Origin of the sequence: Tumidithrix helvetica PCC 7403 (genome assembly GCF_965232925.1) — a bacterium.
In the GTDB taxonomy this organism is placed as follows: domain Bacteria; phylum Cyanobacteriota; class Cyanobacteriia; order Pseudanabaenales; family Pseudanabaenaceae; genus Tumidithrix; species Tumidithrix helvetica.
The window spans coordinates 57,672-115,342 of the sequence record NZ_CBDDRA010000010.1; the positions used below are offsets into that span (position 1 = coordinate 57,672).

The 57,671-nt window shown below is 44.6% G+C and carries 48 protein-coding genes and 3 pseudogenes (2 of these 51 cut by a window edge); 25 read left to right on the forward strand and 26 right to left on the reverse strand.

What is annotated here, in order from left to right:
- Positions 1 to 360, forward strand: partial view of an ATP-binding cassette domain-containing protein gene (locus tag ACP2WE_RS11130; RefSeq protein WP_425215623.1) — the 3' end only. 459 nt of this gene lie to the left of the window's left edge; 360 of the gene's 819 nt are visible here — the last part of the coding sequence; its start codon lies beyond the left edge, outside the window; the stop codon is at positions 358 to 360.
- A 152-nt stretch (positions 361 to 512) separates the two neighbouring features.
- Here ACP2WE_RS11130 and ACP2WE_RS11135 read toward each other — a convergent pair whose 3' ends face one another.
- Positions 513 to 3,698 (reverse strand): efflux RND transporter permease subunit, encoded by a 3,186-nt coding sequence (locus ACP2WE_RS11135; RefSeq protein ID WP_425215624.1) that lies wholly within the window; start codon positions 3,696 to 3,698, stop codon positions 513 to 515.
- Positions 3,699 to 3,758: 60 nt separating this feature from the next.
- The gene (locus ACP2WE_RS11140) at positions 3,759 to 5,189 is read right to left on the reverse strand and encodes an efflux RND transporter periplasmic adaptor subunit (RefSeq protein ID WP_425215625.1); all 1,431 of its coding nucleotides are present in this window, start codon (positions 5,187 to 5,189) and stop codon (positions 3,759 to 3,761) included.
- A 318-nt stretch (positions 5,190 to 5,507) separates the two neighbouring features.
- Here ACP2WE_RS11140 and ACP2WE_RS11145 point away from each other — a divergent pair.
- Positions 5,508 to 5,870: pseudogene (locus ACP2WE_RS11145) on the forward strand (ISNCY family transposase); the annotation flags it as partial.
- Here ACP2WE_RS11145 and ACP2WE_RS11150 read toward each other — a convergent pair.
- A complete protein-coding gene (locus tag ACP2WE_RS11150) occupies positions 5,867 to 7,066 on the reverse strand; it encodes a beta-ketoacyl-ACP synthase (RefSeq protein ID WP_425215626.1) in 1,200 nt (399 codons plus the stop codon). The pseudogene ACP2WE_RS11145 and the gene ACP2WE_RS11150 sit on opposite strands and share 4 nt — an antisense overlap.
- A 38-nt stretch (positions 7,067 to 7,104) precedes the next feature.
- Between ACP2WE_RS11150 and ACP2WE_RS11155 the strand changes: the two genes are divergently transcribed.
- The gene (locus ACP2WE_RS11155; RefSeq protein WP_425215627.1) at positions 7,105 to 8,685 is read left to right on the forward strand and encodes a DNA methyltransferase family protein; all 1,581 of its coding nucleotides are present in this window, start codon (positions 7,105 to 7,107) and stop codon (positions 8,683 to 8,685) included.
- Between the two features lie 473 nt (positions 8,686 to 9,158).
- Here ACP2WE_RS11155 and ACP2WE_RS11160 read toward each other — a convergent pair whose 3' ends face one another.
- The 3 genes from ACP2WE_RS11160 to ACP2WE_RS11170 form a co-directional block, all read right to left on the reverse strand.
- A complete protein-coding gene (locus ACP2WE_RS11160; protein WP_425215628.1) occupies positions 9,159 to 10,868 on the reverse strand; it encodes a CocE/NonD family hydrolase in 1,710 nt (569 codons plus the stop codon).
- Positions 10,869 to 11,118: 250 nt separating this feature from the next.
- Positions 11,119 to 12,000 carry an Rpn family recombination-promoting nuclease/putative transposase gene (locus ACP2WE_RS11165; RefSeq protein WP_425215629.1) on the reverse strand — a complete coding sequence of 294 codons (882 nt, stop codon included), beginning with the start codon at positions 11,998 to 12,000 and terminating at the stop codon, positions 11,119 to 11,121.
- A 130-nt stretch (positions 12,001 to 12,130) separates the two neighbouring features.
- Positions 12,131 to 12,883, reverse strand: a complete 753-nt coding sequence (locus ACP2WE_RS11170; RefSeq protein WP_425215630.1) for a pantothenate kinase — start codon at positions 12,881 to 12,883, stop codon at positions 12,131 to 12,133.
- A 40-nt stretch (positions 12,884 to 12,923) separates the two neighbouring features.
- On the opposite strand from ACP2WE_RS11170, the gene ACP2WE_RS11175 reads away from it, so the two are divergent.
- Positions 12,924 to 13,184: a hypothetical protein gene (locus ACP2WE_RS11175; protein WP_330482794.1), complete on the forward strand. Its 261-nt coding sequence runs from the start codon at positions 12,924 to 12,926 to the stop codon at positions 13,182 to 13,184.
- Between the two features lie 40 nt (positions 13,185 to 13,224).
- On the opposite strand, the gene trpS is transcribed toward ACP2WE_RS11175, so the two are convergent.
- Positions 13,225 to 14,226, reverse strand: coding sequence for a tryptophan--tRNA ligase (gene trpS / locus ACP2WE_RS11180; protein WP_425215631.1), 1,002 nt, complete (start codon positions 14,224 to 14,226; stop codon positions 13,225 to 13,227).
- Positions 14,227 to 14,267: 41 nt separating this feature from the next.
- Positions 14,268 to 14,930, reverse strand: coding sequence for a hypothetical protein (locus ACP2WE_RS11185; RefSeq protein WP_425215632.1), 663 nt, complete (start codon positions 14,928 to 14,930; stop codon positions 14,268 to 14,270).
- Positions 14,931 to 15,102: 172 nt separating this feature from the next.
- Here ACP2WE_RS11185 and ACP2WE_RS11190 point away from each other — a divergent pair, with 172 nt between their 5' ends.
- On the forward strand, positions 15,103 to 15,474 hold the full coding sequence (locus ACP2WE_RS11190; RefSeq protein WP_330483706.1) for a ferredoxin-thioredoxin reductase catalytic domain-containing protein: 372 nt from the start codon (positions 15,103 to 15,105) through the stop codon (positions 15,472 to 15,474).
- On the opposite strand, the gene hisF is transcribed toward ACP2WE_RS11190, so the two are convergent.
- Positions 15,471 to 16,247 (reverse strand): imidazole glycerol phosphate synthase subunit HisF, encoded by a 777-nt coding sequence (hisF, locus tag ACP2WE_RS11195; protein ID WP_425215633.1) that lies wholly within the window; start codon positions 16,245 to 16,247, stop codon positions 15,471 to 15,473. The genes ACP2WE_RS11190 and hisF overlap by 4 nt on opposite strands.
- On the opposite strand from hisF, the gene ACP2WE_RS11200 reads away from it, so the two are divergent.
- From ACP2WE_RS11200 to thrS, 3 genes are all read left to right on the forward strand, one after another.
- Positions 16,237 to 16,977: a hypothetical protein gene (locus ACP2WE_RS11200; protein ID WP_425215634.1), complete on the forward strand. Its 741-nt coding sequence runs from the start codon at positions 16,237 to 16,239 to the stop codon at positions 16,975 to 16,977. The two genes, hisF and ACP2WE_RS11200, sit on opposite strands and share 11 nt — an antisense overlap.
- 186 nt (positions 16,978 to 17,163) lie before the next feature.
- Entirely contained in the window at positions 17,164 to 17,682 is a 519-nt protein-coding gene (locus tag ACP2WE_RS11205; protein WP_425215635.1) for a gamma carbonic anhydrase family protein, read from the forward strand.
- A gap of 129 nt (positions 17,683 to 17,811) precedes the next feature.
- On the forward strand, positions 17,812 to 19,614 hold the full coding sequence (gene thrS / locus ACP2WE_RS11210) for a threonine--tRNA ligase (RefSeq protein ID WP_425215636.1): 1,803 nt from the start codon (positions 17,812 to 17,814) through the stop codon (positions 19,612 to 19,614).
- Between the two features lie 131 nt (positions 19,615 to 19,745).
- Here the strand turns inward: thrS and ACP2WE_RS11215 are convergent, their stop codons facing one another.
- Together ACP2WE_RS11215 and ACP2WE_RS11220 are read right to left on the reverse strand one after the other, a co-directional pair.
- On the reverse strand, positions 19,746 to 20,231 hold the full coding sequence (locus ACP2WE_RS11215; protein WP_425215637.1) for a DUF4079 domain-containing protein: 486 nt from the start codon (positions 20,229 to 20,231) through the stop codon (positions 19,746 to 19,748).
- Between the two features lie 80 nt (positions 20,232 to 20,311).
- Positions 20,312 to 20,791 carry an MEKHLA domain-containing protein gene (locus ACP2WE_RS11220; protein WP_425215638.1) on the reverse strand — a complete coding sequence of 160 codons (480 nt, stop codon included), beginning with the start codon at positions 20,789 to 20,791 and terminating at the stop codon, positions 20,312 to 20,314.
- Positions 20,792 to 20,922: 131 nt separating this feature from the next.
- On the opposite strand from ACP2WE_RS11220, the gene ACP2WE_RS11225 reads away from it, so the two are divergent.
- Entirely contained in the window at positions 20,923 to 21,810 is an 888-nt protein-coding gene (locus ACP2WE_RS11225) for an alpha/beta fold hydrolase (RefSeq protein WP_425215639.1), read from the forward strand.
- Here the strand turns inward: ACP2WE_RS11225 and ACP2WE_RS11230 are convergent.
- Positions 21,767 to 22,417 carry a DUF1997 domain-containing protein gene (locus ACP2WE_RS11230; RefSeq protein ID WP_425215640.1) on the reverse strand — a complete coding sequence of 217 codons (651 nt, stop codon included), beginning with the start codon at positions 22,415 to 22,417 and terminating at the stop codon, positions 21,767 to 21,769. The genes ACP2WE_RS11225 and ACP2WE_RS11230 overlap by 44 nt on opposite strands.
- Before the next feature lie 480 nt (positions 22,418 to 22,897).
- Between ACP2WE_RS11230 and ACP2WE_RS11235 the strand changes: the two genes are divergently transcribed.
- Together ACP2WE_RS11235 and ACP2WE_RS11240 are read left to right on the forward strand one after the other, a co-directional pair.
- Positions 22,898 to 23,200: a type II toxin-antitoxin system HigB family toxin gene (locus tag ACP2WE_RS11235; protein WP_425215641.1), complete on the forward strand. Its 303-nt coding sequence runs from the start codon at positions 22,898 to 22,900 to the stop codon at positions 23,198 to 23,200.
- The gene (locus tag ACP2WE_RS11240) at positions 23,181 to 23,594 is read left to right on the forward strand and encodes a helix-turn-helix domain-containing protein (RefSeq protein ID WP_425215642.1); all 414 of its coding nucleotides are present in this window, start codon (positions 23,181 to 23,183) and stop codon (positions 23,592 to 23,594) included. Before ACP2WE_RS11235 ends, ACP2WE_RS11240 begins: the two co-directional genes overlap by 20 nt.
- Positions 23,595 to 23,689: 95 nt before the next feature.
- Here ACP2WE_RS11240 and ACP2WE_RS11245 read toward each other — a convergent pair whose 3' ends face one another.
- The 4 genes from ACP2WE_RS11245 to ACP2WE_RS11260 form a co-directional block, all read right to left on the reverse strand.
- Positions 23,690 to 27,895, reverse strand: a complete 4,206-nt coding sequence (locus ACP2WE_RS11245) for a beta strand repeat-containing protein (protein ID WP_425215643.1) — start codon at positions 27,893 to 27,895, stop codon at positions 23,690 to 23,692.
- Positions 27,896 to 27,975: 80 nt separating this feature from the next.
- On the reverse strand, positions 27,976 to 28,821 hold the full coding sequence (locus ACP2WE_RS11250; protein WP_425215644.1) for a hypothetical protein: 846 nt from the start codon (positions 28,819 to 28,821) through the stop codon (positions 27,976 to 27,978).
- A 301-nt stretch (positions 28,822 to 29,122) separates the two neighbouring features.
- The gene (locus ACP2WE_RS11255; protein WP_425215645.1) at positions 29,123 to 31,003 is read right to left on the reverse strand and encodes a ShlB/FhaC/HecB family hemolysin secretion/activation protein; all 1,881 of its coding nucleotides are present in this window, start codon (positions 31,001 to 31,003) and stop codon (positions 29,123 to 29,125) included.
- A gap of 57 nt (positions 31,004 to 31,060) precedes the next feature.
- On the reverse strand, positions 31,061 to 31,546 hold the full coding sequence (locus ACP2WE_RS11260; RefSeq protein ID WP_425215646.1) for a bilin-binding protein: 486 nt from the start codon (positions 31,544 to 31,546) through the stop codon (positions 31,061 to 31,063).
- 245 nt (positions 31,547 to 31,791) lie between these two features.
- On the opposite strand from ACP2WE_RS11260, the gene ACP2WE_RS11265 reads away from it, so the two are divergent.
- The gene (locus ACP2WE_RS11265; protein ID WP_425215647.1) at positions 31,792 to 32,706 is read left to right on the forward strand and encodes a GGDEF domain-containing protein; all 915 of its coding nucleotides are present in this window, start codon (positions 31,792 to 31,794) and stop codon (positions 32,704 to 32,706) included.
- Positions 32,707 to 32,777: 71 nt separating this feature from the next.
- Here the strand turns inward: ACP2WE_RS11265 and ACP2WE_RS11270 are convergent, their stop codons facing one another.
- Positions 32,778 to 35,558 carry a GAF domain-containing protein gene (locus ACP2WE_RS11270; protein WP_425215648.1) on the reverse strand — a complete coding sequence of 927 codons (2,781 nt, stop codon included), beginning with the start codon at positions 35,556 to 35,558 and terminating at the stop codon, positions 32,778 to 32,780.
- Between the two features lie 242 nt (positions 35,559 to 35,800).
- A complete protein-coding gene (locus ACP2WE_RS11275; protein WP_425215649.1) occupies positions 35,801 to 36,118 on the reverse strand; it encodes a DUF3067 family protein in 318 nt (105 codons plus the stop codon).
- A gap of 539 nt (positions 36,119 to 36,657) precedes the next feature.
- Between ACP2WE_RS11275 and ACP2WE_RS11280 the strand changes: the two are divergent.
- A pseudogene (locus ACP2WE_RS11280) lies at positions 36,658 to 36,789 on the forward strand (ABC transporter permease); the annotation flags it as partial.
- 251 nt (positions 36,790 to 37,040) lie between these two features.
- Here ACP2WE_RS11280 and ACP2WE_RS11285 read toward each other — a convergent pair.
- Entirely contained in the window at positions 37,041 to 39,338 is a 2,298-nt protein-coding gene (locus ACP2WE_RS11285; protein WP_425215650.1) for a PAS domain S-box protein, read from the reverse strand.
- Positions 39,339 to 39,495: 157 nt separating this feature from the next.
- Here ACP2WE_RS11285 and ACP2WE_RS11290 point away from each other — a divergent pair, with 157 nt between their 5' ends.
- The 3 genes from ACP2WE_RS11290 to ACP2WE_RS11300 all read left to right on the forward strand — a co-directional run bounded on the left by ACP2WE_RS11290 (position 39,496) and on the right by ACP2WE_RS11300 (position 42,972).
- Complete coding sequence (locus ACP2WE_RS11290; RefSeq protein WP_425215651.1) at positions 39,496 to 41,223, forward strand: DUF3352 domain-containing protein; 1,728 nt, start codon at positions 39,496 to 39,498, stop codon at positions 41,221 to 41,223.
- Positions 41,224 to 41,356: 133 nt separating this feature from the next.
- Positions 41,357 to 42,061 (forward strand): DUF3386 domain-containing protein, encoded by a 705-nt coding sequence (locus tag ACP2WE_RS11295; protein ID WP_425215652.1) that lies wholly within the window; start codon positions 41,357 to 41,359, stop codon positions 42,059 to 42,061.
- 92 nt (positions 42,062 to 42,153) lie between these two features.
- On the forward strand, positions 42,154 to 42,972 hold the full coding sequence (locus ACP2WE_RS11300; RefSeq protein WP_425215653.1) for a hypothetical protein: 819 nt from the start codon (positions 42,154 to 42,156) through the stop codon (positions 42,970 to 42,972).
- Between the two features lie 51 nt (positions 42,973 to 43,023).
- On the opposite strand, the gene ACP2WE_RS11305 is transcribed toward ACP2WE_RS11300, so the two are convergent.
- Positions 43,024 to 43,308, reverse strand: coding sequence for a hypothetical protein (locus tag ACP2WE_RS11305; RefSeq protein WP_425215654.1), 285 nt, complete (start codon positions 43,306 to 43,308; stop codon positions 43,024 to 43,026).
- Positions 43,309 to 43,457: 149 nt separating this feature from the next.
- On the opposite strand from ACP2WE_RS11305, the gene ACP2WE_RS11310 reads away from it, so the two are divergent.
- The 4 genes from ACP2WE_RS11310 to ACP2WE_RS11325 all read left to right on the forward strand — a co-directional run bounded on the left by ACP2WE_RS11310 (position 43,458) and on the right by ACP2WE_RS11325 (position 46,361).
- Positions 43,458 to 44,027 carry an NUDIX hydrolase gene (locus tag ACP2WE_RS11310; protein WP_425215655.1) on the forward strand — a complete coding sequence of 190 codons (570 nt, stop codon included), beginning with the start codon at positions 43,458 to 43,460 and terminating at the stop codon, positions 44,025 to 44,027.
- A 155-nt stretch (positions 44,028 to 44,182) separates the two neighbouring features.
- Entirely contained in the window at positions 44,183 to 44,389 is a 207-nt protein-coding gene (locus ACP2WE_RS11315) for a hypothetical protein (protein ID WP_425215656.1), read from the forward strand.
- Positions 44,365 to 44,781 (forward strand): DUF485 domain-containing protein, encoded by a 417-nt coding sequence (locus ACP2WE_RS11320; RefSeq protein WP_425215657.1) that lies wholly within the window; start codon positions 44,365 to 44,367, stop codon positions 44,779 to 44,781. The genes ACP2WE_RS11315 and ACP2WE_RS11320 overlap by 25 nt, the downstream gene beginning before the upstream one ends.
- Positions 44,778 to 46,361 carry a sodium:solute symporter family transporter gene (locus tag ACP2WE_RS11325; RefSeq protein ID WP_425215658.1) on the forward strand — a complete coding sequence of 528 codons (1,584 nt, stop codon included), beginning with the start codon at positions 44,778 to 44,780 and terminating at the stop codon, positions 46,359 to 46,361. Before ACP2WE_RS11320 ends, ACP2WE_RS11325 begins: the two co-directional genes overlap by 4 nt.
- A gap of 37 nt (positions 46,362 to 46,398) precedes the next feature.
- On the opposite strand, the gene ACP2WE_RS11330 is transcribed toward ACP2WE_RS11325, so the two are convergent.
- From ACP2WE_RS11330 to ACP2WE_RS11340, 3 genes are all read right to left on the reverse strand, one after another.
- On the reverse strand, positions 46,399 to 48,042 hold the full coding sequence (locus ACP2WE_RS11330) for an SWIM zinc finger family protein (protein WP_425215659.1): 1,644 nt from the start codon (positions 48,040 to 48,042) through the stop codon (positions 46,399 to 46,401).
- A 235-nt stretch (positions 48,043 to 48,277) separates the two neighbouring features.
- Positions 48,278 to 48,952, reverse strand: a complete 675-nt coding sequence (locus ACP2WE_RS11335) for an ImmA/IrrE family metallo-endopeptidase (protein WP_425215660.1) — start codon at positions 48,950 to 48,952, stop codon at positions 48,278 to 48,280.
- The gene (locus ACP2WE_RS11340) at positions 48,949 to 49,302 is read right to left on the reverse strand and encodes a helix-turn-helix domain-containing protein (protein WP_425215661.1); all 354 of its coding nucleotides are present in this window, start codon (positions 49,300 to 49,302) and stop codon (positions 48,949 to 48,951) included. The genes ACP2WE_RS11335 and ACP2WE_RS11340 overlap by 4 nt, the downstream gene beginning before the upstream one ends.
- Before the next feature lie 137 nt (positions 49,303 to 49,439).
- Between ACP2WE_RS11340 and ACP2WE_RS11345 the strand changes: the two genes are divergently transcribed.
- The gene (locus ACP2WE_RS11345; protein ID WP_425215662.1) at positions 49,440 to 50,267 is read left to right on the forward strand and encodes a PD-(D/E)XK nuclease family protein; all 828 of its coding nucleotides are present in this window, start codon (positions 49,440 to 49,442) and stop codon (positions 50,265 to 50,267) included.
- Positions 50,264 to 52,480 carry a Piwi domain-containing protein gene (locus tag ACP2WE_RS11350; protein ID WP_425215663.1) on the forward strand — a complete coding sequence of 739 codons (2,217 nt, stop codon included), beginning with the start codon at positions 50,264 to 50,266 and terminating at the stop codon, positions 52,478 to 52,480. The genes ACP2WE_RS11345 and ACP2WE_RS11350 overlap by 4 nt, the downstream gene beginning before the upstream one ends.
- A gap of 222 nt (positions 52,481 to 52,702) precedes the next feature.
- Here ACP2WE_RS11350 and ACP2WE_RS11355 read toward each other — a convergent pair whose 3' ends face one another.
- Positions 52,703 to 52,960 (reverse strand): hypothetical protein, encoded by a 258-nt coding sequence (locus tag ACP2WE_RS11355; RefSeq protein ID WP_425215664.1) that lies wholly within the window; start codon positions 52,958 to 52,960, stop codon positions 52,703 to 52,705.
- Positions 52,923 to 53,282, reverse strand: coding sequence for a DUF6972 family protein (locus ACP2WE_RS11360; RefSeq protein WP_425215665.1), 360 nt, complete (start codon positions 53,280 to 53,282; stop codon positions 52,923 to 52,925). Before ACP2WE_RS11360 ends, ACP2WE_RS11355 begins: the two co-directional genes overlap by 38 nt.
- Positions 53,283 to 53,434: 152 nt before the next feature.
- Here ACP2WE_RS11360 and ACP2WE_RS11365 point away from each other — a divergent pair, with 152 nt between their 5' ends.
- From ACP2WE_RS11365 to ACP2WE_RS11375, 3 genes and pseudogenes are all read left to right on the forward strand, one after another.
- A complete protein-coding gene (locus tag ACP2WE_RS11365; protein ID WP_425215666.1) occupies positions 53,435 to 53,803 on the forward strand; it encodes a type II toxin-antitoxin system Phd/YefM family antitoxin in 369 nt (122 codons plus the stop codon).
- Positions 53,790 to 53,894: pseudogene (locus ACP2WE_RS11370) on the forward strand (type II toxin-antitoxin system RelE/ParE family toxin); the annotation flags it as partial. The gene ACP2WE_RS11365 and the pseudogene ACP2WE_RS11370, both read left to right, overlap by 14 nt.
- Before the next feature lie 120 nt (positions 53,895 to 54,014).
- Entirely contained in the window at positions 54,015 to 54,656 is a 642-nt protein-coding gene (locus ACP2WE_RS11375) for a type I restriction enzyme HsdR N-terminal domain-containing protein (RefSeq protein ID WP_425215667.1), read from the forward strand.
- 15 nt (positions 54,657 to 54,671) lie between these two features.
- Here ACP2WE_RS11375 and ACP2WE_RS11380 read toward each other — a convergent pair whose 3' ends face one another.
- Positions 54,672 to 57,671 carry the 3' portion of a hypothetical protein gene (locus tag ACP2WE_RS11380; protein WP_425215668.1) on the reverse strand. 270 nt of this gene lie beyond the right edge of the window, so the window shows 3,000 of its 3,270 coding nt (coding positions 271-3,270); its start codon lies beyond the right edge, outside the window; it ends in the stop codon at positions 54,672 to 54,674.

Here is a 57,671-nt window from a genome sequence, read left to right on the forward strand (position 1 = left end):
TTGACGCAGCTAGGACTAGGCGAACGAATTGATTACAAGCCTCATGCCCTGTCTGGTGGGCAAAAACAACGGGTCGCGATCGCCCGCGCCTTAGTCAACAAACCCAAACTAATTTTGGCGGACGAACCCACTGCTGCTTTGGACAGACAATCAGGACGGGATGTCGTTACCTTGATGCAAAAACTTGCCAAGGAGCATGGCATTACGATTTTGATGGTGACGCACGATAATCGCATCATTGATGTCGCCGATCGCATCATCAATTTGGTGGATGGCAATCTCGACTCAGATAGCGAACTAAATATGCTGCTTGCCAGTGGCGATCGCGCTGCACTCAACAAGCGCACCTTGATGCTTTAAATTTATCTACAAATTTTTCGGTGATTCAAATAGAATAAGTGGATGAATGACAGCGATCGCCAAAGAGTTCAAGCATTTTTAACAAGGTGGAAAAGCTCTCACGGAAATGAGTGGGCAAACTATTTCTGATCTGATTTTAGAGCGAAAGTGCTTTAATTTCTTGACAATACTCTTATTGGTACTAACTTTCTCACCTTTGCCCAGCTAAGTTCATGCATCAGCACATAGGAGCAGGGGATTAAAAAAAGAGTCAGTAGCGTCGCAAGGGCAAGACCAGAAAAGATCACAATACCAAGGGGTTGCAAAAATTCGCCACCATCACCGCCGCCAAGGGCTAGGGGAAACGCACCGACAACAGTTGTAATTGTGGTCATCAGGATCGGACGTAAGCGCGTAGGTGCAGCTTTGAGAATTGCTTGAGCGCGACTGCATTTTTCCTCTTCACGAATTTGGTTCGCAAGTTCCACTAGCACGATCGCATTATTAACCACAATCCCAATCAGCAGGATGCCACCAATTACGACCATGACGTTAATGGAGCTATTGGTGACAAAAAGACCGATGATGCCGCTAGAGAGGGCGAGGGGAATCGTCAGCATGATCACCAAAGGGTCGAGCAGAGAGTTGTACTGCACCGCCATCACTACAAAGACTAGGAATGAAGCAAGTACGCCTAAGACACCAAAGGATTTAGAAAGATTTTCACTGGCAACTTTGGCGGTACTGGGTAAAACGGTGATGCCTTCGGGCAAATCAAATTCCTTGACGATCTGTTCAGTTTGAGTGAGAGCATCGCCGAGACTGGCTCCACGCTCTAGGCTACCGAGAATCAAGAATACTTGACGCTGGTTAATCCGCTGGATTTCTCCAGGGGCGCGACCTTCACGAATCGAGGCGACATCACCGAGGCGAACGGGGCTATTATTGCTGGTGCTAAATAGAGGAACTTGCATCAGTTGAGAGGCATTTTGGCGCAACTCAGGATCGAGTTGTACGCGCACATCCACGAGGCGATCGCCCCTTTGTAATTGGGTTGGCACAGAGCCTGTAATCGCCGTTTGCAAGGTTGCCCCCACTGACTGGGTGGAGAGTCCGAGCGATTGCAATCTTTCCCAATCGGGAGAAATCTGCACTTCGGGTTGACGGGCATCGATGTCAGGACGGAAGTTTGCACCTTTGACTTTTTCTAAAGCAGTAAGCAATTCTGTGCCTGTCTGGGCTAATACCTCTGGATTATTGCTCTGCAAAATTACGTCAATGTCGGTTCTAGGAACAGGTGAGTTATTGACGATAATCCCGCGTACTTGCCCTGGGTTAACTCTAATCCGCACACCCGCTAGATTCAACTTATTAATTTCGGCATTAACACGCTTAATAAAGTCGGTAACATCGGTATTAGGTTTGAGAGTGATGGTGCTACTGGCTCGTAAGGGGTTTGTAGTGATATTGCTACCAAAACTAGTACCACCCGTACTGGTAAAGGCATAGCCCGTTTCAGGCTGTTTGAGCAAAATTTCATCGACAATCCCCATGACTTTGCGGTTAGTGGCGAGGGTTGTGCCTGCGGGAAATTGAGCATTGACAGTGACATCACCTGTTTTTACCTGCGGAATGATTTCTTGAGGCAGTTGTCGCCCCATCAGAAAGCCACTGCCACCGAGTACGGCAAATAGAGCGATTATCACCCATAAACGATAATGAATAATTTGGGCTAGAAATCCTGCATAGCCAATTGTGGCAGATTCAAATCTTTGATTGAACGCTCGAATGAGCCAAAGTTCGCTAAATCCACTCGACCAAGGAATATTTAATAGTCGAGAAGCTAGCATTGGAACTATCGTTACTGCGATCGCGATCGCTGCAATATTGCCGAAGCTAATAGTAAGAATAAGCTGATTGAAGAGTAGCGAAAGAAATCCACCTAGTAATAGAAAAGGGAAAATAACAACTAAATTAGTACTGGTAGAAGCAATCAAGGCTGATTCAATCTCGGTGCTGCTAGCTTGGGTTTGGGAAATTACGTCTTGTGCGCCTTGTCCCTTACCCATTTTTTTCATGCCATTGAGAATATTATCAAGCATCACAACTGAGCAATCTACTACCCCTCCTGCTCCTAGCGCTAATCCCCCCAAGCTAAATATATTGAGTGAGAAGCCACAAATTCCCATTGCAATAATCGAAGCAAGTGTGGCTAGGGGGATCGCAAGGATAATAATTAGAGCCTGTCTCAAGGAACCAAGGAATAATAATACTGTGATGGCTGCTAATAATGCCCCCATCAATCCTGAATATGTAACGTCAGAAACTGAAGCCCTAATTAGTCGGGAATCGTCTAATGTTGGAGTCAAAATTGCATCTTCGGGAAGTAATCCTTTTTCTCTAAGAAATTCTACTTTTGACTTAATTCGATCTACAACTTCTATGGTATTTGCTTCAGGCTGTTTTGTAATGAGAACTCTAACGGCGGCTTGACCATTCAGGGAACTAAAAATACGCTGCTCTTCCGTACCATCGACAACAGTAGCAAAGTCACGCAGATAAACCTGTCTAGTTTCATTTGCCCCACTATTGCCACTACGCACATTAAAAGACAAGTTCTCGATCTCTTGGGCATTGCGGAATTTTCCGATCGCACGGGTGAGCGGTTCTACAGAACCATCACGCAACCGTCCGCCCGAAATATCAATATTGCGATCTTTTAGAGCCGCTAATACCGTATTCACATTTACGCCCACAGCTTGCAATCGTTTGAGATCGAGATTGACCTGTACTTCTTCTTTAACGCCGCCAACGACATCCACACCTGCGACTCCTGGGACGACCGAAATTTCACGTCCTAATTCCTCATCAGCAAAGAGACGTAACTTCGCAATTGGCAGAGAAGGAGATGTTAGAGCTAATTCGTAAATTGGCGATTGAGATGGATCGAATTTGAAGATCCGCGCATCTTCAACGTTATCAGGTAAACGGCTCCGCGAGCGGTTGAAGGTTGCCACCACATCATTTAACGCCTGATCGATCTTGCTTCCTGCATCAAAAAACAAATCGACCCGTACCTGTCCTTCACGGGTACGGGAGAAAATTTGATTGACTCCTTGAGTTGTCGCTAGAATTTCTTCTAAGGGTTTTGTTACCTGAGTAATTCCCACTTCGGGAGTAATGCCAGGGACATTTAACTGCACGCCAATACGCGGATAGACGATCGCTGGTAATAAATCCACCTGTAATCGGGTGATAAAAAATGCACCCATCACAAAAATGGCGATCGTCAGCATCAATGTGCCAATATGTCTGCGAATCGCAAGGGCGCTAAATCCTGTAGTTTTTTGGTCGCTCATTGGTTATTCCTAAATGAATTCATGGAGAAGCCCTGACTATCTGTTAGTTAGTTCGCTTAACTAGCCTTTTTCTGACAAAACACTAATCTTGACTGCATCACCATCTTTAAGCTTGCCACCACTTCTGACCACCACGCGATCGCCTTCATTTAAACCAGAAAGAATGACTACTTTCCCATCACGGCGATTACCTAATGTGACTTGACGCGCTGAGACTTTGGCATCCTTAGCATCACCAGCGATCACAAATACAGTGCTTGTTCTGGGTTTACCTTTTTCATTCCCTTTATCACTAGTTTTATCGCTGCCAGCATTAGGTTTAGCACTGTTTCTACTAGGGCTTCCTTCGGTACCCGATTTACCATTGGAATTTTCACTGGGTTTAGTATTTGCCTTTTCAGAGCTTTTAGTATCCGCTGCATCTTTGGCAGATTGCGTCGCAGGTCTACCCGCTACCTCTAGTGCTGAGTCAGCAATGACGATTTGTTTTTCCTGTTTGCCAGCAAACTGTACCCTTGCAAGTTGCCCACTTCCCAATTTGTCATCATTATTCGGTACAACCACTTCCACGGGAATGAGCCTTGCGACTGGATCGGCGGCACGGGAAATGCGTCTCACGGTTCCTGTGAATTTTTGATTTGGGAAGGTGTCAAAACGGACATTGACTGATTGATTGGGGCGAACCTTGCTAATCTCTAATTCTGAAACCATCACAATTACCTTGACTTGACTAAAATCACCTAATTTGAGAACTTCATTTCCTGCAAACAGCAGATTTCCAGTTTCACTAACTTTTTCTAAAACTACACCATTAATTGGAGCAGAAATGGTGGTGTAGGATTGACGCTCCTGTTCCCTTAGTTTAATTGCTTCTTGGGCTAAAACCCTTTGAGAGCTTGCACCAACGGTTTGCTGTTGTAGGTTTACTTGTTGCTCAGCCGATCGCAAAGATTGTTCGGCAGATCTCGCTCTTGTATTAGCCGCTTCCGCAGTTTGCGAAGAAACGGCTCCATCTTTAGCCAGTTGGTTGAAGCGATCTGCATCAGCCTGTGCTTGCTGATATTCCACTCTCGCTCGTTCTACTTGAGATCGGGCATTACCAACAGCAGCATTGGCTTGAGAGACTTCTGCTTCTCTCGCCGCCACTTCCGCTTCCGCCTGTAGCACAGTTGTGGAGAGAACTGCATCATCCAATTGGGCGATCGCCTGTCCAACTTCCACGCGATCGCCAACATCAACAGCTAAATCAATCAAACGACCTTCTAAACGCGATCGCACAGAAACTTCTCGAATTGGTGCAGTTGTGCCTGTATATTCTGTCTCAGACTGGGGAACGTCAGAACTCGCGATCGCTACATCCACGGCTATTTTTTGACCTTGGGTTGTGCTCTGTGTTTGCGCTTGAGATTCATCTTTGTTACTCTTAGCACCACAGCCTATAGATGCAAATGATAGACTAACGAGCACCATAAGTATCCAAATAGGTTTCATGTGTTTTTTCTATGTCTTTAATTGCTATTAACTTTGTTCAAACTTATTTGAAGAAATATTATCAAAAATATCAAACTCTTAATAAAACTATAGAGCTTTTGATTTGTAGATACTTGTCAATGGCAATACATATGGCTATATAACTTAAGGGCACCTCTAACAATCAGTCAGAAACAAAAAACGAAAAACGAAAATAAAAGGAGAGAAGAATTAGGGGAATAGTGATTAAACAGACTATTTCCCTAATCTATTGTAATAGGTCTTCAAAATTAATATTTTGAACATCAACACTATCGCGATTTCCAAGCAATTACTGCTTTTGTGACTAATCATGCTCTTAATATCGATAATGTGACGGAAGTAGTTGAAGCGGGTAGATGTCGTTGGAAGACGGAAAATGAGAATCACAATGTGTTGAAAACCAAGGGCTACAAATTGGAACATAACTTTGGACACGGACAGAAACATTTGCGATCGACTCTTCTATCTCTTAATTTGTTGGCTTTTCTATTTCACACAGTTTTACATTTGCTAGATTCTAGGTATCAAGAGATTGGTTGTAAGCGTGGTACTCGTAGAGGGTTCTTTCAAGATATTCTCTCTCTTACCAAGTACTTTATCTTTAAGAGTTGGCAACATTTAGTCGAAGTTAACGGAATATTTTTCAAGAAATCACTTTAAGATCTGCCAAACGCTACAACGGCATTTTGACCGCCAAAGCCAAAACTAAAACTTAAAGCAGTTTCTAGCGGCGATTCTTTGGGTGATGCGATTAAATTCAAATCAAAGGCAGGGGTTTGTAGTCCCACACAGGGGGGCAACAAGCGATCGCGCAATGCCAACAGGCAAAACGCAGCCTCCATCATTCCTGTTGCTCCTAGAGCATGACCCGTTGCGCCTTTTGTGCCGCTGACATAGGTTGAATCAGGGAATATACGCCCGATCAGTTCGGCTTCATGGGCATCATTGAGTTTTGTCGCCGTACCATGGGCATTGATATAGCCAACGTCTTGAGGAGAAAGCCCCGCCCTTTGCAGACAGGACTGCACGGCTTGCGTTGCTGCTTGGTAATCATCACTGGGGCTGGTGGGATGACAGGCATCGTTGGTAAGACCAAAGCCTAAAATTTGCCCGTAGCTAGGTACAGTTCCCCGCTTACAAGCAGATTCGCTAGATTCCAGTATCAAAGCTGCTGCTCCTTCCCCTAAAACTAGTCCTTCTCGCTCGATGCTAAAGGGATAGGCTCCCATTTTGGCTAACACGCCCAATTGCTGAAATCCTGCAATGCTCAGCTCTGTAATTGCGGCATCGGTAGCACCCGCGATCGCCATGTCACATTGCCCCGTTTGAATCAGTTCGTAAGCCTGCGCGATCGCCCAGTTTGCCGTGGCACAAGCTGCCATGGGAGCCAGCACAGCCGACTCCGTTTTTAGGTCAGAGGCGATCGCGGCGGAAATCGCGCTAGGTAATAGGCTCAGGAACGAATCCCAAGGTAGTGGCTCGCCTTGCCGATTTCCCTTGAGAAATTGATTAAATTGTTCTAACTCTCGCTGACAGCCTCGACTGGAACCGATCGCAACCCCACAATTGGGTAAAGGCAAATCCAGCCCCGCATCGGCGATCGCTTCTCTAACCGCTTGCCGCATAAACCTCTGGGCTCTTGGCTCTGCTGAAATTCGGCGATCTACCCAAGCCGTAGGAATTTCTAAACAGCCTGACTGTGAGTGCTTAGAATCCTTTCGAGCCTGGATTCGATCGGGAATCGGCGATCGCTCGATTCCCGACTTACCTCGTAGCAAGTTTTCCCAAGTTGTGGCTTTATCTTGCCCAATTGCTGTAACAAGACCAATACCTGTAACAATTACTTTACGACTCAACTTCCCAACCCATATCTACTTTGCGTTCTAATTCGCCTTTGAGCAATCCAGAAAATAAAACCGAACCCCAAACTGAAAACCAACCCGTTGGAGCGGTTTTCACCCCATTCAAATGGGCAACATGGGTGCTAGAGAAGTATGCCATTCTCGATCGCTGGTTAGAAGGAGCAACGATTTTTGACCCCACCGCAGGGGAGGGCATCTTTTTAGAATGCTTAATTAATTTAGCAGTTTCTCAAGGTATTTCGATCTCAAGTACCATGCTCGATCGGCTCTATGCGAATGAAAAGAATGCGGAATTTATCGAGAGCTTCTTGTCGAGGATGCGATCGCAATATGGCATCAATTTCCCCCTATCTAACTTTTTTAATCGGGATATTCTGTTTTTCGATCGCGCCTTAACCGTTGATATTGTCGTGGGCAACCCACCTTGGCAAAACTTCGCCAATCTCACTACCGCATATAAGGAATTAATTAAGCCACTATTTCACGAATATGGGTTGGTTCATAATTCCAAAGATCTGTTACTGGGTAGTAGCAGAATCGATCTTTCGAGCTTGATTATCATCAAAACCCTACAAAATCACCTGCGAATAAATGGATTAGCCTATTTCTTTATGCCCTTGTCCGTTTTCTTGAATGATGGAGCAAGCCGGGGCTTTCGAGCCTATGGCAACAAGAATTTACGCTTTGAAGTTCGGGAAATCTATGACTTTAAAGATGATTTTAAATATGAAGCAATTTTTGAAAAGATTCGGACTAGATATGGCTTGGTCTGCTTTCAACGCGATCGCCAACAAACTTTCCCAATCCAATATTTTCAGTTAAGTAATTCGGTCAAAAATTCACAAAATTCAGCCTTTGAATGGCAGAAATGTTATGCGCGATCGCTATTCAAATCCGATGCTCCCTTAAGTATTTCCAGCGATCTACAAGAACTGCAGGAGTTAGAAAATCTGCATAAAATCCCTGTCGATCTCGTTAGCAAACCGCGACAAGGCATCAATTCCTGCGGCGCAAAAGATCTGTTTGTGTTTGAGGATTGCCAAAATATCAGCGAGACATTGGTTCGAGTCAGCAATCGGCAGTTTCAAAACTTAATTTTGCCCAATCAGTTTCTGTTTCCCTTAGTGACAAAAGCCAACTTCGAGCAAGCACATCCAATTCCACAGCGATATATTCTGATTCCTTATGATATTACGAACGGTAAGCCCCTCAGTCACGCTCAATTAGAACGCCATCCTCAGCTTTGGCAATATCTTTTAGCCCATCAAACCGCATTGCAGAATCGCAAGGGAACTTTAATTCAAAATTGGATTAAAAAGGGATCTTGGTATGCACTTTTGGGCGTGGGAATTTACACATTTATGCCCTACAAGGTCTGTTGGCAAGCCTATGGGCAGAAGCAGTTTAAAGCACAATTGTTTGAGGGGCATTGGCAGGGAAATCAAGCTTTGCACGCCTATATGCCTATGCGAGAGCGATCGCTTGGCGAAAATCTAGTTCAACAACTCAACGCTCCAATAGTCGAACGCTATCTGCGTAGCCAACAAATGGAGGGAACCTGTAACTGGGCGCAGCCAGGGAGGATTTTACAACTATTGGAGTTAGTGGATTGAACTAGGAAGACTTCGGTAGAGGGTGCTATTACACAAATAAATCCTTGCTGTGGAAGGTTCTCAGACTTTCTGCCCTTTCAAGAAACATTTGGGGTTTTTTGAGGATGAGACTGTAAATTAGATTGTGTAAATTGTAAAAGGTAGACAGGACAACAACTTACGTAATTGCTCAACCTAGAAGAAATCAGGGTTTCAGCCAATAAATTGTCTCAAAAACTAGCTAAATACCACCATTCTCATTTAACAAGCGATGATTTACTGATATATAGGTAAATTAGAGGTAAAATTGATTTTTTGACGGTCATTTTTTGTTGATTTTACTGAGTTGAGCAATTACAGTAAATCTTGCTGAGGTTCTAGGTAAACTTGTTTAGCAATTTTGACGGTCATGTATTGTCTCCTAGCTCTCAATAAATTTAAGCCTAATTACCTTATATTATCCAACATTAATTACAACCATAGAAGCATTTGTCTCAGGATTCATTTGCAAGTAAGGGCAAATGCAAGCAAGAAGGGAATTCATCGCTATGATAGATCTGCTGCGTTGCCTCGATGAAATCACTCACATTGGCAGAGGTAGGGGATTGCTTCGTGTTGGAATGTCGTTCGATCAGTGGGAATGCGGCTGAAGCGATCGCAACACCAATGCAATGTCCTGAGAGAAAGCTATAACAGGTAGGACGCAAGCGGATTTTATATTCAGTCACGCGATCGCTTTCTATCCATTTTAGAGCTTCCCAAGATTTATGGAACTTGGCACGCAGTACGCCCATCGATACGAGCATCTGTTTCCCGTCGGGATGAATATCTAATAATTTGACAACCCAATCGGTATCAGGCACTGAGGTCGCAGCAAAGAGCGTGAATTCCGCTGTACCCAAAATCCTTAAATCCTCTATGAGAATTTCGCCCGTATAAACTAAAACATCCCAACGTTGATGGGTGATACGCTGATCGCAGGGCAGATAGGCTGTACTGGGATTGGGAAGGCGCGGGTCGTAAACGTAAATATCAGGCAGGGATTCTGTCTTGGGCTTTTCAGCTTTGAGCTGGCGATCGGTATGAAGGTAGAGGCTGCAGATTTTGGCATTATTCTCACGATCGCAATTCTTGTCGTCAAAATCTTGAAAGTCTAGCCAGTGGTTCTCTCCCATTAAAAACAGTTGGGCTGGCGATCTTGTCACGATACCGTTATCAATTCCCTTGAGCCAATAGTCAAACCAGTCAATTTGAAGTTCGTCAATTTGAGAAATCGCGGTTTCACCAAAATCAACTTCTCCCACCTTAGGTAACCAAGGCATATGCTGCCAAGGGGCAACCACCAAATGTTGAGGCTGTTGGGTAGATTGTTTCGCCTTGTGGTAAGTATTCAGCGTGGCTTCGATAAATAAATCCCACCAACCAGCAATATGTAAAGCAGGAATATCGTATCGATCGAAATAACTGGCGGGATTTAATTTCTGCCAGTAAAAATCGTTGACTTGCTGATTGCTAATCCAATCAAACCAAAAGTGTTGTGCCGATTCTTGAGATTCCGATTGGAATAGCTCTAAGCGATCGAGGGGCGCGGAATTTAGCCATCGCTCCATTTGCTTTTGTGCTGCAAATAACTGTGTAGCCTGCGGTTCTTGTTTGAGGAACTGGGCGCGATTTTGGGTGAGCTGTAATGCCCAAGTTAGATCGAAATCTAAACACAAAGCTCCCCCAAAATAAAACCAACCATGATAAAAACTGGCTGTTGCCATCGCTGGGCAAATCGTTACCAATCCCTCTGGCTGCATCACGGCTGCTTGGAACTGGGTCACGCCTTGATAAGAGAACCCATACATGCCTATCTTCCCATTTGTCCCTGACAAGATTTGAGCGCACCACTGCACCGTATCAAAACCATCTTCATACTCGTGACGAAAGGGATAGAACTCGCCGTCAGAAGTGCCGCAACCTCTGACATCTTGGATGACGACGATATAGCCTCGATTGGCATACCAACTCGGATGGGCATAGGTAACCGTGGAAGCGATCGCTCTGCCATAGGGCAACCGCATCAAGAGTACGGGTAGGGGCGCATCAATACCTTTGGGCCGATAAATATCCGCAGTGAGTTTAACGCCATCTCGCATGGGGATAGGAACCTTGCGCTCGATTGTGACTTTAGAATGGAAAGAAGATAGCTTAGGTGGCATTTGTGGATTTGGTAATTAATGGGAAATTAAATAAGGATAAAAATAGTCACCTGTAGGGGTTTTGCATTTGCGCCATCATTCCCCAACCCATCACAAAAATCTCAATCTGCAAATACAAAACTCTCTTTATTTGCAAATTGTTTCGTTGTTGCGAGGTTTGGGGCAAAGCATTCCCATATTAACGCACCACAAACTCCATAAATCTCTACGGCAATGCTTTGCCCCTACAGGTGGACATTATGTGATTTGGTCAAGGTTGTCTCAATTGTGTAACTTCCTTTAAGCTCAGCCCCGTAGCACGACTAATGGCTTCATCATCAAGTATATCGAGCAGTTGCCTAGCCATCTCTAACTTTGCTTCAACCTTGCCCTCTTGCCTACCCTCTTGACGACCTTGTTCTAGCCCTTGTTCTAGACCCTGCTTTAGTGCCTTTTTAATCGCATTCCGCTGATCGTGAATAAACATCTCCTGCATTTCCATATCCTCAATCTGCTCAGGCGTGAGATTCACCTCATTTGCCATCTCAAACGCTTGCTTAATCTCAGGTACAAGACTCATACTCTCTGGCACTATTTCTAACTGTCTCGCCCGTTTCATAAAATATAACCACTTATCAGCCAAGGTCTCTAATTCTTCAATTTCTTTATTAAACTTTGGCAACTCTACAAACACCAACTCGATATCATAAATCGGATAATCAATCAGAAAATCCTTTTCTTTAAGGATAAATCGAGAGGTTAATTGATCGATCTCAGGGAACATTTCAAAATCTGTAATTGTTAGGGCAATTACAGGATCTAGAAGTGTGTAATCTTCTCCAATACCCAGTTGAGTTGAAAAAGCCTTGGCGGCATTATACAAAATACGTTTCTCAAAACCTTCTATATTGAGTACCTGCATTTCGATAATCACAGTGGTATCGTTGTCTAGCTTGGCTTTGACATCTAGATAAGTTGACTTAACTCCTCGTATGCGTGGAGCTAGGTAAGGATTAAGAATCTCTAAATCTCTAATCGTTCTCTCCCCATTGTAGAGAATTGCATTGAGAAAGCTAATCAAAATATCATGGCTTTGTTCTGAGCCAAAGATTTTCTTGAAAGCATAATCAGTTTTAGGATTTATAAATCGCATACGATTGGTTCAATCATGGTTCTATTCATTCTACCAATATTTACAAATTGTCTCTGCCTTGCGAGGGCTTTGGAAAGCATTCCCGCCACAATTTGACAGATTTGAATATGAGAATGCTTTGCTCCTACCCTCAATCTGAAATCAAAGATTTCCAATATTCTCGCACTCCCCAAAAAATCAGATTGGGATCGAAATGCCAATCCAGAATACCCCCAAAAATCCCCCAATCATAGAACCTTTCCCCATCGCCACCTGTGACCACGATGTGACTGTGAGGAAATCGCGATCGCCAGTCTTGCACAAAAGCTGTTACCGAGGCGATCGCACTGTACGCAACACCACTTTGGATCGCAGAAATGGTATCGATCGCCCAACGGGGTGGAAGTTGTGTTGGTAGGTCTACGCTAGGTAATGCGGCCGTTGCTGTCTGTAAACTTTGCATCTGTGTTCGCAACCCAGGCAAAATTGCGCCACCGACAAACTGGTTAGCGGCATCCACACCTGTAAACGTCATCGCTGTGCCTGCATCAACTACCAACATCGGTAAGCCATAGGTAACTATTGCCCCCCACAAAGCCAAAGCACGATCTACGCCCATCGAGGCATAAATGCCCTGAATTGGAATTTGTTGGGTGGTCACGATCTGGGTTTGTGGCAAGCCATGCCAAGGCGTAATGAGATCGGGTACGACTGAGGCGATCGCGATCGGGACAAATTGACTTGCGGTGTGAATATCTGGGAATAATTCTGCGAGCTGTTGGGCTAAAAGCGAAATTTCATCATGCTTACAGGCATAGTTTGCGATCAAGTCTGAGTCTTGAAATACTCCTGCCTGCAGTCGAGTGTTACCAATTGCGATCGCTAACCATTGTCTGTTAGGCATATTTATGCATAATATGACGAGAGTTACTTAGTAAACGAATATGCCAAGAGAACCCAGAAAACCAGACGAATATATCGTACATCTCAAACTGGAAGGTGGACATGAAGTGCATATACGGTTTAACACCATTGAGGAGGTTAAGACTTGGTATGCATCACAGTTTAAAGCCAAAGCCAATGAGGACGATCTATTACCCTTGCCTGTGAAAGCAGACTTAAATGAGATCCTTTTAGTGCGCCCCAAACGGGTATCGGCAATTCACGTCGAACCAAATTTCTCTTCTAGCGTTGAAATGTTTTAGTCTCAATAACTTGTCTTTAGGACAGACGGGGGAGACAGTACTAAAACGATAGGAATCCCAAGGCTGATTTTGCCGATCGCAGAGTGGTTTCGGCAATTTCTCCAGCTTTTTGCTGACCGTTCTTTAGAACGCTTTCGAGATATCCCACTTCTTGGATAACTTCAGCATACTTGGCACGAATCGGGCGTAAATGCTCGATTACTGCCTCGGTCAGAATAGGTTTAAAGTCTCCCCAACCGCGCATATCGGCACATTCAGCAATCACAGTATCTTTGGTCTTGTTTGCCACGATCGCATAGAGACTCAACAAGTTATGACATTCTGGGCGTTCGGGATTGTCAAATTCTAAACCTCGAATCGCATCGGTCTTACAGCGTTTAATTTTTTTGGAGATCGCATCGGCATCATCCAGTACGTGAATGCGACTCAATTCCGAAGGATCGGATTTAGACATTTTGCTCGTGCCATCGGTCAAACTCATTACCCTAGCTCCCTCTTTGCGAATTAGCGGTGCGGGAATCTTGAATACAGGTGTTTGGTAGCGATCGTTAAAGCTAGCGGCAATATCTCGGGTCAGTTCCAAATGCTGCTTTTGATCTTCTCCCACAGGAACGAGATCGGCTTGATATAACAAAATATCCGCTGCCATCAGCACGGGATAATCGAGCAGCCCCACATTCACGTTTTCTCCCTGCTTGATCGCTTTTTCTTTAAACTGAATCATCCGCTCTAACCAATTCAACGGCGTGTTGCAATTCAACAGCCAGGTTAATTCTGCATGGGCTGAGAGGTGCGATTGAATGAAGATCGTGGAGATGTTTGGGTCAATGCCACAAGCCATATAAATCGCTGCAACTTGGCGGGTGTTTTCTGCTAGGGCTTTGGGATCGTGGGGCGCTGTAATCGCGTGCAAATCTACCACACAAAAATAGCTCTCATATTCAGCCTGACTTTCTACCCAATTGCGAATTGCTCCTAAATAGTTACCAATATGTAGATTTCCAGTGGGCTGAACACCTGATAGAACGCGTTTTTTTTGCATGGGTAAGTTAGAAAATTGAAGTAAAGAGCGATCGCTAAAATCTAAGAATTTTGGCTACAGGTAGACAAAATATTTAAGGGTACAGGCGAAGGAAAAATTACCGTCCGACAGAAAGGCAGACTGACATGTCCTAAGTCCTGTTTAAAATCATCTGGTATTTTACCAATAAGCGTCTCTACTACAGACTGTCTTGGATCGGTCGGAACTACCTGATAAATCACGCTGAGCACATCGTCTGGAAACCAAGCCCTCACCAAAGTTAGCAATTGAGAAGCTGTCAGGCTTTGATCGCGCGAATCTCTCGTCAGCCGCATTCCCACCAAACGTCCTTGTTCAAAATAGACATCCGCCACAAAGCCTCTGGCATACACTAACTCTTGGTTTGGCAAAGCATATAGCCCTTCTCCACCTGGTTGTAATCTATGGACAGTAGCTTGAGCGCGGTTGGTTGTTGCGATCGCTGCCCAATTGTTTTCTCGGGCATAGGCAAAAAACTGCAACTCCATCATGCCGATATGTAGGGTGTCAGGCTGTAAAGGAGGACGGGCACGGGTTTGGAGAGGGGGCAAATTGCGCGTACCACCAATTTTCTCGTCACTGGTTTCGGCAAGCACTGATTTCGGCAGTCCTAAATTGAGCGCCTGTAGCCCTAGAAATAGCAAAAATATGGAAAAAACATAAATAGCCCTTGGAGTTATTTTCATTTCGCTATTGACACCCAACACATGACACCCAAAAATATCGATCGAAAATCTATTCAATTATAGAATTGTGAATGATATCGCACTGTTTATATTCTAATATCAGCAAAAAATATAGAGCGATACCTGATTCATGTTATAGGTAGTTTTGGTCAAATAAATTTGTTACAAAGTCATGACAATTGAGTTACAGCAAGAAGATACACGCGGGAAAAACAAAGGTTCATCCAAAAGCTTTGAGGCAATGCGTAAGTTTGCCGAGACCTATGCAAAGCGCACAAATACATACTTTTGCGTCGATCCTAGTGTGACCAATGCTGTGATTGAAGGTCTGGCAAAACATAAGGATGAATTGGGTTCTCCGCTTTGTCCTTGCCGCTATTACGAAGATAAAGAGGCAGAAGTTAAAAATACCTATTGGAACTGCCCCTGCGTACCGATGCGCGAACGCAAAGAATGCCATTGCATGCTGTTTTTGACTGAAGAAAGCCCCTTTGTAGGTGACAAACAAGAACTGGAAATTGTTGAGATTAATTACGAAGCCTAAAGTGCCAGCTTGCGGGTTGGGATATTGCGATCGGCGAGATAATCTTTAATCTCGGCGATCGTGAGCTGTCCATAGTGCAACAACGAAGCTAGTAAAGCAGCTTCAGCTTTGCCTTCCGTTAAAGCCGTGCGAATATGTTCGCAGGTTCCTGCTCCGCCCGAGGCTATGACTGGAACTTCTACCGACTCAGCAACTTGGCGCGTGAGTTCGAGGTCGTAGCCTGCCTGCGTGCCATCGGCATCCATACTGGTCAACAAAATTTCCCCTGCACCTCGCTGTACGGCATCCTTAGCCCATGTCAGTACATCTAAGCCTGTGTTTTCACGACCGCCACGCACGTACACGTCCCATCCAGGGCGCTGTGGGTCAAGACGGCGACGGGCATCGATCGCGACGACAATACACTGATTGCCAAAGCGATCGCTACTGCGATTAATTAAATCTGGATCTTTGACCGCAGAGGAGTTCATACTAACCTTATCGGCTCCTGCTCGCAGCAGTTCGCGAATCATATTTACGTCTCTGATGCCTCCGCCAACCGTGAGCGGTATAAAAACCTGCTCGGCAGTACGATAAACTACGTCTAGAATAATGTTGCGATCTTCATGGGTAGCTGTGATGTCTAGAAATACTAGTTCATCTGCACCTGCTTGGTTGTAGACCTGCGCTAGTTCTACGGGATCGCCTGCATCTTTTAAGTCAACAAAGTTGACACCTTTGACTACTCGACCAGATTTCACATCTAAACAGGGCAAAATGCGCTTGGCTAACATATTGGCTAAAACAGGTAATTATCGGAATCTTTTCTGGGTTTTCTATTGTACCTTCTGCGTTTTATTCTCTAGCATTTTATTGCCGATCGCAGAGGCAAGTACAATTTGGAAAATTTCTGGGCAAGAAGTTTTAAAGTTTGAATATAGCGACGATCTGGCAAAGGCTAAGATCAAGCAGCTAGATCGACGGTTGGCACAAATCGTTGCTACGCTCAACCCCGATCAACCTTGGGCGATCGATATTCTGCCCTATCCAAATGCTGCGACGAATCCTACAATATCTCCCGTTCCAATTCCACCCGAGCAAGTGAAGTCTGCTGCGATTCGCTTGCAGGGGCAGGTGCTGCTCGAAGTGACGGAAGCAGATCTACGCTTGCATCAAGCCAGTTCGGTGATGGAACTTGCGAATACTTGGGCGCGATCGCTGGCAAACCTGTTTAGTCAGCCAATCGTCAGACAAGTGCTGGTGGCAGCGGTTGAGATGCCAGCTCAGGTTAACTTTAGCGGCATCACCTATTACCTCAAGCCAGAAATCGCGTTAGATCGCGGTCTATTTCGCACGACTGGCAAGCGCGTCGATGGACGATTTGTGTTTTGGGAAGTGCCTCCAGACAAAAAAGCCTACGAAGTCGGGGAGACCACAATTAAAGAACCGAAAGCACCCCTAACAAAAATTTATCTTTTAAATCGATATTTGCAATTCATGCCCTACCTCAATCAAGAGCATTAGACTTTGAAGGTTTTACCTTCCTAGAATTCCTCTTTACACTCGCGGCGAAGCGACTTCCCGCAGGGTAGAGGAAAAATCGGAAATTCAGTTCCCTCCCCTTTGCAAGGGGAGGGCTAGAGTGGGGTAATCCTCTCAAATTTTTAACCCGATCTGAAGTTAACGAATCGCTGACATCTAATTGATTCCATGAGTTCTTCTTTTTTCCCGACTCCTGATTTATCCTTGGCGACATTTGTCGCACCTGATGCCGTGGTGATAGGCGATGTCAAAATCGCTGCCCAAACGAGTATCTGGTATACCGCCGTGGTGAGAGCCGATGTCAACCCCATCCATATTGGGGCTTGCAGCAATATTCAAGATGGTGCGATTTTGCATGGCGATCCAGGATTACCCTTGGTAATTGCAGAGTATGTTACGGTTGGGCATCGCGCTGTGATTCACGGTTTAGAAATTGGTAGAGGTAGTTTGATTGGTATCGGTGCGATCGTTTTAGAAGGTGTGAAAGTGGGGGCAGGGAGTATTGTTGGAGCGGGTGCAGTAGTGACTAAAGATGTGCCTGCAGGTGTTGTGGTAGCAGGGGTTCCAGCTAAGGTGCTGCGATCGCTTTCTGAGGCTGAAATTCAAGCCTTGATCGAACATGCTGAGAAATACTATAAACTAGCTCTCGTCCATGCGGGGAAAGGAATTGACAAGGGGTTTCGCTAATCTGGATTTGAGCTTAGTAGATAATTTCTAATCAGTGCGATCGCATGGTATGAAGCACTTCAAACCTACAGTTATGCTCGATCGCCTTCTATAATAGGTTTAGTTAAAGTCCAGTAAGAATTTTAGATTATGGTTTCAGTTGCGGTAAAGCCAAGTGATATTCTGCGTCAGGCCGATCCTGAGCGTTTACATCGTATTCGTCACACTTGCTCTCATGTGATGGCAATGGCAGTACAAAAGCTATTTCCAGAGACAAAGGTCACGATTGGCCCATCGACTGATACTGGTTTTTACTACGATTTCGATCGCAAGGAAGCCTTTACGCCTGCCGATCTCAAAGCCATAACTAAAGAAATGAAGCGCATTATCAAGGCAAATCTGCCCTTAGTGCGTCAAGAATTCGATCGCGCCACCATCAAAGCTGAGATCGAAAAACTCAACGAGCCATACAAGTTGGAATTGTTGGATGCAATTCCCGAAGGTGAAATCATTACGCGCTATACGATTGGCGACCCTGCTGTTGCAGCGAAACCTTGGTGGGATCTCTGTGCTGGCCCGCATTTAAACACAACAGGCGAAATTAACCCCGATGCTTTTGAGCTAGAGAGCATTGCAGGAGCCTATTGGCGTGGGGATGAGAAAAACGCGATGTTGCAGCGCATCTATGGCACGGCTTGGGAGACCGCTGAGCAGCTAGCTGCGTATAAGGAACAAATCGAAGAGGCAAAACGCCGCGACCATCGCAAGATTGGTAAAGATTTACAGCTATTTAGCATTCAAGAAAAAGCAGGTGGCGGTCTCGTGTTTTGGCATCCACGCGGCGCGACGATGCGGAACATTATCGAGAGTTTCTGGAAAAACACCCATGTTGAGAATGGCTACGAACTCGTTTCTACGCCACATATGGCAAACCTTGACCTTTGGATAACTTCAGGTCATAACGACTTTTATCGCGAAAGTATGTTTCAGCCCATGAAGGTGGAAGAACAGACTTATCAAATCAAACCGATGAACTGTCCTTTCCATGTGTTGATTTACAAAGATTCTCTGCACTCCTATCGAGAGCTACCCATGCGTTGGGCAGAGTTGGGAACAGTCTATCGCTACGAGCGATCGGGAACCATGCACGGTCTAATGCGCGTGCGCGGCTTTACCCAAGATGATGCCCATATTTTCTGCACTGAGGCTCAGATTGCAGATGAGATCTTGGGGGTACTAAACCTAGCTGAGATGATTTTGACTACATTTGGCTTTGAGAACTACGAGGTGAATCTCTCCACACGCCCAGAGAAATACGTCGGTTCTGAAGAGATTTGGGATAAAGCTACTAGTGCCTTGCGAAATGCTCTCGACCAAAAAGGTTGGAACTATATCGTGGATGAGGGTGGTGGTGCGTTTTACGGGCCAAAGATCGATATCAAGATTGAAGATGCGATCGGGCGGCGTTGGCAATGTTCTACGATTCAGGTGGACTTCAATTTACCCGAACGTTTTGACATGGAGTATGTCGGAGAAGATGGTAATCGCCATCGCCCCATCATGATTCACCGTGCCTTATTTGGCTCCTTAGAGAGATTTTTTGGCATTCTGGTCGAAAACTTCGCGGGTGACTTTCCCTTGTGGTTGGCTCCGATTCAAGCGCGAATTATTGCTGTGTCCGATCAACTGCTAGACTATGCCAATCAGGTTGCCGCCCAAATGCAGAAGGCGGGGTTGCGCGTGCAGGTCGATAACAGCGGCGATCGCATGGCAAAACAAATTCGCAAAGCCGAGCTAGAAAAGATTCCCGTAATGGCAGTGATTGGTGCTAAGGAAGTTGAGGCGAACACGCTCAGTATTCGCAGTCGCAAGCATGGCGATCTCGGCGCGATCGCGCTTGAAGAAGCGATCGATAAAATGCTCGCCGCCGTTCAAAATCACGGTTGGTTCTAGCCAATTCTGGTCAGCTTAGGGGCAGAGAATCAAAAAGGTAGAAGGTAGAGATGATTTATATCATCTCTACCTTCTTTTGGCGTAGGGGCAATTCATGAATTGCCCCTACAGGTCTTCTTGAATTTTGTCAGTTAAGCAGTTGCTTTCGACATTTGATCGATGAGGCGCAGCACGATATCAAAACCCGTAATGGTCTGCCAAGCAAAGATCGCAACCAAGGATACGTTGATGCTGATGTGGGTAATTCTTGCCCACTCTTTGCCCTGTTGCATAAATGGTGCAAGCGAGGCAGATAGAGCTGCCAAGGCTGCTAAACCAAGCCCAGCAAACAGATGGGGGCCAGGAAACAATTTATTGTTGTTGATATAGGTCACTGCCATACCGCCCACACAACCCACAACCATCAAAACCAAAAAGAGAGAACCAATTTTGTAATGTTGAAGGTTGTAACGGGCTGACATCATGGCTTTTTTGGTTTCACCCTCGGCACTACGCGCCCGTCGAAATTGGATACCCAGATATAAAGCATAGAGAGCCAATATAAGGGTCAAGGTCATCAAAACAGGATGAAAGAAAGTTACGAATGGCTTTAATGCTGTTGGAATCTGAATGCCCATAAATTTCCTGAAAGTTAAGTAATCTAAATCAATTTATTAAATAGTGTAAACCAATTTCCTGATAGGGTTTAAAGCTTAGGCTACACAAACTCCCAATTGCTAAACGTTGCGGCTTGACCCCAATTTTTGCCTTGTTCGTCGATCGCATTCCAGATCGTCGCATTGTTAATGTAAAAGCGTTGCCCCACACTGTTAATCCGAAGACCCCGATAATTTTCAATAAATCCTTGGGTTCGGGTTTGAGTGAGAACGCGATCGCGTTCCTCTTGTTTGATCGCCTCAGCCGTACAGCGCGAAGGTGTGGTCGTAAAATGCGCCCAGTCCATTTGCCAGAGTTTTAACGCCGTAAGATTGCCGTAATTGAGAATGGGATCGGCCTCTAAGCCGTGGGAGACAATGACAAAGTCTGCTTCAAATAGGGCTTTAGCGGTTGCTATTGGCGAATCCGCGATCTGGGAATCTAAGATCTGGATCAGGGGTTTTCCAGTCCAATGTTCAAAACTGTATAGCAAACGTTGGCTATGCTGAACGATCGCTTCTTGCTGCCAAATGGGTGGCATTGATTGAATCTCCTCGGTCATGGCTAGATTATCCTACGCAGTGTAGAGAGGGCTTACTCGGTCTGTATGCTAAAAGTTAATTCAGCGATCGAGTTTCCAATATCCAATATTCAGTAGCCAAATTCAAGCCAGTGATTACCCAACAAATACCAACTAGTCAGTTTGAGCAATGCCAATGGCAGTGGCAAGGACACCGAATTCAGTACACTGTTGTGGGTGAGGGGCAACCGCTCGTCCTAATTCACGGCTTTGGGGCTTCGATTGGGCATTGGCGCAAAAACATTCCCGTTCTAGCAGCCGCAGGCTATCAGGTGTATGCGATCGATTTGCTGGGGTTCGGCAATTCTGATAAACCTGCGTTAGATTACTCCTTGGATCTATGGCAGCAACTCTTAAAAGATTTTTGGCAAGCGCATATTCAGACCCCGACGATTTTTATCGGTAACTCGATTGGGGCATTACTAGCCCTAATGCTGGTGGCGGACTATCCTGAAATCTCCGCAGGTGGGGTTTTACTGAATGTTGCAGGCGGACTCAATCACCGTCCCGACGAACTCAATTATCCCTTGCGCTGGATTATGGGAGCCTTTACCCAGTTAGTGAGTTCTCCAATTACGGGTAAGTTTCTATTCGATCGCGTGCGGCAAAAACATCGCATTCGCGGCACGTTGTCTCAGGTCTATCGCAATGCCGACGCAATTACTGACGAACTGGTGGAAATTCTCTATCAGCCTTCTTGCGATGCGGGAGCGCAGCAGGTATTTGCTTCTGTGTTGACTGCTCCTGCGGGTCGCAAACCAGCGGAATTGTTGCCTCAAGTGGAACGTCCTCTGCTAGTTTTGTGGGGAGAATCTGACCCTTGGACGCCCTTTAAAGCTGCCAAAATCTATCAAGACAACAGCCAGACAAAAAATATCAAAGTAATCCCGATCGCGAATACTGGTCATTGCCCCCATGACGAAAGACCAGAGGTGGTTAATCCTTTGATCGTGGATTGGTTGTCTGAGATAGGGATTTAAGTTCTTCTTTGGTTCTGCTTGACTTAGCTAAACTCTTAGCTAAACCCCTAGCCCATTCCTTATAGTCTTCGATCAAATGCCGTTCTAACTGTTCTTTCATGGTCAGCAGGACACTTCTCAGCAAGCTATTCCCGACAATACCGATCGCACCGGGAGGCGTAAAGAGCAAAAAGGAAGGGGGAATATCTACACTGACGCGCAAATTCACATGCCCTACCAGTTTGGTGTGATGTTTGGAATCGGCGATTGGCTTGAGTTGTCCTTGCAGAGATAGTTTGAAGTTGTGATTCATAAAATCTGCACCTTTAATTTCTGCACCAATGGAACGTAAATGCAAGGAACTATCAGGCTTGACATGAATTTCAATGTCCGCGATCGGTCGGATCTTGAGGTGAAAAAACTGTAAAGGCTGTACGAGCAACTTATAGCGAAAATACCCTTGCTGGCTCAAATTTGTCGATAGGTTTAATGCCTCCAGCCCAGTATTAGTGCGATCGGCAAGCAGTTTAATCAGTCTTTGCGGTTGCTGTAAATAGTCTGAAATCCCTACAGGCTCAGGTGGAACATGTAAAGCGATCGATTCGGTAGCGTGAAATTCAGTCGTCATAGTAAATCTATTATCTCAAGTTTATTGCAGGTTTTGCAGCAATTCGCTTGGGATGCTTAGATCTCATCATCTAGATGTCAATGTGATCGCATGTTAAGTGCTCCAATAAAGATTCTTGCTTCTGGCTGTCTGGCTTGGGCTACTAAATTGACAAAAGGAAATGTGTTTTTGGTTCGTTACTCCTTATTTTCGGAGAGAATAGATTCCCGATGCTGTAAAAAGCGATCGCTAAAACAACTGTGGAACAAGAGCTAATCAACGCCCATTGCCATGAGAAAAATTTGGAAGGGGTTTTAGGAAGCATAGTTCATTCGCATCCTAGATTTAACTATCTGAGTAAAGTCTATAAATGATTTATCCTAACTAAAAAGTTTTTCTGAATTTCACTTGGCATGTTCTCAAAATGAGAGTACAATATTTTTAATCTAAACGCTCAAATAGTCGCATGCTAAACATAGATAAAAAAAGACTGAAAATATCATGCATATTATTGCAAAAAAGACTCTCCGAGAGTTTTTCGACTTCCATGCAGACTCAAAGTCAGCATTAGATAGCTGGTATCAAGTTGTCAGTAAAGCAAAATGGCAACATATAAGCGATGTTAGAAAGGTTTATCCATCTGCGGATGCTGTTGGTAATTTCACAGTTTTCAATATCAATGGGAATAAATATCGATTGATTGTCAGTATTAACTACAAAAATCAAGTGGTTTTCATCAAATATGTCTTAACTCATACTGAGTATGACTCAGGGACTTGGAAAAATGACCCTTACTTTAAATAAAGAAGTTTATGGAAGTCTGCTAGCAGATATTCAGCCACAGCTCATTACAAATGAAGCCGAAAACGAGCGTGCGTTGAATATTGTAGAGAACTTGCTGGCAGACGAAAATCTCTCCCCAGAGCAAGAGCAGATTTTGAAGCTTTTGGTTGCTCTAATCGAAAAATTTGAAGAAGAGCATTATCCATTAGAAGCTTCAACGCCTCATTCGATTCTTTTACATCTGATGGAAGCGAGGGATTTGCGGCAAGCTGACCTTGTGGGTGTGATTGGTTCGCGGGGTGTGGTTTCTGAAGTTGTGAATGGAAAAAGACAGATCAGTAAAAGCCAAGCCAAAGCTCTTGGCGAATTCTTTCACGTCGATCCGAGCTTGTTTATTGATTTCTCAGTGCGGTGAATGCGAGGGATGAGAGCGATCGCTGAGGGTCAGATTCTTCCAAACAGATATTAAAGAACCTGTTAAATTTTGAGCGTGTAGTCATTTCTACGATCTCATTTTTGGGCTACAGGAACGCATTTGGGTTGAGAAGACCAAACGGAGGATGGTGCTGCTGGTGCTTTGGCAACCAGTGTAATCTGACCGCGATCGCCTACTACCCATCCCTGAGCTTCAACAATCGTATCTGGTATTTCGTTTTTCACTTCTACGGGATTTGAGGCAACTGTAACAGAATTATGAGAAGTGCCAAGATTATCGAGCAAACTCATGCCACTCAGCAGTTCAGAGGGATTTGCGGGTACTCCACCCCTACCCGTGATTATAAACTCACTGCCTTGTTTATCAGCGAGACAGCGCTGTGGAACTAGTTTGCTGGCATCAACCACATCCACAGGCAGATTCCCTAATCCTCTACTCGGATCGATACCTGGGGTATTAATTATCACAGTTCCACTGAGATTGAAGTTGGAACTTACTGTAAAATCGCTAAGAGGTGTAAGGGCGGGACGAAACACAATTCCATACACCGCCTGCGCTGTGACGTTAATATTGCCGCCTCTGCCGCGATCGGCATTTGCAGAGATATCGCTATTTTCAAATGGGAGCGCAATCAAAAAGCCTGTATCGATTGTGATATTGCCACCATTCCCATTATTGCCAGCAGTGGCACTAATTTGACTGCCGTGCCTCAAAAAGAGCAAGTCTTGAATTTTTAAAAAGATGTTACCACCTTCTCCATTGGCAGATTCGGCTCTAATGATTCCATTATTATCAAGAAAGAGCGAACCTGCTAGTAGCTGAATGTTACCACCATTACCAGTGCCTAAACTGCTTACAGAAATCCTTGCACCATTCGTAATATTTACCAGTGACGGATCGATAAAAATACTACCACTCAGACCCGTCGAGTTTGGGCCAGTACCCGCCCGAATCGCAGAATCAGAACCATCTAATTGGAGTAAACTGCTCAAAAAGAGAGAGACATTGCCAGCATTGCCACTACTTAACGTGTTTGTTTGTATTTGTGCGCCACTAGAAATATTTAAAGAATTTGCTGTGATTTTAATGCCTCCACTATTCCCCTTTCCGTTTGAGTAAGCAGTAATAATAGCGCCGTTGGTGAGGGATATCGTATTTGCATTGACATCGATATTGCCTGATATTCCACTGGAGGTAGGCAGCTCTATAGATGTGCTGATCGTTGTGGGAACATTTCTCCCAGCTACAACGCCAAATCCATCTAACGCGATCGCATCCGCTTGAATCGAGATATTTCCACCTGTGCCCTTGCCAAATACCGCCGCAAGGATTTGAGAGCCGTTGAGTAATTGCAGCGATCGCGCATTGAGCGAGAGATTCCCAGCAATTCCATTTCCGCTAGGTTCGATGGATGCAGAAGCGATCGCGCGATCGAATACGACATTCCCATTCACCAGAATATTCAAATTGCCTGCGGTTCCAAGCCCAGAATTGGTCGTAGTCAGTTGAGCTTCGTTAGTTGCCGTTAATGTATTTGCCTGTACTGTAAGATTACCTCCTTTCGCATTTGCATTAGACAAAACTTGACTGTTGATTGCTCCTTTGTTCGCAAGGTTAACAGCGTTTGCATAAATTCCAATGTCACCTCCTTTACCCAAACCATCTGTACTTGTAAAGATTTGAGCACCATTGCTTATATTTATAACTCCCGTTTTAGCATTAACAGTTATATTCCCACCATTCCCTTTAGCACCTTGTTGCACTTGACTTACGAGTTGCGTCTTAATGCCCCCTGCTTCGCCTGTAAGCATAACATCACCTGCAATATTTAGCGTGATATTACCAGCATCGGCATTTCCAGAAGTACTGGTATTTATAAATGCTCCACTTGCACTACTCCCAATTGAGTTCGCTAAATTTAACGAGTTTGCTGTGATATTAATATCTCCGCTCTTGCCAAGATTATTTGGGTTTAGGGCTAAGCTTCTAATAAAAAGACCATTTCCAGAAACAATTCCCTTACTGTTAATATCGATCGCTCCGCCCAATGAACCATTTGAGAGAATCGAAGCATTGTTCCCAAATCCAATATTACCCTTAGCAAGTAAATTGACACTACCTCCATTGCCAGAAGTTGATGAGGTTATAACATTGCCATTGCTTGTAATGCTGCCATTTGAGTTAAAGGTTACAGCTCCACCATTGCCAGAAGTTGACGTAGTTGTAACATTGCCATTGGTTGTAATGTTGCCAATACTAGTAAGTAAATTGACACTACCTCCATTGCCAGTGTTTGATGTCGTTGCGATACTACTGGTTGTAATATCGTTTTTAGCAAGTAAATTGACACTACCTCCATTCCCAGAAGCTGAAGTTGCCGTAACGCTGCCAGAAGTTGTAATATTGCCCCGCGAATCAATAAATACTTTACCTCCATTGACAGAACCAGTGGTTGCAGTATTCGAATTACCAACTTGAATATTGCCATTTAAGGAATTAGCGTTGTACTGGTTTGTGAGAAATACAAGTCCCTCAGAATTCCCTGGTGTAAAAATATCTGTAAGCGTAATATTGGCATTCGTCAGCGTTCCACCTAATGAAGTTGGCAAAGTCATTCCAGAACGAACATCAATAGTTGGTTTGGTTGTGCCATTCAAATTTAAGATGGTTCCATTCGACAAAGTTACATTACTACTGCTATTGAGGTTTAATGCAGCTCCATTAAATGTGACGTTGCCGTTCGCAAAAGGTTTGCCAGCAGAGATAAGGTTAATCGATGCCCCCGTTGAAGTTACACTACCTCCAGCCATGATTTGTAGCGAACCACCTGTGTAATTTGTGAGTGCCACATTCCCATTAGCAAGCAAGGCAGTACTCCCAGCTTGACCAGAACCCGACACAAAAGACTGCGAAGTGGTGATATTGCCAATTGTAATATTACCACTTGAGTTAACAATAACTGAGCCTCCTTTACCCGCAGAACCTGTTCTAGAGTTAATCGTGCCTGTAGAGATGTTGCCATTTAAAGCCGAGAGAATAATGTCTCCACCATTGTTAGTACCCGTATTGGAAGTAGTAATATTCCCGACCGAAATCCCCAATGGTATGGCACTAGGGGGCGTTGTGAATGTCGTACCTCCAGTAGTTCTTGGAAGGTTAGGCGTATTCACCGAGGCTAATCCAGCCCGCAAGATTAGTGCTCTACCACCTGTAAGCATGGCAAAATCAGGATCGGAAATTGGAATTCCACCTACACATCCTGGCGCACCAGTCCTACACTCTGCTCCTGTGATTGTAATATTGCCACCTTTGATGCTTCCTTTTGCCTCAACCTTTAAGGCAATACCTGAATAGTTCCCAAATGAGACATTTCCATTGGCAAAGATCAAGGGATCGAACAAGCTAATTAAACTACCTGGATTGCCATCAGTCGTCAGAACAGATAGATTCCCGCCACTAAAAAAATGAGCATCGCCCGAAATGTCACCATTACTAATTAAACTTAAATTTCTGCCACCTGAGATTAGGGTTTGAGGATGATTTAAAGTAAAGATATCGACATTCTGATTTCCCTGTATCGTCATATCTCTACCCGAAATAGCGATAAAAGGATTGGTCGAAGTATCGCGAATTTTGACACTATCTTGTGCTTGCAGATTTAAATCTCTTCCTGCTTGTAGCTGTCCTTGCAAATCTAACTTGTCTGCGGCTAGGGTTAAATCTTGTCCAGCAGAGAGATTTCCTTGATTGGCAATGGTTGCACCTGTCAGACTTTTGCCATACTGCAATCCAATCGGCGCGCTCATGGTCAGCAAGGGTGTAGCTGAGGGATTCGTTGCACTAAATTCCGATCCATCTGCAAACTTGATGCTATTTGCAGTTGTTGCTGTAAACGAACCACCAATATCTAACCTAGCATTTTGCCCAAAAATGATACCGTTGGGGTTGACTAAAAATAAATTGGCTTGACCGTTGGCTTTGATCAACCCATCAACATTAGAAATGGAACTTCCCGTAACTCGACTGATGATATTTGCGGTTTCAGGACTGTTGTTAAAGTAAGCCGTATTGCCTGTCGGTACTGAAAATTGCTCAAAACTATGAAATTGATTCCCTCCGACCTGCGTACCCCCTGTAATTGTGAATGTCGTACCGTTGGTGTTGACAATAGTATTCACAGGGAGCGTTTTGTCAGGTGTGACCTGCGCTCGAATTGGGGAGGTGGGGATGAGGTTAAATGCGATCGCGGCTACACTAAGTCCGATGAAAGTCTCTTTCATAATTTAGCTTGAGAAGTTACAGACTAAAAACAGTTTCGGCGATCGCACCTCAATTTCCTAGTAATGTTAAGAAATCTCAATCAAGCTTCAACGCTTGCCAAGGCTGTAGATTTCTTTTTTCTCAATGTGCGAGCAGAGAAATAGGCTCCTGCTGCGATCGCGCCAAATAAGACCCCAGGTACAGGAACTGGTTTCACAGATTGGAGTGTCAAAGAGGTCAGTCGCATCCACTTTACGTCTTCACTGTCATCAAAACAGCTTGCCATAATAAATCGATGAATTCCAGAAGGGAAATTCCTGCATATACCAGGAGGATCGACTTTAAAGAAATTAAAGTCTCCTGCATAGCTCGATGTCGCGGTGTTGGAAACGACATATGGAGTTAATTGCCTTATATAGATTGGATTACCATTTTCATCTAATAATGGATCGCCATTTTCATCTTTTTGTAGCCTCATAAAATTTGGATCGGTGGCATTAGGATCGGTGGCATTAGGGTCAGTTACGATCGGGTTGGTTATGTTCCATGTTTTTCCTGTGAAAGGACTGGAAAGATCCTGACCGACAAGGTTTTTAGTAAAGTTAAGAACAGTGTTTGCTGAGTCAAACGTAAAAGATGAAAAATCAGCTTTGCTGAAAGTCTGAATGATTCCATTTCCATCCGTCACAGTCATAGTCATTGAGACTACACCAGGAGCTAGGGAATCATCATAAGAAATTGGTCTAGTGATATCGATAAAATCTCCATTCATTACAATAGTGGCAGTTGCAGATGCCGTATTACCAAATTCAGCACCACTCCAAGTCGCATTCATTGTGAAGTTTGCGGCTTGAGCTGGCATTAGAGTACCCAGCCCCAGACTGGCTATGCTCAACATCCCAGTCCCAATAGAAATTCCCACGAAACGATTGATAACAGTTCCCATATTGTTTCACCTAGCCTTTGATTTTGCTGAAAGTGTTAAAGATCGATAGTAATCAAGATTTTCGGAGGAAAATCTTTTTTTTTTACTTACTAAAGTTAGCCAAAAGTTAGATGGAAGTTAGCCAAAAGTTAGACGGAAGTTAGCCAAAAGTTAGACGGAAGTTATCTTTCCTTTTTTATCGATATTTTTTGGATAATATCTATGTTGTTTTTATGTTTTAGATGCTTGCACGAAATCTAGACGAATAGAAGTCGAAGTAAAACCCTAACAAGCAAGAATTGCTTTTGGCTCAAGCTTTTGATTAAAATAGGTTGTATGTGAGTGAGAAATAGATGCCATTCTCTTGCCAAGTTTTACGGCTGTTTGGAACGGACATGAGTGGAATACCATAGTTGAATAGTGCCGTCATGCGATTCCCCATCTGCCAGCGTAATCCCAAACCAGTTCCAACTAAAAGATTTTGGGGTGGATTGGCGTCTCCAGAACTCGTCCAAACTATTGCCGTATCAATAAATGGGGCGATTTGTAAAAGCCCGTCAATTTCAGGAACGCGTAATACAGGAATTCTTACTTCCGCAGTTAGGGCTGCACCGTTATCGCCGAGCAGTAAATCTTGTCGGTAGCCGCGCAAAGTATCTTGTCCACCAAACCCTATCTGTTGTAGCGGCACGAGGGTGCGATCGCTTAGCTGCATATCTCCACGAAACAGCAAAAGTGTTGAGGGTGCGAGTAGGTTGACATACTGGGCCTGACCCCGCCAAGAAACAAAGCGACTATCGGGATAGCTTGGGTTTACTGTCGAACCCAGTACCCCTCCAAATCCGATATTCAACTGCGATCGCAGTGCCAGCACCGAGCGGCTTTCGCGTTGAGTAAATTCTTGAAAGAAGCTCAAAACAGAAATTCTCGTCGAGCCATTATTATCAGCACCCGAAGATAGCGGAAAAGGAATTTTTAATAAACTAGACAAACTCTCACGATAGGAACCCGTGATACCCAGTGCAAATTCTTGGTTGGGAGTTTGATAAACGGGTTGGCGGTAGGTGAGGTCATAGGATGTGGAGTTGGAGTAGATGTCGAGAACATTGAAAGGCTGCTCGATCACGTTACTGTTACTGTTGCTAAACGAGATAGAAATCGTTCCATTATAAGGATTTATCGGTAAACTGTAGTTCAGATCGTAAGCATTGCTGGCATCAGTATTGCTGTACCCAACTATAATAGAATCACCCAATCCAGTCAGATTGCCTTCGTTAATTTGGATGCGACGGCGCAGCGAACCGACACTAGGAGCACGATTATTATCTAGAGATAGTTGTGCGTTAAAGGATTCCGCTTCTTTAACTTTAATTTCGAGGATATTTTTGCCTGGGCGATCGCCTGCTGCAAGTTCGGCTGAGAGTGCGGCGATGAGCGGATCGATCTGTAGTAACTGTAAGGCTTCGATCAGGCGATCGCGGTTTAAGGGCGCACCCGTAGCAATATTTAGTCGCGATCGAATGTAATCGGGGTTGAGGCGATTTGTGCCAGTTATCTTAATCTCTTCTAAGCTTCCCTCCACAACTTGGATCTTAACAGTTCCTGCTTGAAGGTTTTGCGGTGGAATAAATGCACCAGAGGTGATATATCCCCCACGGACATAAAGCTCCGTGATCTTCGTGCGAACTTCTAATAATTGGGCAAACGTAATCGGGCGTCTTGTATATTCAGCCGTGACTTGGGCAAATTCTGCTTGACTAAATACAGTACTCCCTAAAACCTCGAATCTCTCAACCGTAATCGTTTCATTGGAGCTTGGTATATCGGGTTGTGGCGAAGATGGCTGAGTAGAGGGTTTAAGTAAATCTTCTGGAGCTGGTAGGGGTTGAAGGTTCTGAGGTAAAAGCTGAGGTGGCTGAGGCGTAATAATTTGCGGAGGTGTTTGTGGTGCGATCGTGTTGGGCGGAACTTGGCTAACAACTCGATCTCGAATCGTTCCCTTAGACTTCCCATTGAAAATTACTGGGGAGCGCTCGACAAGAGCAGATGCTGCTTTTGGAATGCCGAGTTCGCCAACCATTGCGATCGCAAAGCTCGTCAGCAACAAAACTTCCGATCGGATCGAACCCCAAAGAATAGACTTTGCTATTCGATGAGGTGATTCCCACTTCCAAGCGGATTCCGTTTGAGATTCTTGAGACATTACCTTCGCTGACGTATTAGGAGTAGGTGTTTTAGAACATCCCCTTCAATTGACAGACTAGAAGCGATCGGCTGTCGCACTTAATAAACTGCGATTCAATTCCAAAATTGGGCATAAAAGATTGGCAACAGATAAAGGCAGCGTTTGCTTCACGACATCCTGCATAACCTTATAGGTGAGATTGCAGGCTTGTTGAGCCCCAAATGCTTGCATAATCGTCTGAAACCAAAATAAAAATTGTTCTTGTAGCAGGTCTGGATCGTCGAGTAATAGGGCAATGGCTGTGTAGCGCAGTACTCTAATCGTATCCTGTTTCCACTTATTACTCAGATCTTCATTGCCTTTAACAAAGATGGTAGGATCCTGCAATCGCATCTCGATCTGAACCTTATCGACAATTTGACGCTCTGACACTTGAATCTTGGCATAGGCATCCACTCTAGAGCTAAATGATTGAAGGTAACTGTCTAAAAACTGAAGTTCAGCATCACTAGCATAGCGACCCTCTGCTTCCACACTCAACCGTTGCAGCTTACTTAGCATTTAGCATCCCAAAAATGAATAAGTTTGTCATCATGTACGATCCTATTATCCACAGCTTTTAATTTAACATTAGGTAAGTACCTGATGGCATCGGCATTTGCCAAAATATGCCTGATGTTTTTTAGATGTGATAAAAATCAATGCACATTCCGACAAATTGTGGTTTAAATTAAACTAAACATTTTTTTATAAATTTTATAAATTTAAGTCAAAACACTGTTAACACGTCTATGTAAGGTTGGATTATGGCTAAAGGTCTGGAATTGTATCAGTGGTTTGAGTCCCTAGGATGGCCGCGTTCTTATGCTGGCAAGGCTTTTTTTGTTGCCTTCGTCATTATTCAAGTGCCAATGCTTGTACTAATTGCTTATATTTTACTCAACCCCAATGAAGCCGTAAAACTGAGCCTTTTTGTTATCCTGCCATTAGCAACCTTGTTGGTTAGTATCTTGGTAATTTCAGCATTTAAATTGCTGCTCCAACCAGTAAAACTGGCACAGGAAGCGCTTGATTCTTATGTTGGGGATAATCAGGTGATCCCTTTGCCTACTCATTTTCGGGATGAAGTTGGCACTTTGTTGAGCAATATCGCTAAAGTTATTCAGGTTTTTGAATTTCGCCGTTCTAATCTCGAACAAATCGCGGTCAAGGACTATTTAACTGGTTTGTTAAATCGCCGCGCTGCTGTCGAGAGATTGCAGCAAAGTTTAGAGCTTTCTTTTAGGAATGAACTACCTCTATGTGTTGCTGTTGCGGATGTGGACTATTTCAAGAATATCAATGATAACTACGGCCATGCGATCGGCGATCGCGTCTTAATCGCATTGAGTGATAGTTTGCAACAAATTGTGCGTGGTAGCGATTGGGTAGCCCGTTGGGGAGGGGAGGAATTTTTAATCGTCCTCTATACTGACCTCGAAGGCGCAAAGGTTGCCCTAGAGAGGATTCGCGAGGGGATCGCCCAATTAAAAGTTAGCACTGATGTCCCCAAGCAACCCGAACTGAGTTTTACGACTAGTATCGGATTTACCTTAGCGATACCCATGGACACAATTTATACCTCGGTTGAGCGAGCCGATAAAGCGCTTTATACTGCCAAACGCGAAGGTCGCAACCAAGTGGTTCATTTCGCTGGAGAATGGATGCAGGTTAACACTTAAACTTTATGGGATTTTAAGGGGATTCGTATTCCAAAAAAAGAATGGAAATCAGATTGGTTACGTCTTAATCCTTACCCTGACGATAGAGGCAAGATGATCCGACTGAGAATGCGGTTGTCTTCTAACTGGTAAAGGGATAGTTCTCCACCTGCCTCATGCATCAGGCTTTGACAAATTGATAGGTGTAAACCTGGGGGTTGATCTAAGATCGAGGGTACTAGCGGATCGACCGTTCTACCCTGTTGCAATTCCGCAAGCAGGTTGGCATCGACAGTGCCATAGTCAGTGATCGAGAGTTCCAGCGATCGCTCGTCAATTTGGCGGCACCATAGATCGATTCTGCCGCCTACCGCAGAGCGCCCACAGGCAAACAGCAGCAGTTCGTTGATGATCATCTCAATTTTGGCAATGTCCCCACCGACGAGCACATTTGCTTGATTATGTACCTGCGACCAAATTTGCCGTTGTTTAATCAGGGGATCGACACGCTCTAAGGCTCGTTTGAGCATTCCTGCCAAGGGCGAAGTCTCAAAGTTAGGACGCAAACGCCACTGCTCTTTACGAATGATTTGCGGTAAGGGTGATAGCGAAGCTTGCAACTGTTTAAGAGATTGCTGTAGTCGCATATTTGTAACGGCATCATTCTCCCCATTTGCTCGAGAGTCCACCTCTAAAAGTCGTTGCACGCCGCCACCAACACTGCGATAGACATCCTCAATGCGTCGGTGTTTATACCAATTGAGGCGCTCTAGCTCTTGGCGGTGATGGCGCAGATGATCGACTAAAACCAAGTGGCGACGCGACCATGCCAGTTGATTGGCTAACATGATGAAAGCTTGTAGTTGTCGATCTTGCCAACGTCTTCCCGCTTTATCTCCCACCAAAATCATGCCTGTGGGTTGATGTTCGGGTGTGGTTCGCAGTGCAATTAATAAAAGGTTTCCAAGACTAGGAGCATTAAGCCACGATCGGGTTGACTCAGGCAAATCATGGACTGTGAGGGGTAAAATCCCTTCCGTTTGTAAAGCCCACTCGACCAAGGTATCCGTTTCGATTGCCACCATCGTATCGGTGATATTGAGATTAAAGTCATCGCGACTGGCAAAGTGAGAAGCAATCTGTCCCCCAGGTCTGCCAGGGAGCCAAGTGATTAGCACCGATAGGGGCGCTTGCATTACCTGTGACATCAGCTGGGTTGCGATCGGGTGCAGCCGCTCGACCGTCGTTGCCTGTTGCAGCGCGACCAAACCAAACTGAACCGCTTGCTGTAGTTTTTGGCGTTCGTCAGCTTGGCGCTGTAATTCCCCTTGGTGCAAAATTAGCCCCACTTGCTGTGCTACGGCTTGCACCATTTCTTTTTCAGGACGCGACCAAGTGCGAGGAGTCTCATGCCCTACCGCGAGGATCCCTTCTAAAGACTTGCCCACTGAGGTGCTACTAATAATCAGGGATCGTAGGTCGAGTTCTACCAAAGGCGGTCTCCAAGACAAAAATTTAAAATCGCTCTCATAGTTTTCTATGGTCACCGCCTCATGGGACTGCTCCATCATTTGTAGATCGACCTGAGACAACTCGGCTAGGTTGGTGGGCAAGGGGCGACGATTTTTGGGGTGATGCTGAAAATAAATCCGAAACGTCCCCGTATCGCGATCGAACAGTGCCACCCAAAATCTTTCCAGTCCCAAACGTTGACATAATTGATCGGCTGCTAATTGCAAGGAATCTTGCCAGTCCTGTTCTGAAAAGATCGCCCGAGCGATCCCCGCTGTTAGCACTTGATCGGAGGCAATGCGATCGAGCGTTGCTTCCATCTCTTCTAGCGGTGCTGTCATCGCCACCAATTGGGCGCAACCCTTGACGAAATTACGCTCGTCATCAGTCCAAAGTCGAGGCTCATCTCCTTCGACACAGAGAAAGCCCATTAATTCCGATTGAAATAGGATTGGAGCAATGATGATTGATTCAGCCCCAAACTGTTCCATGATGCGGTTATTTAGTTCGCTCTTTGTCATGTTATGGACATCGACAACTGTAACAATTTGGTCTTTGCTGAGTGCCTGATAGAGGGCAGGTGCATTTTGTACGGTCACCCCTGCCGTGTTGTCAACGCGGTCTTTACTGGGACCTTTTTGCTTGTTGGTAACTCTGCGCCAAAAGTAACGATGCTCGCGCTCAAACCAATAGATATGGGTGTGAGCAGGCATGATAAAGTCATGGGTCTGATTGACAATCTCGTCTAGCCTTTGACTGAGCTGGGGCATATTGCGCAAGCGATCGAGCATAATCAATAAAGGTTCATCAGGGCGCTTGGTATTTTGATGCTGCCAGTCAGATTCGATACGATTGAGCGAAGCGCCAAGGCTACCCATCACAATAGACAGCCGTGCCTTTTCTTCAGCTCTTGGGGCAACATTCCATAAATGTGAGCCTAGCAGTACAACCCCAAATGCTAAGTCCTTGTGATAAATCGGCCAGACCAAGGTGCCTTGTACTTCAAATTTTTGAGCGGCTTTTTGCCATTCTCCACTACGCTTTTCTTGACGCAGATCGGCGATCGGGACGGGTCGCCTTTGCATGATTACCTGATCGAGTAAGTCGCCAGCATTGAGGGCAAATCGCTCTTTTAAGAATTTTATGTCACCCGCAGGGGTGATGCCCCCTTTACCAACAAGGCGATGATTGGCGCGATCGTAGAGCGCCAACCAGATCAGTTTGTATTCAAAATTGTCTTTTAAGTAATCGAGGGTAGCAGCAACAAGCGCCTCTATGTCTTCTTCTTCTCGCAAGGTCTGCATGACGCGACCCAAGTTTACGAATTGACGTTCCCAGGGACTGGCTGCTGCTTGACTCATATATTTATGTCCTGACTTCCTCTACTTTAGTAGCCTAGCGGCGCTTCCACTGGGAATAACACTTGTAAATCACGGTTGCAAATTGCTTGCAGAAACAAGTTCTTAGTTCTAAAGGGGTTGTATTGAATGCAAATTACAATATCAACAACAATTCTGATTTATCTTAGCTTTAATAAGTTTTACATAACTGACTTTACTTAAAAAGTATAACCAGATGTACTTTAGAGTAATTCATTTTAATCTTATCGATCTTCAACTAACCATTCTAGCGATCGCACTCCCAACTCTAGTGGAATATTAACAGCTTTTCCAAGTCTGGGTCGGGATTTGGTGTTTTTGATAAACTCCTTGACCTGTTCGACCGTTCCCCAGTCATTTAAATGGGCAGCGATCGCATTGAGGTGATCTAGATAATCTGTCTCGTTAAGGGGAAAAGAAGCTTGCTCTTGGTATCGCCACATTACCTGTGCCAAGATTCGTCCTTGAGTGCGACGCAGTTGCACATCGTAGGAATGTCCCCACTTGTTTAGGATGAGTTGGCGCAGTTCTTCTCCAGTCATGAGTTTTATAGAGTTATAGCATTTCAGTAACTTTCTGATATGTACCACAAGGACATACTACATTTTCTGCTCAAATGCTACAAGGTTTTCAGATACTGAATTTTGGTGGTGCTTAAATATTAAGTGCAGGAAAATTTGTCACCCTTACTACCCATTTTTTAAGTAATACCAATTTCTCTTGAAATTGCGACAGATCGGGTTTTGTGTTCCGCGCGGAGCGCGGTCTTTTCAAAAAGTGATGCAACGCATCTTTTTGAAAATGGTATAAACATCTCCCGTCAAAGGCAACTTAAAGCGCTAAAACCTCTAGTTAAGGATGGTACAACCCTTATTTAATGCCCCACCTGCTAACACTTCTAGAATTGTTAACTTTAATTAATACCAATTTTACTTAGATTTGCAACAGATCGAGATTTGAGTTCCGCGCTCCGCGCGGTCTTTCAAAAGATAATGCGTCGCATTATCTTTTGAAAATGGTATAAGTTCGACTACTTACCATCCAAAAGGAATTGGCGTATCTTTAGGTTCACAAAGGTTTTATGAAAAGGATTCTCTCTCAATGTAGTAAGGAACTGTCGCAATTTCGGCGCGATCGCTTGACCTTAGCCTTGGCATTTTTACTACCTGTGGCGACACTGTTTATTTTTGGCTTTGCAATTCGTCTAGCAGCCTGTCGGAGAAATAACTTTTTTCAACATGAGTTCGCCGATCTACAGGGCGACGATTTTAGAACTGCCATGTTAAAGCTAGCTGGAAATTGATAGGCGATCGCCAACTAGCTTGCTGCAATAAGGATGATTCTCAAGTATTCTTATTGCCATGACTTTTAAAGAAATCAAACATCGTCACTGTCGATGATCTTTTTTGAAATATCTTCAAACTCATACCCCTTTTCTTTCTCTAGAATGCCTCAAGATCTGAGTTAGGCAATATTTTCGCCTGATAGAATTGCTCCCATTAAATCGACATCATCGTGCGAGACTCCCGTAAGATTGGCATCGCGCAAATCGGCATCGCGTAGATCGGCTCCCCGCAGATTGGCTCCGCGTAGGTCTGCCCCGTGCAAATTCGCTTTGAGAAGGTTGGCTCCCCGCAAATCCACGCCGCGCAAACTAGCTCGTTGAAGGTTTGCATTTCCAAGATCGCTGCCGTTTAACTGCGCACCACTAAGGTTTGATTGTTGCAAATCAGCATTGGCTAGACTAACACCACATAAATTCCAGCCTAAAAAATCGCGTTTCCCAGAGGCATATTGACTCAAAAGTAACTGCCCAGAAGCAAGCGCACCTGTTCCATTCTGAAGATAGGCAGACATGAAATTGAAACTGCCATTGCCATTCTTTTGTGCAGAATCATGAAGCGATAGATCCGTCGCGATGTGAGCGTTCACCAATGATTTTAGGCGGTGCAGTTCAGTTTCTTTACGTTTGCGATCGCTAATATCTTCAATGATTCTCAATACACCCAGAATCTTACCTTCAGCATCTTTGACTTGGGCAGTTGAGAGACTGACATCAAGGGTAGTTCCATCTTTACAAGGATAAACAGTCTCAACAGCATTGAGCCCATCTCCTGCCAGTGTTTCTAAAAATACTTGGAATTCCGAATCAGACTGACTCATAGTTACAGGTAGGGGGTTGCCAATTACCTCTGCTGCGCTCCAGCCAAAGATTTTTTCTGCGGCGGGATTCCATAGTAGAACCTTACCTTCGGGACTAATAATATCAATGGACACAGGTGAAGAACGCACAACAGCCTGTAAGAGTTCGTGGGCTCTTTGTAGTTCAGATTCGACATCGCCGCGTTCGCTAATATCGATGCAAACCCCATCGGCGATCGTGGAACCATCTTCACTGCGGTAATAACGGGCGATATCCTGTACCCATTTGACTTCGCCCGATTTGGTCACAATCCGAAACTCGCGGCGGAATGTGGCTAGCTTTTCAATGCCAGCTTTGACCATTGCATCAAACTGTTCGCGATCGTCGAGATAAACCAAGTCAGCCAATCGATCGGGTCTAGCCATAGCCTGCTTGGGTTGCATACCTGCAAGTTCGATCAGTCCATCGCTAATAAAGGGTAAGGAGACCTTACCATCAGGATTCCAAACCAATCGATAAAACGTACCAGGCATACTTGCCGCGATCGCAGCTAGCCGCAGTTCGCTTTCCTGTAGGGCGGTTTGGGTACGTTTGCGATCGGTAATATCTCTTGAATTGATCACAATTCCCTGAATATTCGGATCTTGAACCAAGTCATTACAAACCGACTCTAAATAAACCCAGTCCCCATTGATATGGCGATAGCGCATGACCATGGGTGGAGAGATACTGATCGCCTGTTGAGATTGCGATAGGAAAGATTGAAAAATTGGCAGATCGTCGGGATGGAGAAACTGCACTAATTTTTTGCCCACGATATCTTCGGGCTGAAATCCCAAAATCCGAGAAACCGAGGGGCTACAGTACTGAATGCTGGCATCGGTGTCGATAATATTCACGATATCGGAGGAATGTTGCATCAAAGCCCGTAGTTTTCCCTCGTTATGGGCAAGATGCCTAGCCACGCGGCTCTGTTCCTCACGTTCGGAGCGAATCTGTCGCTCTAATAGATTCATCTTGGCATTGAGGGAAGCCAATCGAATTTCTAGCTGCTGATTGGCACGCCACAGTTGTTCTTCATCTTGTTTGCGCTCAGTGGTGTCCTGAATCCACCACCGCAAGGCGACAACCTTACCGTTCCCATCCCTGACACTCAGAATCGTAAATGTGGCATCAAAGGGTTGTCCTGTGGGAAACTGCATCTGAAGGTCAAGGCTCTTAAGATTTTGTCCCCTTTGCAGTTGCCCCAAAAATCTCTGGAATTGCTCTTGATTGGCAGGCAGCACGTATTCTTTAAGATTTTGGCCGATCAGATCGGAGCCCAAAATGACTGTGGCTGCACGGTTTGCCGATTGTACGATTCCCGTTTCATCGGTGACAAAATAGCCATCAGGGGCAAACTCAAACAGTTCGCGATAATTGTGACAGTCAGCGGCGATCGCTTCCTGTTGGGTCTCAACTTGCGTAATCGCTTTTTGTAAAGCAGCAAAGGATTCAGATAGAGCAGAAACAACAGCACTAAATTCCCCCGATTGTGTTGTTGGATCGATGGCAGCTTGGAGCTTTTGCAAATTCTGAACCGACGCATCAAGCAACTCGTGGCAGACGCTTAATACCATAGGTTTAGGATGGGTCAGGTAATGTTGTAAATCATCCTAGCATTTTGCTATAGTCATCGATTACTCGAATTAGATTCGTTATATAAGCTCATGTTCTGTAGTATCTTGATCTTGTCCTGGCGGTTAAAATCAAGAGCCTAGAATTTGCGTATCTTTCATGTCTAGATCTTCTAAATCCAATAAGCCTGCGCCCAAACGTCAAAAATCTTCAGCCCCCTTGTTCGTTGCAATTGGGGCTGCAATTGCAACAGTCGGTGCTGGAGCAGCCGTTTTCTTTGTCTGGCAAAAATCACAAGTCCCGACGGGTGTAATCGGTACGGCTTCTGCCATTCCTCAAGAAGCACAGGTGGTGATGGCATTTAATACCACTTCTGAGCCTTGGCAAAAGTTGGTACAGTTTGGCACGCCTGATTCCCAAAAGCTATTGAGCGAGGGCATGGAAAAGTCGCCCCTCAATTCTTTACTCGTGCAAAGCAAGACAGATTTTAGTCGCGATGTGCAGCCTTGGCTTAAGGGGCATGTGATTACGGCTTTGATCGCCGATCCGCAGAAACCGAATGCGCCACCTGCTACCTTGGTGATTGCCCCCACCAGCGATCGCGCTAAGTCCGATCTGTTTTTGACCAAGTATCGCGATGCCCTCACCCAACAGGGGGCAAAGTTTACACCCAAGGAATATAAAGAATTTAAATATTACGAGTCGCCCACCCGCGACCCTAACAACAGCGTGATCACGGCGGATATTGGGGGGCGCTATGTAGCGATCTCTACCAGTTCTGCCCTGATCCAACGTACCTTTGATACCTATAAGGGAGATCTGCCCTCTCTCGCGAAAAAATCTAGCTTTGCTGCGGTGTTTGGTGCTGAGAGCAAAAGCAATATTGCTGAGCCCTTGGTTCAGATTTATTTAGATGGTGCGATCGCGTTGGAATTCATCGGTTCCCAGACGAAATTAAGTTTGGGAGAACCGATTATTGCCCAGTCGCGCCGAGAACTAGATGCGATTACCCTCACCGCAGGCACGCAAAAAGAGGGGTTACGTTTTGAAGTCACCACCTATCTCAAAGATAAAGGCACGACCAGCGCACAGGCACAGACTGCCGCTGGCGCGGTGTTAAATTCTTTGCCCCAAGAAGCTTTCTTACTGGTTTCGGGTATCAATCTCAACCAGTCTTGGCAATCCCTCGTGGCACAGGCAAAGGGAAATGCCAACTCCGAGCAAATGTTAGATCAAATTCGTAAAAGCGTTAAGGATGCCACCAAACTGGATCTCGAACGCGATATTTTGAAATGGATGACAGGTGAGTTTGCGATCGCAGCTATCCCCAATAACCAAGGTATCTTGGCAAATCCCGGATTTGGCTTTGTGGTGTTGTTGCAAACGAGCAATGATAAAGACGCTCAAGCAACTTTTGATAAACTCGATGCCGCTGCCAAAGCCTCTTCCAGTGGACTGATTCCCCAGGGTGTCGATCTGAAATCAAAAAAATTAGGCGATCGCGACATTGTGACTTGGCAAGTGGGCAACGCCACGATGGCATCCCACGGTTCTCTAGGGAATAATTTTGTGTTTTGGTCGATGGGCGATCTAGCCGATCAATTTGTGCCAAAACCCACCAAAAGCCTACCTGAGAGCAGTTCCTTTCAAATCCTTACCACTGGACTACCCAAAAGTAATGGGGGGTATTTCTACCTGAATATGACCACAGCCTTAACCCTAGCCGATCGCCTGTTGCCACCAGACATTCGCTCGACACCCAGTTTTACCCAAGTTAGAGCCGTCCTTGACGCGATTCGCGGCATTGCCGTCACCAGCACCAATATCAACAGCCGTATCACTCGTCTAGATTTCTTGTTTACGCTAAAGCCCACCCCAGGAAATTAAGGCGGGTTTTCCTTACTGCACAGAGTATCAATTCTTGGATATTGCCCAAGCCCAAGCGATTACAATGCAGTAGGATATTTCAAAATTTCTAAAATAAACCTCACACAATTCAGTAACCGTATAAATTAAGCCAATGATTACTACAGAAGCAACAGATACCAAAGCCCGCGACCTATTTCGTGCTGCCTATGAAAATCGCTATACCTGGGATAGTAACTTCCCTGGATTGACTGCTAATGTTTCTGTGAGCTTGAATGGAAATACCCGCACAGGCAAGGCTCGCATCAACGCCGACCAATCGGTAGAAGTGGTGATGGATGAACCCAAACTCATTAGCCGCACTACCCGCACGCCTAGCGGTGAAGACAAGACCGTCTCTGTAGATGAAGAACAGGAATGGTTGACCAACCAACTCAAGGATGTCGTCACCCATCGCAAGCGTAAGACCTTTGAAGAAGCCCATGGCAAGTCTGGGTTTAGCATGGGTGAAGCCGATGACACAGGCGCGGTCGAAATTTTGGTGACGGGTGACGCCATGGGCTCAAACTACAAGGTGCGTGACAGTCAAATTTGCCTTGTTAGTCGCGTGATGGGACGAATGGCGTTTGTGATCAATCACCTCGGTCACCTTGATACGGGGGAAGGCTATATCTCCTCGGCTTACAGCGCTGTATTTCGCAATCCTCAGACCGATGAGATCTTGCGTCAGGCTAAGTTTGAGGACATCTACGAAAAGCTGGGTAACTACTATGTGATGACCAAACAAATCGTGCATTCTAACGAGCAAGGTCAACAAAAAACCTACGAAATCGTATTTAGCGATATTCAATTACTCTAGGGAATTACCCCTAACCCTTCCCTTGCCCTAGACGCGAAGCGACTTCCCGTTGGGTAGGGGAGGGAACAAGATTTTCGTAGCCGCGATCGCCTATGCAAACCGATTTAAAACAACTTGAGATTTCGGAAACAGCGCTACAAGCCATGACAGGCGTGCCAAGAACCCTGTCTAGTTCGTCCCATGCGCGATCGCAAGAAGATCGGAAGTTACTCAAATTTACGATCGTTGCTACCTCCATCGCAGCGCTGATTGCTTTACTAAGTTCCCTTTGTTATTTCGTTCCCAACTTTCGCATTCCTGCTGCCATCTTTGCCTTTTGCCTTTTGTTTGGTGCATCTTGCTTGGCAATGGAAATGGCAGAATTGGCATTGATCGGTTTTGCCTTTGCCTTAGCTGCGGGAGCCTATGCAATCTATACCCTTACCGCATTTTCTTTTCAGGTCGTTTTGTGGAGTATCGCGATCGCAGGGGCTATGGCGCTAGGAGTAGCCGTCTTAATTCAAGTAATTCCATTGGGATTTTCTAAAAACCGCAACTATGGAAGTCCCAAACCATCGAAATCTCTAGCGCGTCTCTATGGCGAAGTTGATAAATACAATAAGGTAATTCGGGATATCCATGTTTTTGACCAACTGGAAGCCGCAGGAAATCCCATTCGCTTGCACGATCGCGAATCTGTTCTCTCTGCCCTCAAAATTACCCATGGCGATCTGGTGCGCGCCTTAAAAACTGAAAAAATCCTACGAGAAAATCCTGACTTTAATCCCGAACAATTTGCGATCGACTTGAACGCGTTTCATGCCATTCAAGTCAGCGAGCAAGCAGGTGAATACGGCCAGTTCTTTGATACCACCATGCAGATTGCGATCGCTGTACAAAAAACCATGCGAGATCTGCAAAAACACGCCTAATTATTCTCGGCAAATTCTAATTCTAAATAACGCGAATCTCAAAAAGCACAATTACCAGCAATACATGGGTTTGCCAGTCTTTTCAATCAAAATTGTTTGGATGGAAGACTTTATACGTGCGATCGCGGTCTGTAATTTATATTGCTCTTCGTCAAACTGCCAAGCGGTTGCATAATCCTTACAGTCGATTACCAAGGTGTCAGGTGTCGCAAAGGCATAAGCTACCCCGTCTGAATCTAAGCCACTGATCGTCAAAATTTGTTTTCCTATCTTTTGGGCGTAAGTTACTTGTTCCAATAAGATTTCTGCAACTGGGTTCATAGTAAGCTCCTTCATATTTACTCATGAAAAATGCACCCTCTGCTCGTCGGCTGAAGGTTGAATTTGAATATCATATTTTTATTTATTTCTGTATCCTATTTTACGGAATGCCATGAAGTTAATTATTTTTGCAAAACTTTACAGCCTGTTTTTCATCCCCTGAAATGTTAACCCCACCTCCAAAAGACTGGCAAACCCGCGATCGCTTCTTTGAACTACATTCGCGCTGGATGACGCTGATTGGCGAACATCTGCAAGACGATCGCGGCGAAATCTTGGAATATTGGCGAATTGAGAAAGCAGATTCCGCGATCGTTCTGCCAATTCAAGGCGATCGGATTCTATTGCCCACGCCCAGCTATCGTCCTGGCATCGGACAGGTGACCTTAGATTTTCCGGGCGGGCGAGTTGCAGAAGATCAAAATCCCGAACAGGCAGCGATCGCGGTTCTGAAGCGAGAGTTAGGAATTGAATCCGACGCGATCGCGCAACTGATTTCCCTCAACACCGAAGGTTGGGCAGTGAATAGTTCCTTCTCTAATCAGAAACTCTACGGCTTTGTCGCTCAAATTGAAAGCACCGTAAAGTTTCCACCTGAATTCCGCATCGAAACCTATCCTGTCACGCCCATAGGAGTGAATCGCTTGCAGCAAGCACTCAACTGTTTACAGTGCCGCGCCATACTTTTGGAGTGGCGATTAACCTTCACAGAAATCTTTCGGATAATGGAATAAATGATTAAAAATAAATCAAGAAAATACCGAATATGAGCGCTTATTCTCGATTTCTCGTAGTTTTTATGCCAATTCCGCAAAATCTGAGCATTCGTAAATATCGTTAAGGTTTGAAGATATTTAAGCGCTCTTGTAGTTAGATAGGCAAGTGGGGATTGTCGCCCCTACCTATAACTGAACGCGATCCGCGCTGCTATGCGCTGAAAGAACCCTGCGATCGCAATGCGCCTAAATTCCTTGCCCTGCTTTGTGTGGCGCGAATGGAAGCGATCGAATTCACGTTCGAGTTATGGCTGAATAAAACAACTTTTTTACAAAACTTTCTACAACAAAATTCATGGAAAATCGCGCAAAAACGCTAGATGATGTCGCCAGCGATCGCTGGCGCATCTCTATGTGGCTCACGGCCTTCATGATGGTCATTTACTTCGGGTTTATTCTGCTGATTGCCTATGACAAATCATTATTAGCTACGCCCATTGTCCCCGGACTATCGTTAGGGATTTTGCTGGGGGCTTTAACAATCGCGGCAGTATGGTTGCTTACCTATGTTTATGTGACTTGGGCAAACAATGTCTACGATGTCCATGTCGCCGAGTTACAGGCAGGCTTGCGGAATCAGTCCTCAAATTCTACAACGGCTTCCACAACGGCTTCCTCAACTACAAGCACAGCGGAGAACCTCACACCCGACGCCTTCAACCTGACCCAAGACGAAGCCAACAATGAAACAGACTATGGAGAGGAAGGATGAATAGCACAACAACAGTCGGTCAATTTAATCCACTCGCGATCGTATTTTTTGTGATTTTTGTCCTCTCTTCCCTTGGTATTACCTACTGGGCAGCGGGTAAAACGAAAAATACCTCCCATTTTTATACCGCAGGGCAAAGTATCAGTGGTTTTCAAAACGGCTTGGCACTGGCAGGTGACTATATGAGCGCCGCCAGCTTTTTGGGGATTGCTGGCTTGGTTGCGCTCAAAGGCTTTGATGGCTTGATTTACTCCATCGGTTTTCTTGTGGGTTGGCCCTTGGTCATGTTTTTGATTGCAGAACCCCTGCGGAACCTCGGTAAATATACCTTTGCCGATGTGGTTGCCTTCCGTCTGCGTCAAACCCCTGTGCGAATTGCCGCAGCGATCGGTACGCTGGCAGTGGTCAGTTTCTATCTGATCGCGCAAATGGTAGGCGCAGGCAATCTGATCAAGCTACTGTTTGGCTTGGACTACGAAATCGCCGTGTTACTGGTTGGTGGTGTCATGCTTGCCTATGTAATCTTTGGCGGTATGATCGCCACCACATGGGTACAGATTATTAAAGCGGTGCTTTTACTGGGCGGCACAATTTTGCTATCGGTACTGGTGCTCTCCAAGTTTGGCTTTAATCCGCTCAATCTGTTTACTGCGGCAGCGGACAAATATGGTACAGGGGTACTTGCACCGGGCAAACTGATTTCCGATCCTCTAGATGCTATCTCCTTAGGCATGGCATTGATGTTGGGAACCGCAGGTCTACCCCACATTCTCATGCGCTTTTACACCGTGCCCGATGCTAAAGCTGCCCGCACTTCGGTGATGTATGCCACTGTGTTTATTGGATTTTTCTATCTGCTCACCTTCATTCTCGGTTTTGGCTCAATGGTTTTGGTGGGACAGGATTTGATTGCCAAAATTGACAAGGGCGGAAACATGGCAGCTCCCCTTCTAGCAGAAGCCCTTAGTGGTAATGCCTTTTTAGGATTTATCGCAGCGGTTTCTTTTGCCACGATTTTAGCAGTAGTAGCAGGCTTGACCCTCTCAGGCGCAGCAACGCTCTCCCACGATCTCTGGGTGAATGTAGTACGCAAGGGGGAAGCTGACGAAAACGAGCAGTTTAAGGTGGCGAGAGCCGCAACGATGGCACTCGGTGTCGTCGCTATTGTTTTGGGCATTGTGTTCAAAGGGCAGAATGTTGCCTATATGGTGGGACTTGCTTTTGCGATCGCGGCGAGTGCCAACTTCCCATCGCTTTTACTGTCGATGATTTGGCGCAAATTCACCACAAATGGTGCGGTGACAAGCATTGTGGTCGGTACGGTGTCATCCTTGGTGCTGATCTACCTATCCCCCACTATTCAGATCGATATTCTCAAACAAACTACCGCCTTCTTTCCCTTAAAGAATCCTGGGTTAGTCTCGATTCCACTCTCCTTTGCCGTAGGAATCATTGTTTCACTACTGGAAAACGATCCTGCATCGAGTGCTAAATTTGATGAAGTGGAACATCGCATTCACACAGGCATGAGCAGGCAGGAAGCCACGGCAATCCCTGTCCTCGACTTAGAAGAAATCTAACGTTAGTTCAGATTGTCAGCTTTGAGAGTGTGTTGTATCAGCGGTTGGCAAGATCGCGTTGCATGCGTAGGGCAAGAATATGTTCGCAGGGCCCTTTAAATAGTTTGTTTTGTTGATGCCAATTACAAGTGCATTCAGCATGAACGATGCGCTCATCGCGATCGAGGGTAACTACTGGGAGAAAGGTTTGATTTTTGTGACGCACTTCTCCCTGCAACGATTGAGTACCAAAAGTATCGATATTGGAATGGGTAATCCGAACTGCATTTTGTTCTATAAAGCGACTTGCATTTGCTTCGCGATCGCTAGCAAAGCGCAGTTTTTCCATGGGTAAAGGCACTTGAGTCAGTTCGCGCACGCGATAGACTTGCTTATTGAGATCGTAAATCGCTCTACCTGCTTGCGTGTAGGCACTAAGCGCACTAAGTACGACGGAGCGATCGAGCCGCAGTCTTTTGGCTAAAGCCTCAGGTGCTTCTACCCAATTTTGTTTGAGTGCCTCAAAAATTTGGCGTTTCGTGCCATCGTCAACATTCGTGCGAGGAGCGAGCAGATCGAAATTACTCGCCTTTGCCCAGTCGTTGGCTGTCCAGCCTGATAGTCCTAGGGTGAAGGACATATCTTCGAGATCGGCAACATAGAAAGAAGGCATTCCATTGCCGAGTAAATGCACGGTGAATTTACGAGCAACGGGAATTAATCGCTCCAAAATTAACAAACGGCGACGACCCCAGACACGGATCGTGCGATCGCTATTGCCTTCATAAATCGAACGAGAACAAATAACTTCAGTTCCCCAAGGCTCAAACACAACCCGCACAGGCTCACCTGGCTTAAGAATATAGCGCATACTGCGCGGGCCTTGCTTCTCTTTGCGGCGGCGCAAAACGAAACAGATGTTATAAATATCTGTGGGATGGAGGTCAAAGCGAATGGCGGGTAAGGACATCGCCGAACTAACTTGCAAAAAGCCCCTTACCCAGGTATCTGGTAGGTCGATTTTGACCTCTTTATAGTTAGATTCGCCCGTGGTCTGTACTTCAAAACCAGAAGGATCGACTTCTAATAAGGTGCGTTTATAGCTGCGAATTTTTTGGAATTCGTCGTAAAGTGCGGCGGAATAGTCAATATTCGTCGTGCCACAGGCAAACTCATCAACATGATTGAATACTTCATAGCTGGCTCCCAGACGACCGTAGCTAGATTCATCTTGGCTAAAGCACTCAAAGAAAACCTCGTCGGGATGAACCGTAATTACGGGGTCGAGCACAAACCAGTAGTCGCGATCTTTTTGATAGAGATATTCAAAATATCTAGCAGTAGCCCGATAGAAACCAGACATCCGTTCTGAACTGCGTCGGTTTAGATTTGTGAGTTCGGCTTGGAGGGCTTCGATCTTGTCTTTTATCTCTTGGCGTTGAGCGGCGACCAATTGCCAGTCAATCTCATTGCGCTGAGCTGCCCAAGCTTTATAGGCTTCTTTGTCTTTAGGCTTAAACCGCAGGTCAGAAACCACTACATCGTGTAAAGCACTGATGGCTTCTCGAAAGGCAATATTCTGGCGTAACTCGCCTCTAAAGTAAGTAGGCTGGCGGCTTACGTCTGGCGAAAATGACATCTGGGTGCGATCGCCCTGCCCAGACACCGTCGAACTTCCTTTATAGTTATAGTTAAATTCCATTTTTTTGACCTCAACTCGCAGCTATGTAGTTCATTAAGCTTGTTTTCAGGTATCACACTTCAATTACGAGTTTCTATCAACAGATTTGGAAATTCTTTTGTTTGGAATACATCATTTTTTCAATCATTTGCATATTTGCATTATGTAAACATCCAATATTACTCTTTCTGGTAGAGCATTACTGTATATTTACCCATACTTGCTTCAGCATAGGTGCGGTCTTCAAAGGAAGTATTTAGAATAACTCCCCCTGTTCTGTAGATATATATTTTCCTAAATAAATCTGTTGAGAGTTTTTAGGAATACATATCCATTCCATTTGTTGTAAGCGCACTTTTAGAGCAGCTAAACTGACACCCAGTTCATCTTTCATTGCGCGTAGGTGGCTCAATTTTTGTAAATTTCTTCCTTTACGTGTTTCTTCAAGAAGGTAACGTGGCATTAAGAGTGAACCTGCAAAATAATCCGCCTGCCATTCTATATCAGCACCAGTGTTTCTATTTAAAGATCGACATAAAAAAGGCTGAGACTCTCTTGGCATTTCTATGTCCAACTCTTGCTGCTTTATAAGTCCATCTGCTTCAGCTTGATTAATGTGTAGACTCCAATGACCAATTTCATGAGCAATGGTAAATGAGGCAAAACCACTTTCTTCTTTTAAGCTTGGAATATCTTCGTTGATTTCAATTAGTCTTTCTAAAGGAAAAATTCTTGCTGCAATTTTCCCTTTGCTATCTGAGGGGATTGAGCCCCAAACTATTCCTAAATCTAAGAAATCAGCAATTTTATTAGGGTCAATACGACCATTAAAAGAATGCTTCGGATGTGCTTGAAGCTCACGAAGTATCTCATTCGCTTTACGCTCTATATCTTCTTTTCTAGCCCATAAAAAAGGCTTGATTATATTCAAATTTTTTTCTCCTGTTCTTCGGTAATAGCTCGGTCGAAAATTTCACGAGCAAACAGTGGGTCTTCCTGCATACGTCTAAATAACATAGGCATTTCTTTATAGTTCTGTTTGAGTAACTGTTCATCACGTTCTGGAATCCGTCCTGATAGAAAGACTAATTCTTCTGGATTTAAATCTAGTTGAGCCGCTAGATTTCTAATTACATCTTCTTTAGGAGCATAATCTGCACGGTCATTTTCTAGTTTAGATAAATAAGTAAAATCTAGGTTGACTAGACTTGCTAGTTCCCGCTGACTGTACCCTTTTTCCTTACGAGCATCGCGAATAAGTTGCCCAAATTTTTTGTTCACATCATTCTCCGTACTTGTTAAACCATTATATTTGGGCTTGACTAAAAAATCAACAGAAGGTATTGACTAAAAAATCAACATCGATTAGCATTACCCATAGAGTTGAATAAAAAATCAAGTCTTTATAGGCACTAGATATGGGATTTACAAATAAATGGTTGCCGTTTGCAAGTTATGGATTGATGGCTGAGTTGATACCACCAGTGGGACAAGAATCATTTCACTGTGATATGCAACGTGGTTACAAACGAGCACGAAAAAAAGAATTAGAGGTTTCAGCTTTATTAGCCAAGGATACAACCCCCCAAAGAATAGGATTATTGGCACAGAAAGGAGTTTATGAATTTCATCAGCATCCTGAATTTATATCTCAAGAATATGAGGTAGAAAATTTAGCAGAAATTTTAAAACTAGACGAAGAGTCTTACCTAGTTGAGCAAAGAGTTACTCAAATTCTTTGCAATTATCGTGATAACCCCGTGTTACTGGATAAAAACATTATTAGGCTTAGTCGTGGAGATGAAGGAGTTCCCGATGGTTTAGAAATAAATAGTCATAACTATCTATTTCGATTATTTGCCGCCATCGATTGTATTTTTGAAGATACCGATGGTACTTTATGCATTCTTGATTTTAAAACAGGAAAAAGTAATTTTGATTTTCGGCAAGCCTATATCTATCTGTTGGCAGCGACTTATCTCTATCCAGACCGTAAGACATCTGCTTTGTTTTATAACTTGGAGTCCTGTAAATGGTCAGATCGGATTACAGCATCACCAATTCACTTGTCTGCTTTACAAACAGAATTAGCAAGAATCGCTAAGTCTCATGAATTGGAGAAGAAGAGATATCACAGAGAGCCTGAACGTTTTGCAGAAATCTTCACCCCCAACCCTGGCTTTGCTTGTAAATATTGTCCATTTAATTCAATTTGCTCATTTTCAGTATGTGAGGTTGCCGCATGAATACTACGACCGATAATGCTCCAAAGCCACCTATTTCCTTATGTGAGATAGCACTTTTGTCCCACTCAGAATTAAATCTGATGAGATTTCGTCTTTCACCGCATATTGATGAAAGAGAAATAGGTAATCCTTTAAGCTTTCATCTCTGTCGTAAATTTGCTGAGATTATGGTTGTTTGGGATCAGGGCGATTTTTATGCAATTGCAAAACCACAGCAAAATATACCGACTGTTGCTGAATGGCGGGAAGCATTAGAGAATATTCAAAATGATATAAAAGAATTTGGCGAGCAATCTTTTTCTGTTCAAGTTGTAAAATCTGTTGAGATTAAGCCTGAGACTGTAGCGCAACTGGCTTATCAAATATTAAAAATATCTCGTCCTTTCTCCCATGCTCCTTTTAATAATCAAGTAGTTCAAGTGGTTCGTAAGCCTGAATTTTCGGCAGAAACAGTAGAAATTAATGATTTAGCCCAGCCTGCTTTATCTTTAAGCGTTCGCAGTGATATTTTATTTCGAGGTAATCTCGCTGAATTTTATCAAAATCATCCTCAAAGACAAAATGCTGAAAAGCTGTTAACTGGTCTGAAAGTGCAGGATATAGACTCTGGTGGTAGTGGTCAGATTGAGCGTATTGCAGGAACAATTCAAGCATATCGAGATAAGTTGATAAAACTTGCTGCGGGTTCAACTAGTAAGCAGGCTTTAATCGATGCACCAGACGATCAGCCTATTGTTGCTGTTAAGTTTGGCAAGAATAAAAAACTATATGAATATGCACTTGCTGCCTTAAGGCCTTGTATTACTGAAGATACCGCCGATCGCTTTGAGGTTAACTATGGGCAACTTCTTAAGTCAACGAAGATTCCTTATAGTGAAAGGATGGAGTTGTTAAAGGGATATAAGCTGTCTGCAACTGAAAAACTCAAAGAATACGGATTGCAACTTTCCCAAAAGAGTCTTAATAGTTCTGACAATTTAAACTCTTTCTGGCAGCCATCGACACCAGTAAATCAGACTCCTCTATTATTTGGCAAAGATTTTCGAGGATTGCAAAGTGGGATTTTGACTGGATTGAAAAAAGGTGGTGTCTATCGCCATCATCCTGATTTACAGGCAGAAAAGATTAACATCGTAGCTTTAAAGCTCTGCGAACAAAAAGTTGGTGATTTTCTAGGGGCGGCTATGAAGCGACTAAAAGATTATGGATTTGATAATCAAGTTGTTGAAACTAAGTCGTTAGAAATTTCTAAACTTGATGGTGCAGATGCAAGAGTGATATTAGAGAAAGAAATTGATCGGATTGCTGGGTTTGGTATTCCGATTCATATTGTCTTGGTTTTTTTGCCAGAAGGCGATCGCCAAGCTGACAAAGAAGATGGCGGTAGTCTTTATCAAGCAGCATATTCTCATTTACTCAGACGTAAAATCGCTAGTCAAGTAATCTATTCTGACACTTTAGAGAAAAATCACAGTCATATTCTTAATCAAGTGATTCCGGGTATCCTTGCTAAGATGGGAAACTTACCTTTTATTTTGGCTGAGCCGCTAGACATTGCTGATTACTTTATTGGTTTAGATATTTCTAGGGCTTCCAAAAAGCAATTGGCAGGGACAATGAATGCTTGTGCTAGCGTTCGACTCTACAACAAACAGGGAGAATTTATTCGCTATAAAATCGAAGATTCGCTAATTGAAGGTGAAGAGATTCCGCAAAGACTATTGGAAAATCTATTACCTGCGTCTGAATTAGAGAATAAAACTGTATTGATCTATCGCGATGGTCGGTTTTGTGGTCAAGAAGTTTCGCATCTACTCAAACGAGCTAAAGCGATTGGTGCAAACTTCATATTAGTTGAAAGCCGAAAGTCTGGTGCCCCAAGATTATATGGATTTAGTAATAAATCTCTGATCGCTCCTAAAGTTGGTGTAGCCTTGAAATTATCTTCTCACGAAGCAATTTTAGTCACAACAGATGTACCTGCTAGTATTGGTGTCCCTCGACCAATCCGTTTAACAGTTCGCAAGGAAGGATATCCTGCAACAATTGACAGTGTTCTTGATACAACTTTAAAGTTGACACTTTTACATCATGGAGCCTTGAAACCTCCTCGTGTTCCCATGCCTATTTACGGTGCAGATCGAATGGCTTACTTAAAGTTAAATGGCATTTATCCAAGTGTTTTAGAAGGGGATCGGCAATTCTGGTTATGATTTCTGGATTTGTAAAGTTTAAACGCGGATCGGACAATTGCAGAAAGATATTCTATTGGATCGTTGATACGAGCTATTCCAATTTTAAATATTGGATTGCAGTATTGACATCCTTGCCCGTTTCTTGCTAAGCCATGAGAAACAAATATAGCTTAATATTTCTGTTTAACTTGCGATATTAAGTAAGCGATTTCAATTGTTAACACCCTTGATGCTTCGCGATTACATAATTTCATCAGCCAAAAGTTGACCCTTGACTCGTTCGTATTCATCCTCAAGCAGCCACTCTTGGGCAGTTTGATAGTTAGGGTGAGAGACGATAAGTTTATAGTTCGAGGCAGGGTTAAAAATATGACAACTGCCGTCGCGATCGGCAACTAGCATGAGAATTTTGGGTGGGAAAATCACTGGATCGACCCAGAGTTCTAAAAACTTCCAAGTATTAGCTTGTTTTGCGAGGGCTGGTGCGTGGGATTGCATGATACTCACCTGTCGTTTTTACAATTTTGATCTCGCCGTAGTAAAGCGGTGTTTGGCTCCCGTCTATTCTAATTATGTAACCAATTGGCTCTGGGAAGTAGAGTCCATATCGTTCGTAATCATCTTCATTCTCACCTATTCCCGTTCGTTCTCCACCTTTGATAATAGCCTGCGTGACTTGTTCTAGGGTTTCGCGATCTTTAAATACATGCGCTCTGCCCTCTCTTCGCAGTAAACGTTGGACTTGAGGGGTATTGGGTAAATGGCGATCGACAAGGCTTGGTCGGGAATCTGGGGTAATATCTCGGTCAATTCCACTCATGGGTTGGGAGATCGCACACGACAAATCAGAGTTGCCATTTTAAACTATTGTGCTGATTCTAATTACAACTCAGATGCGTATCACATTAAGAAAGCGATAGCAGTTTCGATCGCTTATCATTAAATTAGATCCGAATTGAGTGCGTTAAATTTATGATCGAGCTAAAAAACATTCATTCTCTTAGCGACTTTAAGCGCAACGCCAAGGAATTTATCGAACAAATCAAAGCAACGCGATCGCCTTTGGTTTTGACCGTCAACGGTAAAGCCGAAATCGTTGTCCAAGATGCTCGTGCCTTCCAAGCAATCTGCGATCGCGTCGAGCAAGCAGAAGCAGAACTTCGCGCTCTAAAACTTGCAGCCCTCCAACAAGCGATCGATCTCGGAGTTACACAACTCAAACATGGTGACTACACCGAATACAGTTCAGACACATTGCCCCAACTGCTAGAAAATATCAAAACTCGCGGTCAAAAGCGGTTAGCGCAAAATAATAATGAATCAATGGAGTTTTCCTGTTAAACCATACATTATCTTCTACAGAAAAATGGAAGATTACATTGAAATTGTGCGAATTCTTCACCAGTCTAGAGATATTGAAAAGCAGTTTTAAGGTTTGAGTAGCGATCGCCATCTCCAAAATATGAATTTTTAAAGACTTTTGTCAATCTTAATTCGGATTGAATCAAGTGCTAGAGTGGTAGGAAGCAAAACTAGCACGGAGGATGTCGCTATGGTTCAAACTGCCGTAACACAGGTTGTTAGGACTTTAAACCATGTGCATCAAAAGTTTGGCTTGCAGAGAGCGCTAAACAACCAATTTTTCACAGAATGGCATGAAAACCTGCCCTCACTAACTTCTTCCGAGCAGGAGACTTTAGATCGGCTTAGACAACGTTTTCGCTATCATCGTGAAGAGGGGCAAGTTACAGAATGTGCTGTGAATGCCATTGTGGTATCGCGTTTGTTAGAAATGGTTGGTTTCTACGATCCTCCATTTCGCTTGCGTTCAGAAGTCCCTGTAGAGATTGAAACCACAGTAGAAAATGAAACACTACGCGGAAAGATTGACTTTTTAGTAGTTCAAGACCAATTTTGGCGAACGGTGATTGAATCTAAAGAGACAGAATTTGATATTGAAGTGGGAATTCCGCAAACACTATCTTATATGATGGCATCGCCTGTAGGGCAAGTGCCATTATTTGGCATGGTTACAAATGGGAATAATTTCATCTTTCTAAAAGTTCGTAAGGAGAGCAGAGAGTACGATTTTTCAGAGACTTTCTCATTGCTATCGCGGGTAAATCACCTCTATGATGTGTTGCAAATTTTGAAGGGCATTGCTCATAGGACATTACCCATAGCCAACGGATGATATTGAATCTGGATGTCATGATTTTGTGGGAACTGCAACCATCTTGATTGGAAGAGGAATTTGGGGATAGATGAGATGGATCTTTAAGAGAGACTCTAGGGCTTTGGCTTTGTCACCGATCGCGATCGCAGCGGATTGTCTGGTTAAAATTTGAGCGACGATGCTAGCGGCAGCTTCGCTTTTTGTTGCCTCGCGATCGAGAAAAGCAAATACTCTCTGCTTGGTGACGCGACCGCGATTTACTTGGGCTAGGACTCTGGTGAAATAGGGGATTAGCTCTTGCAAACGGCTGGGATTATTCACCGCATAGTTTTCTAGATAGTTCGTGGCAAATAGCTGCATATCCGTGGAGGGATGTTCGCTAAATTTAACCAGATATTCCTGACCATCGGTTTCCTTAAAGCAGCGGCTGACGAGATCGCGCCCAAACTTGCGAACATCCGCCCGCACGTTATCGCAGATACTGATAATTACAGCAGGCGTGAAGTCTTCAGGCTGAAGTAATTCTCCAAATAGGCGAAATCCAAATAAACGGCTGTCATCCCATCGCGATTCGAGCAAGGGTAAGGCTGCGAGTAGCTCCTCTGGCTGACGGTGCAGGCGTTGGAGAATTCGTTCGCACATGGCATAGGAGGCAGAGCGGACTGCCTGCACTTCATGATTTCCAAACTGGGCGATCGCTGCGGTCGTAAAACTATTTGCCCAAGTCGATACATTTGCCAAGAGAATACACCCCGCCACTTCCTGCGCGGCTCCAGAGGTCGCTTGCAAAAGCTGTGTGGCGGTTTCTGGAGTGGCAGCCAACATCCAGTCTGGCAGGGCTGTTTGGAGTAATTGACAGAGAAATTTATGCACGCCTTCATGTTCCTCAGGCGCAAGCAGGACTTGGAGCAGTTGTCCTGCAAGGGTCAGACTGAATTCGCGGCGGAACGCATCCCCAAGGGAATCGCCACTCGCTAAACGGTGAACGATCGGACGAATTGCCTCGCGCATCTCGGCGATCGCATGGGTTACAAATGCCAAAATCAGCTCAGTGTGTTCCCTTAAAATCCGATCGGGCAATTGACCGAATAGCCTTACACCCAAAACTCGCACATTATCATAGGGAGATTCTAACAAGGCATCGATCAAACCCTCTGGCAAGTCCATGACATTTGTTTCATGGTTCGCGAGAATCTGCGCTCCCAAGGTTTGAATCTCTGGAAGGGGATGACGCAATAAATCGAGAATGATTTCTAAGCCCAGCGATCGCAATGGGAAGCTGAAGCTTAACAGGAGTGTCTCTGATGCGAATTTGGCTTGCACTGTTTGATTGGGGTTGAGTTTCAGCAGTAGCGCGATAATATGTCCGATTAAGGTTCGCACCGTGGCATCATTCATCAATACAGAGCCAATGACCGAGCCGAGTAACTGTCGCGCAAAGGTGCGAGTTTCAGATTGTTTGCTGAGGACTAAGCCTGCAATCAGTTGGCTGTCTTCTGTTAAAAAACGATCGCGTTGCTCGTTAATCCAGCGGTAAGCCTCAGTTCTTGCAGGGGCAAAATTACAATTAGCGACAGCTAGAATTAGTCTCCCATCGGGGCGACTGCTTTGATAGCGCAATCTTGCTAACTCAAAGCCCAATTGTGCTGTAACTTCGTAGGGACGATCTAAAATTTGGATTAAATTCTCTAGTTCTAATCCTGCCAAAAATTGCTGACAAGAGCGGATTGCTTTGACCGCAAATTGATGCACGGGATGGCATTTGCTTTCCAATAGCAGTTGCAATAATGCCGTGGGATGCTGTTCCCAAAGCCGTGGAAAAGCCTCTTCTCTAACTTGAGGCTCAGGATTCCCTGGCTTATAGGGTGGAACGCATCGCCAAGCTCTAGCATTGGGTTTTAGAACATATCGAGGACTATGCTCGTAGAGAATATGATTGAAGGTAAGATATTTGGCATAGATATCCCATTCTATCCTCGCGGATTCAAATCGACTCCAGTTGCGATCGTATTTATAGTAAATCGATCGCCGCACCTCCTCAGCATCAGCATCAGCATGCTGCAAGAGAATGCTTACGGCAAATCTAATGTAGTTTGGATCGTTCAATTCTCCCAGTTTACGCAGCGATCGCCATACTCTCCGCTGTAGGTAACTACGTGTTTTTTGAGTGTAAACCTGATTGTTTGAGGTTTCTGGCTGTTCTCCAAAAGAAAATTTTTGTTTGACTCCATTTTCTATCGCCATCACCATAGGCTCGCCTGTCATGGGGTTATGATAGGCTCTGACTTTGGTTGTAGAATCGGCAGGTTTTTCTATGTCAAAGCGCTTTGCTAGAATTGCAAAGGCTTCAGCGTCTTGACGATATTCGGCGATTTTAAAAATGTGTCGAACTCTTTGGAAGTAATTAAATTGCAGCGGAATCGTTCTCAACACCTCTAGGATAACTGGGCGAATATTCTCGCGATCGATCTGATAGAGCAGTTCGATTGCCACAAAACGGAAGCGATCGTCACTATTGAGAAAAGCCTGAAAAGCCTCAGTAAATTGTTCGGAAGTCCCATTGCGAACTGGTTCTTGTAGCCCGATCGGTAATTGCGCAATTAATTGCGATCGCATCTCCGCTTGCTTGGCAGGATCGGCTAGTTTAAACACAGCTTCAAAAGCAATGCGCCGCACAGAATCAGGCGCAGCACTATTTTGATAAAGCCCTTCTAGGGTAGGGATGACAGTAGGATCGCCGCACCAACCTAATGACCATGCGATCGCGTAGTTCCTAATCGGGTTAACGGAGGTATTGAGGAACCGTAACAGTAATGGCACAGCTGCGGCAATTTTTAGCTCGCCTACCCGCCAAATAATTCGATCTAAGGGTTGCTGGATACGGTCGCGCTTTGAGATTCTCCCCATCCTTCGACCTGAGACAACGCCAGAGGGCACGCCTGCATTTAAGATCGCCACCAAACGATTGAGAATCGCTTGCGTTCTTGCATCGCTATTCATGGGAATTTCGATCGCTGGAGGTGGAGGACTGGC

Excerpts from the sequence above, each read along its gene's own strand:
- ACP2WE_RS11135 (WP_425215624.1), bottom strand. The coding sequence starts at position 3,698 with ATGAGCGACCAAAAAACTACAGGATTTAGCGCCCTTGCGATTCGCAGA.
- ACP2WE_RS11140 (WP_425215625.1), bottom strand. The coding sequence starts at position 5,189 with ATGAAACCTATTTGGATACTTATGGTGCTCGTTAGTCTATCATTTGCA.
- ACP2WE_RS11160 (WP_425215628.1), bottom strand. The coding sequence starts at position 10,868 with ATGCCACCTAAGCTATCTTCTTTCCATTCTAAAGTCACAATCGAGCGC.
- ACP2WE_RS11165 (WP_425215629.1), bottom strand. The coding sequence starts at position 12,000 with ATGCGATTTATAAATCCTAAAACTGATTATGCTTTCAAGAAAATCTTT.
- ACP2WE_RS11170 (WP_425215630.1), bottom strand. The coding sequence starts at position 12,883 with ATGCCTAACAGACAATGGTTAGCGATCGCAATTGGTAACACTCGACTG.
- ACP2WE_RS11175 (WP_330482794.1), top strand. The coding sequence starts at position 12,924 with ATGCCAAGAGAACCCAGAAAACCAGACGAATATATCGTACATCTCAAA.
- trpS (WP_425215631.1), bottom strand. The coding sequence starts at position 14,226 with ATGCAAAAAAAACGCGTTCTATCAGGTGTTCAGCCCACTGGAAATCTA.
- ACP2WE_RS11185 (WP_425215632.1), bottom strand. The coding sequence starts at position 14,930 with ATGAAAATAACTCCAAGGGCTATTTATGTTTTTTCCATATTTTTGCTA.
- ACP2WE_RS11190 (WP_330483706.1), top strand. The coding sequence starts at position 15,103 with ATGACAATTGAGTTACAGCAAGAAGATACACGCGGGAAAAACAAAGGT.
- hisF (WP_425215633.1), bottom strand. The coding sequence starts at position 16,247 with ATGTTAGCCAAGCGCATTTTGCCCTGTTTAGATGTGAAATCTGGTCGA.
- ACP2WE_RS11205 (WP_425215635.1), top strand. The coding sequence starts at position 17,164 with ATGAGTTCTTCTTTTTTCCCGACTCCTGATTTATCCTTGGCGACATTT.
- thrS (WP_425215636.1), top strand. The coding sequence starts at position 17,812 with ATGGTTTCAGTTGCGGTAAAGCCAAGTGATATTCTGCGTCAGGCCGAT.
- ACP2WE_RS11215 (WP_425215637.1), bottom strand. The coding sequence starts at position 20,231 with ATGGGCATTCAGATTCCAACAGCATTAAAGCCATTCGTAACTTTCTTT.
- ACP2WE_RS11220 (WP_425215638.1), bottom strand. The coding sequence starts at position 20,791 with ATGCCACCCATTTGGCAGCAAGAAGCGATCGTTCAGCATAGCCAACGT.
- ACP2WE_RS11230 (WP_425215640.1), bottom strand. The coding sequence starts at position 22,417 with ATGACGACTGAATTTCACGCTACCGAATCGATCGCTTTACATGTTCCA.
- ACP2WE_RS11235 (WP_425215641.1), top strand. The coding sequence starts at position 22,898 with ATGCATATTATTGCAAAAAAGACTCTCCGAGAGTTTTTCGACTTCCAT.
- ACP2WE_RS11240 (WP_425215642.1), top strand. The coding sequence starts at position 23,181 with ATGACCCTTACTTTAAATAAAGAAGTTTATGGAAGTCTGCTAGCAGAT.
- ACP2WE_RS11245 (WP_425215643.1), bottom strand. The coding sequence starts at position 27,895 with ATGAAAGAGACTTTCATCGGACTTAGTGTAGCCGCGATCGCATTTAAC.
- ACP2WE_RS11250 (WP_425215644.1), bottom strand. The coding sequence starts at position 28,821 with ATGGGAACTGTTATCAATCGTTTCGTGGGAATTTCTATTGGGACTGGG.
- ACP2WE_RS11255 (WP_425215645.1), bottom strand. The coding sequence starts at position 31,003 with ATGTCTCAAGAATCTCAAACGGAATCCGCTTGGAAGTGGGAATCACCT.
- ACP2WE_RS11260 (WP_425215646.1), bottom strand. The coding sequence starts at position 31,546 with ATGCTAAGTAAGCTGCAACGGTTGAGTGTGGAAGCAGAGGGTCGCTAT.
- ACP2WE_RS11265 (WP_425215647.1), top strand. The coding sequence starts at position 31,792 with ATGGCTAAAGGTCTGGAATTGTATCAGTGGTTTGAGTCCCTAGGATGG.
- ACP2WE_RS11270 (WP_425215648.1), bottom strand. The coding sequence starts at position 35,558 with ATGAGTCAAGCAGCAGCCAGTCCCTGGGAACGTCAATTCGTAAACTTG.
- ACP2WE_RS11275 (WP_425215649.1), bottom strand. The coding sequence starts at position 36,118 with ATGACTGGAGAAGAACTGCGCCAACTCATCCTAAACAAGTGGGGACAT.
- ACP2WE_RS11285 (WP_425215650.1), bottom strand. The coding sequence starts at position 39,338 with ATGGTATTAAGCGTCTGCCACGAGTTGCTTGATGCGTCGGTTCAGAAT.
- ACP2WE_RS11290 (WP_425215651.1), top strand. The coding sequence starts at position 39,496 with ATGTCTAGATCTTCTAAATCCAATAAGCCTGCGCCCAAACGTCAAAAA.
- ACP2WE_RS11295 (WP_425215652.1), top strand. The coding sequence starts at position 41,357 with ATGATTACTACAGAAGCAACAGATACCAAAGCCCGCGACCTATTTCGT.
- ACP2WE_RS11300 (WP_425215653.1), top strand. The coding sequence starts at position 42,154 with ATGCAAACCGATTTAAAACAACTTGAGATTTCGGAAACAGCGCTACAA.
- ACP2WE_RS11305 (WP_425215654.1), bottom strand. The coding sequence starts at position 43,308 with ATGAAGGAGCTTACTATGAACCCAGTTGCAGAAATCTTATTGGAACAA.
- ACP2WE_RS11310 (WP_425215655.1), top strand. The coding sequence starts at position 43,458 with ATGTTAACCCCACCTCCAAAAGACTGGCAAACCCGCGATCGCTTCTTT.
- ACP2WE_RS11320 (WP_425215657.1), top strand. The coding sequence starts at position 44,365 with ATGGAAAATCGCGCAAAAACGCTAGATGATGTCGCCAGCGATCGCTGG.
- ACP2WE_RS11325 (WP_425215658.1), top strand. The coding sequence starts at position 44,778 with ATGAATAGCACAACAACAGTCGGTCAATTTAATCCACTCGCGATCGTA.
- ACP2WE_RS11330 (WP_425215659.1), bottom strand. The coding sequence starts at position 48,042 with ATGGAATTTAACTATAACTATAAAGGAAGTTCGACGGTGTCTGGGCAG.
- ACP2WE_RS11345 (WP_425215662.1), top strand. The coding sequence starts at position 49,440 with ATGGGATTTACAAATAAATGGTTGCCGTTTGCAAGTTATGGATTGATG.
- ACP2WE_RS11350 (WP_425215663.1), top strand. The coding sequence starts at position 50,264 with ATGAATACTACGACCGATAATGCTCCAAAGCCACCTATTTCCTTATGT.
- ACP2WE_RS11355 (WP_425215664.1), bottom strand. The coding sequence starts at position 52,960 with ATGCAATCCCACGCACCAGCCCTCGCAAAACAAGCTAATACTTGGAAG.
- ACP2WE_RS11360 (WP_425215665.1), bottom strand. The coding sequence starts at position 53,282 with ATGAGTGGAATTGACCGAGATATTACCCCAGATTCCCGACCAAGCCTT.
- ACP2WE_RS11365 (WP_425215666.1), top strand. The coding sequence starts at position 53,435 with ATGATCGAGCTAAAAAACATTCATTCTCTTAGCGACTTTAAGCGCAAC.
- ACP2WE_RS11375 (WP_425215667.1), top strand. The coding sequence starts at position 54,015 with ATGGTTCAAACTGCCGTAACACAGGTTGTTAGGACTTTAAACCATGTG.